Raw genomic sequence first — 57,671 nt, forward strand, 5'->3', positions numbered from 1 at the left:
GTGACACGGGCAGCGGCACGGCAAGCCTGACCGTCAGCATGACCGTGACCAATGACTGCCAGATCACCGCGCCGAATATCAGCTTTGGCAGCGCGCCGGTGGTCAGTGGGTTTACCGCAGTGACCGGCCAGACCATCAATATCGCCTGCACCAAGGGCAGTGCCTACACCGTGGGCTTGAACGACGGCCAGAACCCGATCAGTGTCGGCGGGCGCCGACGCATGGTTTCCGGCAGCAACTACCTGGCCTATGACCTCTTCAAAAGCGCCGGCACCACACGTTGGGGCAGCGTCGGCGCGGCGCGGCGGGCCAGTTCCACAGCGGAGGTCAACCCCGGCAATGGGTTGGGCACAGGCAGCCAGGTATTTAACTACAACGCTCGCATCTACACCGACCAGCCCACACCACCCGGCGGCACCTACCTGGACAACGTGGTGCTGGACGTGGGTTTCTAGAACTTCATCAGCGCCGGGGTGGGCTGGTCTGCCGGGCTGACCATTGCGTAGTTATAGCCGCCGCCCGACCAGTACTCGGCCTGCAAACCATCGGCGCTGCGGCTGCCACGAGGCAGGAAGCCGTTGTTCGGTCCCGGCGGGCGGATATAAAAGCTGATGCGTCGGCCTTGGGGGTCTTGGTACAGCACCATGGCGGCTGCACCCTGATCGGTAGTGAGCAGGCGCCCGCTGACCGGTTTGAAGCCTGCCTGGCTCAGGTCGGGCAGGCGATGGGCTTGATTGAAATAGCGGTCGAGCCAGGCTTGCATAGTGCCGCTGCCGTCGTCGTTGTAGTCGGCGGGCATGACGCCGTCCTGGGCAAACAGACGGTAAGCCTGCATGGCATCGGTCATCGGCAGCGGCTGGGGTTGGGTGGCTTCGCGGGCGTGCCAGCCGCCAAGCCCGCCAAGGCTCACGGCAATCAGCAACACCGCCGCGCTGGCGAAGTGGCGGCGGGACTGACGCTTGATACGCTGACGGATCAACGCCGGGTCCAGTGCCGGATTACTCGGCTGTTGCAGGGTGCCGCTCAAGGATGCCCGCAATAATTGCGCGTCCTGTTGCCAGGCGTGGACCTGGGCGGCCGCTTCGGGGTGGTTGGCCAGCCAGGTTTCAAGCACGCGGCGGTCACTGTCCGGCAGTTGGTGATCGACGTAGGCATGCAAATCGCGTTCGCTGGGGGGCAGGCTGATCATTTGAGTCTCCGCAGGGCAGGGCCGGTAATTTCGCCATCGCTGAGCTGACGCAACGCTTGGCGCGCACGGGACAGGCGCGACATCACGGTGCCGATGGGTACCTGAAGGATCTCGGCGACTTCCTTGTAGCTCAAACCCTCCACGGACACCCACAGCAAAAGGGCGCGTTGTTCGGTGCTGAGTTGGTCGAAGGCTTGCAGGGTGGATTGGGCCATCACTGTGCGCTCCACCGACGGTTGCGCATCATCGCGCCCGGTGAAGAATTCGAGCATACGTGCATAGCGTCGGCTGCGGCGATGGGCGTCGAGGAACTGCCGATAGAGGATCGCGAACAGCCAGGCGCGCAGGTCGCCTTCGACACGCTTATCAGCCCAGGCGATGATCGCCCGCTCCAGGGTCGCCTGCACCAGGTCATCGGCGCTGCTGCTGTTGCGCGTCAGCGACACGGCAAAACGCCGCAACCTGGGGATGAGTTCGTGTAACTGTTCGTCGAGTTCATGCATGGGGATGAGTCTACTCACGTGTGTTGAAGTAGACGTTGGTCCCTGTAGGTTATTCCACTCTTTGCGCAAAGAAACTTCCCGGCTAATACGTGGGAAGCGTCTGTATACCTTGAGAGTCTGTAATCTCGTGCGCAGCCCTCTATCCACCCTTGCATCTGTCGGCATTCAGCCGGCAGTTGAATAGTGAGAGGGTGCTTATGACGTGTTTGCCGAGTGATAAACAGTTTTTTTCCTGCATCTCGCTGGCTCATTTGCCTGCCGCGCAGCGGGTTTTATTTGAGCGATGGGGTTGTGGCCTTTCAACCCGAGCCACCTACGCCAACGTGCACCAAGCCTTCGAAGCGCAAGCGAGGCTGGCACCCCAGGCGACCGCTGCGGTATGCGCGGGCCAACGTATCAGCTATGAACAACTCAACCGACAAGCCAATCGATTGGCTGAGCATCTGCTTGGGCAGGGTGTTAAGCGTGGGGACACGGTGGGATTGTTCGTCGAGCGCTCGATTCCCATGCTGGTCGGGCTCCTGGCGGTGTTAAAGATTGGCGCCGCGTATGTCCCTCAGGACGCCAGAATCGTACCCACCCTGCAATTGGGCATGGTCCTCGAATCATTGACCAGCCCGGTGATTCTGACCTTATCGAGCCTGGTGGAGCGCATTCCGGCAGACGCGTCCCACCGCTGCCTCAATTTGGATACGTTCATTGCTCAAACGCCATGGCTGGCTGAAGACAATGATTGCGTGCGTGTCGGTGCTGGCCCGGATGATCTGTGCTTTGTACTGTTTACATCTGGAACCACAGGGCGCCCTAACGGCGTGTGTGTCAGCCACCGTAACGTATGCAATATTCTGCTCACTGAACCTGGGCGGATGGGTATGGCACCGGGTCGTACCGTAGGGCAGATTCTCAATATCGGCTTTGACATGGCGGCTTGGGAAATACTCGGTTGCCTGGCTCATGGTGCGACCTTGCTGATTCGCGGCAAAGACATCGCGCAGACGGCCGCACAGTGCAATGTGTTGATCGCAACGCCTTCGATACTGGCCACCCTTGAGCCTCGACAGTGTCCCCACCTCAACGTCGTTGCGGTGGCTGGAGAAGCCTGCTCCCAGGCTCTGGCGGATCGGTGGGCCGAGCACTGTACGTTCTACAACGGCTGCGGTCCTACCGAGACGACCATCGTCAACACGCTGCACCGGCATGTACCAGGCACGCCACTGACTATTGGCCGGCCAACACCCAATAACACTGTCTATGTGCTCGATGAGCAGGGGCGTGCCTGTGCCTTGGGTGAAACGGGAGAGATGTGGGCCGGTGGTGCGGGTGTGACAGCAGGCTACCTGAACAATACGGCATTGACCCAGCAGCGATACCGTCCGGATCCCTTTCTCGGTGGCGACGCCATGATGTTCCGCACACGAGATTTGGGGCGCTGGGTGGGAGACGGCCAGCTCGAACACTTAGGGCGCGTGGATGACCAAGTGAAAGTCCGCGGCTTTCGCGTGGAACTGGATGCGGTGTCGGCGGCTCTGGAGGCCGGCGCTGGATGCATGCGCACCGTCACTTTGAAGCTGGACAGCCGCACGTTGGTGGCCTTTGTTTCGCCTGCCAGCACTGACATCGAGGCTTGCCAAACCGCGTGCCAACAACGCCTGGCCTATTACTGCGTGCCTCAGTCGATCTACGCAGTGGAGCATTTTCCACTGACAGCGAGGGGCAAGATCGATAAGGCATTGTTACTGCAAACGGCCCGGGAGAATCAGTTGGCGGTGCTGGCGTTCGCGACCGGGGAGCCCGGCCATGATTGATACGCTGATCCGTACCGTTGTACCGCCCAAGCCGGCGCTTTGGCGTCGCTGGACGTCACTGCCGATGTTTTCCTGTTACAACCGCCTGGCAGCCGCCGCGCTGATGGGCAACCTGGCGTTTTTGCTGTTGGCTGTGGACCTGCACGCCATCACGGTTCAGACGCTGTCGGACATGGTGCTGATCAACCTGTCGGTTGCCATTCTCGTTCGCCAGCAATACGTGATCAATGGGCTGTTCTGGCTGGCAACGCGAGTACCGCCTACATGGCCCTTACAGGTGCGGCGTAGCGCGGCCAAGGTGTACCACTTCGGTGGGCTGCACAGTGGCGCAGCCTTTGCGGCCACTGGGTGGTTTGCCGCCCTGGTTGGCGTGCAGGTTACGCGTTACCTGCAACAACCTGACAGTGTTTCGGTGGCCGGGTTATGGGTCAGCGTTATGCTGCTCGGCTTATTGCTGCTCATAGTGGTCATGGCTCAACCACGTATTCGAGGCCGGTTCCACAATGGGTTCGAACGCGTTCATCGGTTTGGCGGTTGGAGTGCGTTGCTGTTGTTCTGGTGGCAAACGTTACTGACCACGTCGAGCCTGCTGCACAGCGTTACGTTTTGGATGCTGGCAGTGCTGACCCTGAGCGTCCTGCTGCCCTGGCTGCGGCTGCGCAAGGTGGCTGTTGAACACGCACGGCCTTCCGGACATGCGGTGATTACGCGTTTGAGCCACACCACACCGTTCGCCGGTTCATCCACCGCGATCAGCCGCAACCCACTGCTGGAGTGGCATTCCTTTGCCAATATTCCCACGCCACACGAGGCGGGTTTCCGCCTGATAATTTCCCGCGCAGGGGATTGGACCGGGCGATTTATCGAGGACTTGCCGCGACATGTGTGGGTTAAGGGCATCACCACAGCGGGTGTTGCCAATGTAGAAACCCTGTTCAAGTCGGTGGTGTACATCGCCACTGGCAGCGGCATCGGGCCTGTCATGCCGCATCTGCTGGCGGCTCAGGTACCGATTCAGTTGATCTGGTCTGCCCGTAGCCCGAGGACGACCTATGGCGATGAACTGGTGGAGGAAATTCTGCGCGCCCAGCCTTGCGCATTGATCTGGGACACCGATGAGCGCGGTAAGCCAGACCTGGTGAAGTTGGCTTACGGCGCAGTGCAAGCCTTTGGTGCAGAAGCCGTGATCTGTATTGCCAACCAAACGGTGACCCAGCGTCTGGTGCAAGAGTTGGAAGCTCGGGGAATACCCGCCCATGGCGCGATCTGGGATTCCTGAGACAGCCCCAAGTGTGAACAACATCAATCAGTGGAGATGCCTATGAACGTGTTTGTGGAACGTCATGATCGAGTGGTCCTGGTCAAGCTCAACCGTCCTGAAGTCAAGAATGCGCTGAGTTCGGCGCTGATGACTGAGTTGATCAGTCATCTGGAAGCAATGGATCGAGACCCTAGGATTGGGTGTTTTGTCATTACCGGCACCGCAGAGTTCTTCGCGGCAGGGGCCGATATCAAAGAGATGAGCGGTAAGTCCTATCTGGACGTGCTCAACGAAGACTACTTCGTCGGTTGGGAGGGCTTCACCCGTTTGCGCACCCCGACGATTGCCGCAGTGGCGGGCTATGCGTTTGGCGGAGGCTGTGAGCTGGCGATGATGTGCGACATGATTTTCGCTGCTGATACCGCCACCTTTGCACAGCCGGAAATTAAGCTAGGCGTCATCCCGGGCATGGGCGCGACCCAGCGGTTGACCGGGCTGATCGGCAAGGCCAAGACCATGGACCTGGTGTTGACTGGCCGGTCAATGACCGCCACGGAAGCAGAGCAGGCGGGGTTGGTGTCGCGGGTTTACCCGGCTGCGAACTTGCTGGACGAGGTGATGGCGGTGGCGGCACAAATTGCCTCCTTCTCGCGAACGGCCACCCGTGCAGCGCGGCAGGCGGTGGAGCATTCTCTGGAGGTCGGGTTGCACGAAGGTGTGCGTCAGGAGCGAAGGTTGTTTCATGGCCTGTTTGCCACGCCTGATCAGCAAGAAGGAATGCAGGCATTTCTTCACAAGCGGCAGGCCTTGTTTAATCAGCCCTAGCCGGCACTCGATCTGGCCGCGCGTTGACTACAAAGAAACTACAGTGAAGGGGGAATAAGCCTACGTGGGATTCGTCTCATAACACTTTCCCCCTGCGGCCTCGGGCCCTGGAGCTTCTATGGTTGATCACTCTTTACCGCCGCGTCCGCCTCTTGGTACTACAAGTCTGCTCGTCAGGCTGGCGTGTATAGGGGGCGTGGTGGCAGTGTTGGTGGTTGCATTTGCCTACGTCAACGGCACCCTCGACCCACAGCGTCTGCGGCCAAAGACCTTGGTCAATGCCCTGGAAACCAATAACGGCGTACACCCGGGCTTTCGCCGCAATCATGCCAAAGGTGTGTGTGTGGCGGGTTACTTCGAGGCGAGCACAGAGGCGCGTGCTTACTCCAGCGCCCAGGTGTTCAGCGAGGCCAAGACCCCGGTGATTGGCCGGTTTGCTTTGCCCAGCGGCAATCCATATGCACCGGACAGCAGTGTGCCGATTCGCAGTTTTGCCGTGCAATTCAGCCAGGCAAACGGCCAGCAGTGGCGAACGGGAATGAACAGTATGCCGGTGTTTCCGGTGGGCACGCCCGAGGCGTTCTACCAACTGCTCAAGGCGGGTGCGCCAGACCCGGCCACCGGCAAGCCGAACCCTGCGAACATGCCGGCGTTTTTTGCCGCACACCCGGAGACGGCGCCGTTCCTGGCCTGGGTCAAGACTGCCAAGCCATCGGCCAGTTATGCGACGCAAACCTACAACGGCATCAATGCGTTTTACCTGGTGGGCGAAGGTGGCAAGCGTCAGGCCGTGCGGTGGAGCGTGGTGCCGCAAAGCCAGGACGCGGCGGGTGATGCTGCGCCGTCGGGCAGTGACTTCCTGGAACAGGATTTGGTGCAGCGCCTGGCCGCCGGGCCTTTGCGTTGGCAGTTGAACATGACCCTGGCCAACCCCGGCGACCCCTTGGATGACGCGAGCAAGACCTGGACCGGCCCGCATACGCAGCTCAACGCCGGCACTCTGGTACTGCAAAGCAGCCAGCCGCAGGCAGACGGTGATTGCCGTGATATCAACTTTGACCCGCTGATTTTGCCCAGCGGTATCGAGGCCTCCAACGACCCGTTGCTGGCCGCACGCTCCGCCGCGTATGCCAGTTCGTATCTGCGCCGTGCGGGTGAAGTCAGCCCGTTGCACAGCCCCCCTCAGGAGTCGAAGCCATGAATGCTCAACCGCGTTTTTTTGCACCGCTGGCGCGTCTGTTGCACTGGCTGATGGCGCTGATGATCATTGCCATGCTGTTTATTGGTGCGGGATTGGCGGCGTCGGTGTCGGAACGCCATGAATGGCTGATCCACCTGCACAAACCGCTGGGTATTGCGATCCTGGCCCTGGTGCTCGTGCGTTTGGCCGTGCGCTTTGCCACCCGGCAACCGCCGTTGCCAGCCGATTTGCCGATGTGGCAAGTGCTGGCGGCCAAGGCTTCCCATGTGCTGCTGTATGCGTTGATGCTGGTGTTGCCGCTGCTGGGCTGGGCGATGATTTCGGCCGCCGGTGACCCGGTGATGCTCAGCAGTTCTGTGCAACTGCCAGCGCTGGTAGGGGCGAATGCGCCGTTGTTTGCGCTGTTGCGTAAGGCTCACGGCTACCTTGCCTATCTGTTGTTCCTGACAGTGCTTGTGCACTTGGCGGCGGCGCTGTTCCACGGGTTGATCCGCCGCGATGGGGTATTGCAGAGCATGACCGGCACCCGGGATTGATCGCTTCTGTGGCGAGCAAGCTCGCTCGCCACAAAAAGCTTGCCACAAGGGTTAACGCAAAAGCCCGACGATATCGGCGACGCTGCTCAATACGTCCTTGCCCAGCTGTTTCGATCGATCGCCCGACCAGCCGGTACGCGGGTTGGGCGCATCGTCGTTGTCCTTGAAGGGCATCTCCAGGGTCAGGGACAGGCAGTCGTACTTCTCACCGACTGCGTTGCAGGCCAGGGTCATGTTAGCTTCGCCCGGCAGGTCGCGGGTGTAGCAGTAGGTGGTTTGGAAGTCCCGGGTCAGATGGCTCAGGTGGTTGCGAAAGTGTTTTTCCAGGGCTTCGATGCGTGGGGTGTAGCCTGGATTGCCTTCGCAGCCGGCGGTGAAGATGTAGGGGATTTCTTCGTCGCCATGGATATCGAGGAACAGGTCCACGCCGTACTTTTCCATTTGCTGCTGCACAAACAGTACTTCCGGGCTGGTTTCCTGATTGGCGCTCTGCCAGGCGCGGTTGAGATCCTGGCCCATGGCGTTGGTACGCAGGTGACCGTGAAAAGCGCCATCGGGGTTCATGTTGGGCACCAGGTACAGGTCGGCCACTTTCAAGAGTTTTTTCAACTCCGCGTCACCGTCCTTTTGCAGGCGTTCAATCACGCCCTCCATAAACCATTCGGCCATGTGTTCGCCGGGGTGCTGTTGGGCAATGATCCACACCTTACGGCGACCTTCAGCCCCTTTGCCACGGCGCAACATTTGTATATCGCGGCCCTCGACACTCTTGCCGGTGGCCAGCAGCTTGACGCCGGCGTACTTAAGGGCTTGTTCGATCAGCCAGTCGTGACGTTCACGGCTGTAGGGTTCGAAGTAGGCGAACCATACGTGCTTTTCGCGGGTCTGGAGCGTGATATGCAGGATCTCGCCATCAAAGCGCGTTGGCACCCGGAACCAGTTGATATGGTCATAGGATGCCACGGCGTTGTAGCCGCTCCAGGCGTGTTTATAGGATGAGCCACCGGCGTTGCTCAATCGAAAAGTGTGGGTGTGCCCCACATGCATGCCTTCGGCCTTGAAGTGGAACCATTGAAAATGTTTGCTGCGGGTGTCGGGTTTGATTGCCAGTAACAACTGATAGGCATCGCTGGCATCCAGGACCTGGATATTGCCGCTGTCGAAGTCGGTGCTGATCTTGATGGAGGTCAAGGCCACGGTCATAGTCTGGTTGCCTGAATATGAGTGATGTGGCGGCTATATTACACAGAGGTCAGGTAAAACCTGGATGCAAAATTGTTGCACGGGGAGGGGGCGTCATCCCTGACGCCGCGGCAGCTTAGGGGCTATGAGATTGATTCTCAAGCGCTATTTCGCAAAGATCCGGGCTAGAGCTGTCGTGTGGCTTTCTTTCGACGATGGTCTTTTGCTACCATGCGCGCCATCGAGCAACACACAGTCTTCATTAGCCTGAAGCCATGCCAGGGAAACTGGCAAAAAAAAGACCCGGCCAAAGAGCCGGGTCAAAAACCGTGATTAGCCTGATGAGGAGATATTCCAAGAGTCCGACCTAAGGTCCCTTGGTCTATCGACTGATCTCGCGATCAGCTTGGTCCAATAATAATCATTATCATTTGCAAGTCAAATGTTTTTATCCCTTGGATAGAAATATTTTTCTTTCGTGTCTGTTACGCGTTTGCCTGGGCCCCCGGCGCTTGCAACGAGCGCTCCACCATCGCCTTCGCCATATCGATCAAATACACCACGGAAAACGCCAGGTCGCGCTGATTGCCTTGATGGCTGCACGCTGATTCGTAGGCGGTTGCCGCAGCACTGCGCAGCAGGTCAGACGCGTGAACCAGGGCTTCCTCTTGGCTGACGCCCGGCTTGATCGCGAACAGGGCACCCTCCACGGCTGGTGCCGACATATCTTCTTTCAAGTAATAGTCCAGCGCGCGCTGGGCCGCGCCGCTGTGGCACATGTTCTGTAATTCAACCTGTTCGGGTATTTCAGGCAATGAAAGCGGGCTATTCGTCATAAGCGGCAGTACTCCGGTGGGTGTCGAAATCCTTAGGCTTGATGATAGTACGTATCGTATTTATGTCGTTTTATGGATTACTACAAACTGTTTATTGCCCCGAAAAATACGCACCGTATTGTCAGGCGCCATGGATAACTGGATAGCGTTGGTCAAAGCCAACATGAAAGACCGCAAGGTCACGCAGGAGCAACTGGCAGAGCGCCTGGGTATGTCCCAAGGCGGCGTCGGCCATTGGCTCAACAAGCGCCGAGTGCCGAGCCTTGCGGACATGAACCGGGTGCTGGCCGAGCTCGGGCTGGGCTACCTGGAGGTGGCGCTGGAGATTCGCGAACGGGCCGCGCAAGAGCCTGCGTTGCAACAGCACTACAACCCGTATTTTCGCTATCCGGTCAGCGACTGGCAGCAGGCGTGCGAGCTGCGCGAAGAACGTGCACTCTATGGGCCTGGCCGCTACGAATTGAGCGATTACCACGCGCGTGGCGAGGCGTTCTGGCTGCCTGTAACGGGCGACGCCATGACCGCGCCCACGGGCATGAGCATCGGTGCCGGGACGATGATCCTGGTGGATCCGGCCATCGATCCTGTACCCGGCAAACTGGTGGTCGCCCAATGGTCTGGCAGTTCCCAGGCCACTTTTCGCCAATTGCAGGAAGAGAGCGGCCAGCGCTATCTGGTGCCGCTCAATCCGACGTACCCCAAGGCGCTGCTCACCGACGACTGCCACATCCTTGGCGTCGTGGTGCAAGCCACCGCGAAGTTCTAGGCGGTAGTTTCAAGCTCCACCAGCGCGCTGCCTTCGGCAACCATTTCACCTTCCTGGCAGAACAGCGCCTTGACCACCCCGTCATGGGGCGCACGGATGCTGTGTTCCATCTTCATGGCTTCGAGTACCACCAGCTGTGTGCCAGCCTCAACGGTTTGGCCTACCTCTACCAGCACACGAACGATGCTGCCGTTCATCGGTGCGCTGAGACCGCCCTGATGAGATTGGCCGGCCTCGACCGCCGCAATCGGGTCGAACAGCCTGACGGCATGCATCTCGCCATTCCAGCGCAGGTACAGGCTGCCTTCGTTGCGGACCGCCAGATGGGCACGGCGCACACCCTGGTGTTCGATCAGCAGCTGCTCGCCGCACAATTGTGACGTGTTGGCCAATGTCACCAGCCGATCCTGCCCGTTGCAGCTCAGATGCAGCGACACTTCGGCGGGCAGGCCCGCACGAAAGCCCTGGTTATTGGCCCAAGGCCCATCACCTACCGGCAGGCTCTGCATAAACGCCGAACCTGCTGCCTGCCAGAATGCATCGCTCAACGCACCGGGCGCCGGTAACAGTTCATCCTGATAACGCGGGATAAACCCGGTGTCCAATTCGGCCGCCGCGAACGCGGGATGGCCGATGATGCGCCGCAGAAAACCCAGGTTGGTCTTGAGCCCACCCACCGCGAACTCATCGAGCATACTTAAAAGTCGCAGGCGTGCCTGTTCGCGGTCTTCGCCCCAGGCAATCAGTTTGCCGAGCATCGGGTCGTAGAAGGGCGACACGCTGTCCCCTTGCTCGACACCGCTGTCTACCCGACGGCCCGGGCCTGGGCTGGATTCGCGGTACAGCGCCAGGTGACCGGTGGCCGGCAGGAACTCGTTGGCCGGATCTTCGGCATACAGCCGCACTTCAATCGCATGACCGATCAAGGGTACCTGCTCCTGTGTGATCGGCAGCGCCTCGCCCTGGGCGACCCGAATCTGCCACGCCACCAGGTCCAGACCGGTAATCGCTTCGGTGACCGGATGCTCCACTTGCAGTCGCGTGTTCATCTCCATAAAGAAAAACTCGCCACGGGCATCCAGCAGAAACTCTACCGTACCGGCACCGACATAGCCGATGGCCTGGGCCGCACGCACGGCCGCTTCGCCCATGGCCTTGCGTTGCTCAACGCTGAGCCCTGGCGCCGGCGCTTCTTCGACAACCTTTTGATGGCGCCGCTGGATCGAGCAGTCGCGCTCATTGAGGTACAGGCAATGGCCATGCTGGTCGGCAAACACTTGAATCTCGACATGGCGCGGCTTGAGCAGGTACTTCTCCACCAGCATCTGCCCATTGCCGAAGGACGACAGCGCCTCGCGCTGGGCGGAGGCCAGGGCATCGGCCAATTGGCTGACATCCTCGACCACCTTCATGCCCTTGCCGCCGCCACCGGCCGTAGCCTTAAGCAATACCGGGTAGCCAATACGCTCACAGGCGGCGCGGAAGGTCTCCAGGTCCTGGGCCTCGCCGTGATAGCCCGGCACCAGGGGCACACCGGCGGTTTCCATCAATGCCTTGGCCGCCGATTTGCTGCCCATGGCGTCGATGGCGGCAGCGGGCGGGCCGAGGAAGATCAAGCCTGCTGCCTCGATGGCCCGGGCAAAGCCAGCGTTTTCCGAGAGGAAGCCGTAGCCGGGGTGAATCGCCTGGGCGCCACTGGCGTGGGCGGCGGCAATCAGTTTGTCGATTTGCAGGTAACTGTCGGTGGCTTTGCTGCCTCCCAGGTCGACACGAATATCCGCCTCGCGGCTATGGCGCGCATCACGGTCGATGGCGCTGTGCACGGCCACGGTCGTCAGCCCCATGGCCTTGGCAGTGCGCATGACCCGGCAGGCAATCTCGCCACGGTTGGCTACCAGTACGGTGGTCAGTGTGCTCATGAGCGCGGCTCCTGGGCTTGCCAGCTCGGCGCACGTTTTTGCAGGAAGGCCCGCAACCCTTCCTGGCCCTCGGCGCTTACGCGAATGCGCGCAATGGCGTTTTCGCAATAACGTCGCAGCGCCGGGGTGAGGGCACCGTTGCCCACTTCACGCAGTAAATCCTTACTGGCGCGCATCGCCGCCGGACTGTTTTGCAGCAGGTTGGCCACCCACTGGTCCACTTGGTGGTCCAGGCTCTCGGCCGGATAGCTCTCTGCCAGCAAGCCGATCTCCTGCGCCCGCTGGCCGCCAAATCGCTCAGCCGTCAGAGCATAGCGGCGGGCCGCGCGTTGGCCGATGGCCTGCACCACGAATGGGCTGATCACTGCGGGCGCCAGGCCGATGCGCACTTCCGACAGGCAGAATTGCGCGTCATCGGCGCCGATGGCCATGTCGCAGCAACTGATCAACCCAAGCGCGCCACCATAGGCCGCACCTTGCACCACGGCCAGTGTGGGGATTTTCAGCTTGGACAGGTTGTACATCAGCTCCGCCAGTTCGCGAGCGTCGTCCAGGTTGGTGTGGTAGTCCAGCTCTGCCGACTGCTGCATCCAGGCCAGGTCGGCGCCGGCACTGAAATGCTTGCCGCGCCCGCGCAGTATCAGAAATCGCAGGGACGGGTCGGCTTGCACCCGGTCCAGGGCGATGATCAGTTCGCGGATCATTTCGGCATTGAACGCGTTGTTCTTGGCTTCACGACTGAGCCACAGCGTGGCAAAGCCACGGCTGTCGGTGATCAGTTCGAGGGTGTTGAAATCGTTCATGGGGTGCAGCTCCATTTACATGCGGAACACGCCGAAGCGGCTCGGCTCGATGCGGGCGTTCAGTGCGGCGGACAAGGCCAGGGCCAGCACGTCGCGGGTCTGCAACGGGTCGATGACACCGTCATCCCACAAGCGCGCGCTGGAGTAGTAGGGGTGGCCCTGGGTTTCATACTGGTCGAGGATCGGCTGCTTGATGGCGGCTTCCTCCTGCGCACTGAAACCGCTGCCTGCGCGCTCAGCCTGCTCGCGCTTGACTTGTACCAGCACCCCGGCGGCCTGTTCGGCGCCCATCACGCCAATGCGTGCGTTGGGCCACATCCACAAGAAGCGCGGGTCATAGGCGCGGCCGCACATCCCATAGTTACCGGCGCCAAAACTGCCACCGATGATCACGGTGAACTTCGGCACCCTGGCGCACGCCACCGCCGTAACCAGCTTGGCACCATGTTTGGCGATGCCGCCGGCTTCGTATTTCTGGCCGACCATAAAGCCGGTGATGTTTTGCAGGAACAGCAGGGGGATCCCACGCTGGCAAGCCAGTTCGATAAAGTGCGCGCCTTTCTGCGCGGCCTCGGCGAACAGGATGCCGTTGTTGGCCAGGATCGCAATCGGGTAGCCATGCAAGTGCGCAAAGCCGCAGACCAACGTTGTCCCGAACAACGCCTTGAACTCGTCGAACACCGAAGCGTCCACCAACCGCGCGATGACTTCGCGCACATCGAACGGCTGCTTGGCATCCGCCGGAATCACGCCGTACAGCTCTTCGCTGCTGTACAGCGGTGCCACGGGCGGGCGCTGCAGCAACTCACCTTGTTTGCGCCAATTGAGGTTGGCCACGCTGCGCCGGGCCAGCGCCAGGGCGTGTTCATCGCTGTCGGCGTAGTGGTCGGCCACGCCGGAGATCTTGCAGTGCACATCGGCGCCGCCGAGGTCTTCGGCGCTGACCACCTCACCGGTGGCCGCCTTCACCAGCGGCGGGCCCGCAAGGAAAATGGTGGCTTGCTGGCGCACCATGATTGCTTCATCGGCCATCGCCGGCACATAGGCGCCGCCGGCGGTACATGAACCCATCACCACGGCGATCTGCGGGATGCCCTGGGCGCTCATGTTGGCCTGGTTGAAGAAGATCCGCCCGAAGTGTTCGCGGTCGGGGAATACCTCGTCCTGGCGTGGCAGGTTGGCGCCGCCGGAATCCACCAGGTAGATGCACGGCAGACGATTCTGCTCGGCGATGGTTTGGGCGCGCAGGTGCTTTTTCACTGTCAGTGGGTAGTAGGAACCGCCTTTGACCGTGGCATCGTTGGCGACGATCATGCACTCGACGCCTTCCACACGGCCGATTCCGGCAATCACGCCAGCCGCCGGTACGTCTTCGCCATACACCTGATGAGCCGCCAGTTGGCTGAGTTCAAGAAACGGCGAACCCGGGTCGAGCAAGCGATTGATGCGCTCCCGGGGCAGCAGCTTGCCGCGCGAGGTGTGGCGTTCCTGGGCCTTGGCACCGCCACCCTGTTGCACGTGGGCGAGCAGGGTATGCAGGGCGTCGACCTGTGCAAGCATCGCCGCGCTATTGGCGGCAAATTCCGCCGAGCGCGGGTTGAGTTGGGTATGCAGGGTGGCCATGACGCGCTCCTTCAGCGGGTTTCGTTGAACAGTTCGCGACCGATCAACATCCGCCGAATCTCACTGGTGCCGGCGCCGATTTCATACAGCTTGGCGTCACGCAACAGGCGCCCGGCGGGGAATTCGTTGATATAGCCGTTGCCGCCCAGGATCTGGATCGCATCCAGGGCCATCTGCGTGGCGCGCTCGGCGCTGTACAGGATCACACCGGCGGCGTCCTTGCGCGTAGTCTCGCCGCGCTCGCATGCTTGGGCCACGGCGTAGAGGTAGGCGCGGCTGGCGTTGAGCTGGGTGTACATGTCGGCAACCTTGCCCTGGATCAGCTGGAATTCACCGATGCTCTGGCCGAACTGCTTGCGGTCGTGGATGTAGGGCACGATCAAATCCATGCACGCCTGCATGATCCCGGTGGGGCCGCCGGACAGCACCACGCGTTCGTAGTCCAGGCCGCTCATCAGCACTTTCACGCCGCCATTGAGCACGCCGAGGATGTTTTCTTCCGGTACTTGCACGTCATCAAAAAACAGCTCGCAGGTATTGGAGCCGCGCATGCCCAGCTTGTCGAACTTGTTGCTGCGACTGAAGCCTTTCCAGTCGCGCTCGACGATGAAGGCTGTGATGCCGTGGGGGCCTTTTTCCAGGTCGGTCTTGGCGTAGATCACATAGGTATTGGCGTCGGGGCCGTTGGTGATCCAGGTCTTGCTACCGTTGAGTACGTAGTGGTCGCCGCGTTTGTCGGCGCGCAGTTTCATCGAGACCACATCGGAGCCGGCATTCGGCTCGCTCATGGCCAGCGCGCCGATGTGCTCGCCGCTGATCAGCTTGGGCAGGTACTTGAGTTTCTGTTCGTGGTTGCCGTTGCGATTGATCTGGTTGACGCACAGGTTGGAGTGCGCACCGTACGACAGCGCCACCGAGGCCGAGCCGCGGCTGATTTCTTCCATGCTCACTACATGGGCCAGGTAACCCAGGCCGGCACCGCCGTATTCTTCCGGCACGGTGATGCCCAGCAGGCCCATGTCCCCGAACTTGCGCCACAGGTCGGCGGGGAACAGGTTATCGATGTCGATCTGCGCCGCACGCGGTGCGACTTCCTTGGCCACAAAGGACTGCACCTGGTCGCGCAGCATGTCGATGGTTTCGCCGAGGGCGAAGTTCAGGGACGGGTAACTCATGGGCAGGCACCTTAATGTCAGCTTTGTTGTTGTGTGGATTGGGCGCAGGAGGAGGGCGCTCACCTTTACGTTAACGTAAGCTTGCGTTGCGGTGCTGTCAATCGTAGTTTACGTTTACGTCAACCTACAAAAAAGACAACAAGGGGTCGTTATGGATCAACCGAATCAGAGCTACAGCCGTGGCTCTCAGGACAAGCGCTTGCTGGCGATGACCATTGGCCAGGCATTCGATCAAACCGTCGCGCAGTATCCCGATGGCGAAGCCTTGGTGGTTCGCCATCAGCAGCGGCGCTACACCTGGCGGCAACTGGCCGAGACGGTTGATCTGCATGCACGGGCGTTCCTCGCCTTGGGTATGCAGATCGGTGACCGCCTGGGTATCTGGGCGCCCAATTGCGCCGAATGGCTGATCTGCCAAGTGGCAAGCGCTAAGCTCGGTGTGATCCTCGTCAATATCAACCCGGCCTATCGCAGCAGTGAGCTGGATTACGTGCTCAAGCAATCCGGCTGCCAATGGCTGGTGTGCGCCGGTTCGTTCAAGAGCTCCGATTACCACGCCATGCTCCAGGCATTGAAGCCTGAGCTGCGCGGCCTCATCAGTCTCGATCCCAGCCCGCCGCCTGAATTCATGCCTTGGTCGCAACTGTCGGCCCTGGGCGCCGGAGTTAGCCCCGAGCAACTGCAAAGCCGGCAGACCAGCCTGCACTTCGACCAACCCGTGAATATCCAATACACCTCCGGCACCACCGGTTTCCCCAAGGGTGCCACCCTCAGTCACCACAATATCCTCAATAACGGTTACATGGTCGGCGAAAGCCTGGGCTTGACCGCGCAGGACCGCCTGGTCATCCCGGTGCCGCTGTATCACTGCTTCGGCATGGTGATGGGTAACCTCGGTTGCATCACCCACGGCACCACCATGATCTATCCCAATGACGGTTTCGACCCGCTGCTGACATTGACTGCCGTCGCCGAAGAACGAGCCACCGGCCTGTATGGCGTGCCGACCATGTTTATCGCCATGCTTGATCACCCAGGCCGGGCCGCGTTCGACTTGGCCAGCCTGCGCACCGGTATCATGGCCGGGGCGACATGCCCGATCGAAGTCATGCGCCGGGTCATCAACGAACTGCACATGCGCGAAGTGCAAATTGCCTACGGCATGACCGAAACCAGCCCCGTGTCGCTGCAAACCGGGGCGGATGACGATATAGAACGGCGCGTCACCACGGTGGGCCGCACCCAACCGCAACTGGAGACCAAGATTGTCGATGATGCCGGCAACACCGTGGTGCGCGGCGTGATCGGTGAACTATGTACGCGCGGCTACAGCGTGATGCTCGGTTACTGGAACAACCCCGACGGCACCCGCGAGGCAATCGATGAGGCCGGCTGGATGCACACCGGCGACCTGGCAACCATGGACGAGCACGGCTACGTCTGCATTGCCGGGCGTAACAAGGACATGATTATTCGCGGGGGCGAGAACGTGTACCCGCGTGAGCTGGAAGAGTTTTTCTTCACCCACCCGGCAGTGGCCGATGTGCAGATCATCGGTATTCCGGATGAGCGTTACGGTGAAGAAATCGTCGCCTGGATCAAGTTTCATCCCGGCCATGTGGCCAACGAGCTGGAACTGTCGAGCTGGTGCAAGGACCGCATCGCCCACTTCAAGACGCCCAGGTACTTCAAGTTTGTGGACGAGTTTCCGATGACGGTGACGGGCAAGATCCAGAAATTTCGCATGCGCGAGATCAGCATTGAGGAGTTGGCGTCTGCCCGAGAATGAGCCGTGGGGCGCTTTGTAGCGCGGGCTAGCTGAATACCACCGTTTGAAGCGCGAACGATCGCACATTGATCGTTTGTTCCTTCAAATGGAGTTTGGTAAATGAGTGAGCTTGATCAACCTGACAGCAGTCAATCAACGGCGGTGCAGAGCGTTCATGCACGGGTGATACAGGACCGGTTGCCGTCCTGGTACGGCGCCGCCGACCTTAAGCGCAAAAAGGAGTTTTCTGAAACGCAGTTCGCGATGCCCGAATGGTATAAAAACTTGTCGTCGGGGAAAAAGTTGAAGCTGAGTGATGCTTACATCCGCAGCTTTAATTCGCTGAATAGACTGGATCACAGTTTTAATGGGCTTAAAGGGGTTGTGGATTTTGCCGAACCACTTTTAGTGGCGGCCATGAAAGAAAAATTCGGTGGGCGTCACAATGTAAGGCAGCTATTTTTTGCCACTGAAAAGTTGATGCCGGCTGATCGCTCTAAAGTCTTTGGGCGAGAGGCATCATGTTATTGCTATTACGAAGGTGTTAGTCTGCTTGAGGCGGCATTAAAGAACTTTGCGATAGAAGATACCCTTGAGGTGGCCGATCAGAACGCCAGGCTTATCACTCAGTATGATTTTCATCGACAATCGCCCTCTTATACGTTCAATCATACACAAACGCTCGGCGGTAGAGTCTCGATACAACCTCATTTGTTTGCCAGCCTGTGCCGAGAATTGGATTTGGGTACGCAATACTTGAGGCATGTCGAGTCGTTTATCTGTCCCGAAGACACACCCAACTTTGCAGCGGGCACCGCCACCAAGACCATGCGTAATCGCATGTTGAATTCGGCCAGGTATCAGTTCCTGTTCGCCGCCGAGGTAGCGCTTGGGTGCGGGGATATTCAAGAAGACACCTATCAGGTGATGCGGAAAACAGCGGATAACCATCAGGAATTAAAGTGGCGAGAGAAAACACTCGCTTATTCGGGGCTTAAGTTGCTTGGGCAGCCGCTGGCGCAAATTGTTGTTATAGGTAATGTCAATGTGCAAGTTGCTCATCGCAGCCTGGTGTTCATGAATGAGCCTTGTGTGGTGTTCATTCCAGGAGATCCTGTTTGTATGTTGAAGGAATACTCGAGTTTGACAAGCTTCAAACTTGATTTGGTTGAGCGATTGTGCTTGGTAAGTTATCGAAGGTTTTTTAGTCAGTTCATACCCTACGAGCAACAAGGTGTATTTTTTACAAAGCTCAAGCGGCATCTTGATCCCTCCGGTAAATTTTCTGAACGTGAAGATTATGATTCTGACAAAAAGGATCTCAGGGGCGTCACCGCTTCTTATGGGGGGCGTTTTTCGGTGTTGTGGCGCGAACACGCTTGGCAAAAAGCCAATCTAATACTGAGGAATGCGCAAGCGATGGCCGTTTCCAATGATGCGGCGGATCAGCGTGCACGTAACGCCTGGTTGGTGAAAATGGGCAGCATGGCTTTGAATGTATTGAATGTTGCAGTTTTTATTTCCCCGAGCTGGCTCCCGTGATGCTCGCAATTGGGGCAGCGCAAATGTTATGGGAAGTCGCATCGGGAATAGCGGCGTGGGACGAAGGGGATACAAAAGCGGCATGGGCCCATGTTTCGGCCATTGCCTTTAATGTAACTACGGCGGCGGTGGGGGCCAAGTTGTTTCCGCTGGTCAAGACGGCATTTGTTGAAAGCCTGTCCCACGTTCGTTGCCCCGATGGAAATATCCGTCTGTATTCTCCTGACCTGAGGCCTTATCAGCGCCAGGTCACAATGCCTGATGGTCTCACGGCCAATGAAGACGGATTGTTTGAACATGAAGGGGGGTTATACCTGCGGGAAAAAAATAACACGCATTACTTGGTGGAGCGGATGGGTGCCAGCAATGACTTTAAAATCCTGCATCCGGACAACCCGGCGGCTTATACCCCAAAGGTAAGCCGTACGGGCGCCGGGGCGTGGGCACATGAGCACGAGAACCCGATGACATTGACCGGGCCGCAGTTGATGCAGCGGTTGGGCCCGATGGCAGAGCGTTTTGCCAATGAGCCTCTTAAGCTCGAACGCATAGTGCAAATGACTGCAACGGAAGTGGACACTCTACGTAAGATACATACAGACTAGGCAGCACTGCCCGCGCTACTGACCGATACCTTGAAGCGACTTGAAATGGATAATGTCGTGGCAGAGGAAGTTTCCACTGTCAGGGCCTCACAGAGAGCGGCGTATCAATCTGACCTTTTCAGCCAGCGCTACGCCGCCGCCGAGGGTGGAGAAAGCGCGACAGTAAGGTTTATCAAACGCTTATTCCCTTCTCTACCCTCGGCGGTTGTCGAGGAACTGTTGAACGGTGCCAACTCCTCCGAAATGCAAGCGCTCACCGAGCGCCAACGTATGCCGCAGAACTTGGCTGAAGAGGCCCGTCATTATCAGCAGCAGGTGCGTTTGGCGCGAACGTATGAAGGGTTATACCGAAAAACCCTGGCCAATGACGACACGCAACGCATGGTGCTGCACAGTCTGGATAAACTTCCTGGTTGGCCATCAGACCTGCGCATTGATGTTGTCGAACGGCTGCCGGGTGGAGAGCGCCTACTGGATTCGGTGGGGCCAGAGAATGCGGCGGTCAAGCGTCGTTTCATCAAGTTCGGTCCCAAGAACCTTTATGAGGTACAGGACGAAAAAATCGCGGTATTGAACCATCAGGCGGACATCTATGGGGCTGTACAGTCAGCAGTTTCTCCTGAGGATTGGAGGGCGATGAACCTGACGGCCTCTGATCGCGGCGCGAGTCTGAAACAGGCACTGGAGCAAATGCCGCTGATGCCTCGCGATGAACTGCGTGCGTTGCTGCGCATGCAGCCTGCCAAACCACGCTACAAACCGCCAATGCGCCTTGCCGATGGACGCTTTGGTTATCCATTGAGCCCGGTAGGCGGTGCGGGTCGTCGACCTTATGCATGTGAAAGGGCAGCGTTAGACCTTTATCCGTCAATGTCCATCGCGCAGGTGGATCAGATACTGGGGCTAGAGGGCGTCAACGATATTGAATTTATGGCAAAAATGGATTTGCTCAAAGACGAGTTCAAGCAACTCAATACAGAGTTGGACGCCTGGCGGGCCGACGGTGATAGCCAGCAACGCAGGACCCGTGGCCGGGTCGTCGTTGCCATCAAAGATGCATGGCAGCGTCGGTCGCCGCAACAGGCCATGGCCGCCGAGCAAGAGCACATGGCGTACATCCTGCGCTTGGCTGATGAGCAACCCGGTGAGTTACCGGCGATTACGGCGAACATGGACCATGTGGACTGTTTGGATTTATCCAGAATGTACCTTTCGGATGCGTCCTTGCCCTTCTTGCGCGCATTCGGCGGTTTGCGCTGGTTGGATATCAGCTCTAGCAACTTCACGCAGCTGCCGGAGTTTGCCAACGGTGGAGCCGGTTTGACCTGGCTCGATATGAGCAGTAACGACATTCGGTTGACGAGGCAAAGCCAGGCGCATCTCGAAGGCATGCAGCGTTTGACCGTACTTAACCTCTCCCATAACCGTCAGTTGGGATGGGCCGCCGATCTGAGCAACATGCGTGACTTGAACAGGCTGAATCTGGCGAATACCGGAACGACAACGTTCCCCAGAGGCGCCGAACGACTGCATAACCTGAACCGGATCGATCTGCACACAAACGCGATTACTCAGCTGCCCGAGTACGCCGTTGAGAATCCGGACCGAATCAACGTGCATGAAAATCCTGTGTCGCAAGTAGTCCTTACCGATGACCACGTCACCCTGGCTGAGGCGCGCAGGTTGTGGCTGCACGATTCCCCCCCAGCCATGCAGGCCGGTCGCGGCGAAATGTGGGACCAGCTCAGTTCCAGCCCTGAGGCGGCGGCATTTTTTACCGTGGTGGCGGACACAACCCGTTGTGCAGAGTACAAATCCGGGGTTACCCGGCCGCAACTGGCGGAGCGCGTTTGGGACATGATTGGGGCCGTCCATGAGAACCAACACACTCGCGATGTATTGTTTAAATCAGCTGATGATCGCGTTACCTGTGGTGACGGGAGTGTGCTGGAGTTCATGAACATGGAAACTGATCTGTTGGTGGAAAAATCGCTTGAGAGGGTCGGAGAGCATGACGTTGAGGCGACCTTGATTGGCACCGCAGAGCGACCATTTCGCCTGAAGCTGGTAGATATCATCGCTGAGCGTGACGTTGAGTCGCGCGGGCCGGCCTTCACCGAGCAGGCCGAAGTCATCTTTGCTTATCGCTCCGGCTTGGCGCAGCGACTGGATTTGCCGATCAAATCCCTTGAAATGCTCCATCGCCCTATCGCGGGTGTGGCCCCGGAGACTCTTGATGCTGCCTATGTACAAGTGCTTGAGGGCGAAAAAAACATCAGTGAAAAAAGTCATTTTTTTGTGGACATGGAATTTTGGAGAAACCAACTTCGCGCCCAATACCCACAGGACCTCAGCACCCTGACGATGGCCGATTTTGAGGTAATAACCGAGAAGCAAGAGGCGTTGGAAAAGGTGGTAGATCTGCAGAACACACAGGATGACCTTGTAGAGCAGGATGCAAAGAAGGCTTGGCAGCTAGAGTACGAGACAGCGCTTAACAGAGTTGCCAGCCTGCTGGGTAAGAGCCGGGATCAAATTCTGGCCGATGGGTCAATGACCAGTGGTTTCTATAACCAGGAAATGAAACAACTGAGGGCGCAGCGACAAGTCAAGGAAACAGCTGCGCTGCGGGCTTTGACGGTTACTGTGCTTAACCAATTTTCGACGAAGAAGGTGGCGTCCGCCTAAGTCACATAAGTGCAAGCAGCACAAAGGGGACCCGAAGGTCCCCTTTAATTTGTCGTTGCGTGCTCTTTTCTTATTATTGAGGGGCGGCCTGTTGTTGTTTTTGGTAGCCGTGGCCCGTACCGCTATTTTTGGCAACCCCCATCCGGGGTCAAGAGCAAACGTATTTTTTTGAGCGCTGACCTGCTTCTTCGTAAACGATCCAACCAGTGGTAGCTACCTGAGGTAGTTTTATTTTTCTCTATCCGGTTGCGGGTTGCGGCATGCCGTACCCTGCGAAGCACATCTTCTCCAAAAAAATCTGTTAGCTGCGTCTCTGCCGTGTTGTTTTTGTTATGTCAGAGTCGTTTCGTCTTGTTTTTATTAGGTTTGGCGCTTTTTATTCTTGTTATGCCATAGAGATAGCAGGAGCCGTGCCAACTTTTTAAATTCGTTTAAAATCATGTAGTTAGTATTTATCTGGCAAATAGTTTTGCCTAGGCATGACGAATTATGTTCCCGCGTTACCCGTTGTGCAGGTGTGCGGTAACACATTGTCACAGCTGTGCTACTCAACTGGCGTTACGCACCTTCGCAACACGGGACCCGCTAGGTCGACCAAGGACGTGGCTGATCTGCCGGCCTGCGCCAATCAAGCGTTCCAGGTCGATCCCCGTTTCGATCCCCAAACCGTTGAGCAGGTACAACACGTCTTCGGTGGCCACGTTACCGCTGGCGCCCTTGGCGTAAGGGCAGCCGCCGAGGCCCGCGATAGAGCTGTCGAATACATTTATGCCTTCCAGCAGGCTGGCATAGATATTGGCGATTGCCTGGCCGTAGGTGTCATGGAAATGCCCGGCCAGCTTGTCCCTTGGCACTTGCGCCCCGACCACCTCGAACAGGCGCCGAGTTGCGCCCGCGGTGCCCGTGCCGATGGTGTCACCCAGGGACACTTCATAGCAGCCCATGGCGTACAGCTCACGGGCGACCGCGGCCACTTGCTCCGGGGCGATATCGCCTTCGTAAGGGCAGCCCAACACGCACGACACATACCCGCGCACGCTGATGCCGTGCTGTTTGGCCGCGGCCATGATCGGCGCGAATCGCTCCAGGCTTTCGCTGATGGAGCAGTTGATATTGCGCTGGGAAAAAGCCTCGGACGCCGCGGCAAACACCGCAACTTCCTTGACCCCGGCCGCCAGCGCATCCTCAAACCCGCGCAGGTTCGGCGCCAGTGCACCGTAGGTCACGCCGGGCTTGCGCTGGATCTGCGCGAATACCTCAGCCGAACCGGCCATCTGCGGCACCCATTTTGGCGAGACAAAACTGCCGACTTCGATATAGCTCAAGCCGGCTTCGCTCAACGCGTCTACCAACTGGACTTTGTCCGCCACGCTGATGGGCTGGGCTTCGTTCTGCAAACCGTCGCGTGGGCCGACTTCCACCAGGCGCACGTAAGAGGGGAGGGACATGGCAGTTACCTTCTGGTTAATGGCCGGCTTGGCTCATGGTGTGCGCAAGGGCCTGGGTGCAACGCTCTTCGGCGGTGTCCAGTTCCAGCTTCATTTGTTCGATATCCAGCAGTTGCTGTTCCAACTGTTCGCGGCGTTCGGCGATCTTCGCCAACATGCTGTTGAGCTGGATCTGGTTGCCGCCGCTGGGGTCGTAGAGTTCGATCAGTTCGCGGCATTCGGCCAGGGAAAAGCCGATGCGCTTGCCCCGCAGGATCAGCTTGAGGCTGACTTTGTCCCGCGCCGAGTAGATACGCTCCTGGCCCCGGCGTTCCGGGGCCAGCAGGCCTTGTTCTTCATAGAAGCGAATGGCGCGGGTGGTGATGTCGAGCTCGCGGGCGAGGTCGGAGATGCTGTAGGTGGTGCTCATGGCGGTGCTCAAGAAAGGCTTGGCGCTAAGCTAATTGCAGGTTGACGTGAACGTCAAGGGGCGCTGCGCGTGCCATCGGGGGCAAGCCCCCTACCACAATGGGTATTCTTGAACCTTAGGATTGCTGTTTGTCGAGCTTCTTTTCGTGGGCGGTGACTTGCTGGCACAACTCGATCATCTGCTCGCGCATCCAGCGGTTTGCCGGGTCCTGGTCGGTGCTTTCATGCCAGTACAGGTGGGTTTCCACCGGGGGCACGTCGTTGACCGGCAGGTTGAACCAGTGCAGTTCATGGCGACGAGCGAAGCGTTCGGGCACGGTCATGACCATGTCGGTCTGCTGCAACACTTGCGAAGCCATCAGGTAGTGCTGCGAGCGCAGGGCGATCTTGCGCTGGATGCCCATTTTGCCCAGCGCCAGGTCCACATGGCCCAAGCCATTGCGACGGCTGGAGATATGGATGTGGGTTAATGACAGGTAGTCATCCAGGCTGAATTTGTCCTTGCCTGCCATGGGGTGACCCTTGCGCATGGCGCACACGTAGCGGTCTTCCATCAATTTGACATGGCGCACCTGCGGGTCGGTGTTGAGCGGCGCATCCACGGCAAAATCCAGGCGCCCGGCGGCCAGTTCCTTGGTGGTCTCACGGCGCTTGGACAGGAAACTCTCGATCACCACGGTCGGCGCCAGGCGGCGCAGGCGCTGGAACAATAACGGCAGAATCACCGCTTCAGTGAGGTCGGTCATGCTGATGCGGTAGGTCTTGGCGGCCTGCTGGGGATTGAAAATCCGGCTTTCCTGCACCGACACGCGCAGCAACGACAGCGCATTGCGCACCGGGCCGATGATGTTCTGCGCCATCGGTGTGGGCACCATGCCTTGGGCGGTGCGCACAAACAGCGGGTCGTTGAAGGTTTCGCGCAGACGTGCCAGGGCGTTGGACACTGCCGGCTGGGTGATGCCGACGATCTGCCCGGCGCGGGTCAGGTTGGCTTCGGTATAGATCGCATCAAAGACGATGAAGAGGTTGAGGTCGACCTTGCTCAAATTCATTTCGTTGCGCTCTTATTGTGAGTGTCCATGCGCCGATCATATATCGGTGATGAATGTTAATACACACCGAGAATAGGCTAGGTAAATTATCAGCGCTGTTCTAGCATCGAATACATGACCTAAACAACCTCTCAAAGAAGGGAGCTGCTCATGGATTTCGCCTATTCGCCCAAGGTTCAGGAACTGCGTGAGCGCGTCACTGCGTTCATGGACGCATACGTCTATCCGGCCGAGCCGGTGTTTGAGCGCCAAGTCAGCGAAGGTGATCGCTGGCAGCCCACGGCCATCATGGAAGAGCTCAAGGCCAAGGCTAAAGCCGAGGGCTTGTGGAACCTGTTCCTGCCGGAATCCGAGCTGGGCGCTGGCTTGACTAACCTTGAGTACGCGCCGCTCGCGGAAATCATGGGGCGCTCGTTATTGGGCCCGGAGCCGTTCAACTGCTCCGCTCCCGACACCGGCAATATGGAAGTGCTGGTGCGCTACGCCAACGAAGAGCAGAAACAACGCTGGCTTGAACCACTGTTGCGGGGAGAGATTCGCTCCGCCTTCGCCATGACCGAGCCCGATGTCGCTTCTTCGGATGCCACCAACATGGCCGCCCGCGCCGAACGCCAGGGCGATGAGTGGGTGATCAACGGCAAGAAATGGTGGACCTCCGGCGCCTGTGACCCGCGTTGCAAAATCCTGATCTTCATGGGCTTGAGCAACCCGGATGCGCCGCGCCATCAGCAGCACTCGATGATTCTGGTGCCGGTAGACACCCCCGGCGTGAAAATCGTGCGCCCGTTGCCGGTGTTCGGCTACGACGATGCCCCCCATGGCCACGCCGAGGTGCTGTTCGACAACGTGCGCGTGCCGTATGAGAACGTCTTGCTGGGGGAAGGTCGTGGCTTCGAAATCGCCCAGGGCCGCCTTGGCCCGGGCCGTATCCACCACTGCATGCGCTCCATCGGCATGGCTGAGCGTGCCCTGGAATTGATGTGCAAACGCTCGGTGAGCCGCACCGCGTTCGGCAAGCCGCTGGCCCGCCTGGGTGGCAATATCGACAAGATTGCCGACTCACGCATGGAAATCGACATGGCGCGCCTGCTGACCCTGAAAGCGGCGTACATGATGGACACCGTGGGCAATAAAGTGGCGAAAAGCGAAATCGCCCAGATCAAGGTGGTGGCGCCGAATGTGGCCTTGAAGGTGATCGACCGTGCGATCCAGATCCATGGCGGCGCCGGGGTTTCCAATGATTTCCCGCTGGCCTATATGTACGCCATGCAACGTACCCTGCGCCTGGCGGATGGCCCGGACGAAGTGCACCGCGCGGCGATCGGCAAGTTCGAGATTGGCAAGTATGTGCCGCGCGAGTTGATGCGCGGCGGGCAGTAACACCGCGTCACCTCTATCGGGAGCAAGCCCCCTCCCACATTTTGACGGTATTCACAAATCCAAGTGTGGGAGGGGGCTTGCCCCCGATGAGGCCAGTCCAAGCACCTCAAACTCCAAGGCTCAGTACACCCAAACCTCCACCCGCCGATTCTTGATCCTACCTTCGTCCGCGGTATTCGCCGCCACCGGCATTTGCGCGCCAAACCCGCGAATATCCTTGAGCACCACGCCGCTCTTTGCCAGCTCGCGGCGCACCGCCATCGCCCGTAACTTCGACAGCAACGCCGCACGTTGCGGATCGTTCTTGGTATCGCCAAAGCCCACCAGCGTGACCTGCTTGTTCAGCTTGCCGTGGCTTTTGATATAGGCCACCACCCGCTGCAAATCCTGGCGTGCCTTGTTGTCGAGGCTGGCGCTACCCTCTTCGAAGCGAAAATTTACCGTCAGGCGCTGAGCGTCGCGGGCGATGGCCTGGTAGTCGTCAGGCATTGACGGGCGAGGTGTCACGCCGATCGCCTGCACCTGCTGGGCGATAAACCCATTGGCCGCCACAATCGCCTGGCCTTTACTGGATTGGGTAAAGTCCACCAACGCCTTGGCCCACGGATTGCGGGAGGAGGGCGGCAGATAAAAGAACAGCCGTCGCGACAGCGGGTAATCTTCGGTGGCGATGAGGCTGGTCAGCGGCAACATCGGTTGCGAGTCACCATCGGCAATCGCCACTGCTTTAGCCTGACGCACATAGGGCAGGCCGATAAAGCCGATACCTTGGGGATCCTGGCTGACGGCATCGGACAGCTGTTCGCTGGATTCGAAACGCTTGGCTGACGGCGCGAGCGGCTGCTGACGTCGGCTCAACACCAGTTCCCTGAAGGTGTCGTAGGTGCCGGACTGATCATCACGGGCATATAAATGAATGGCACCGCCACTCCCGCCCAACGCCTCCCAGGTGCTGACTTCGCCGTTGAAGATCTGGGCCAACTGCTCGGTGTCAAGAGTATTGAGTGGGTTGCGTGGGTTAACAATGATCGCCAGGCCATCAATGGCGATGACCTGTTCGGCATCGGGGCTTTTCAGGTCGCCCAGAGGTTCAAGGTCCACCAGTTCGCCGTCCTTGATCGCGCGGGACGCGGCGGCGAGGTCCGCGCGGGTATTTTTCAGCGCGGCAAAGCCGGTGCTGGAACCGTGGGCCGCGACTTCGATGGTCACCGTCTTGCCTTGGTGCGTCGTGCCGACCACGCTCTGTTCATTTGCCCCGGCGCCCGGTTCGCTGCGCACATCCCGTAAGCCTTGATGCTCCATCAAACCCATGACCAACGCCGGGCCGAGTGCCGCGCCAATGGTGTTGGAGCCCTGGATGCGCAGGGCGGGACCTTGGCCGGGGACGGGAAGAGGGGCTGCCACGGCGGGGAGGGCGATCGCAATACACAGGAACAGAACGCGCAGCATCATGCCGGCACCTTCTCAAGCCAAAGGAAGTGCCGCGAGATTAAGTCAGTTGGGTTGCAGCAATGTGACTGATGCATCGCAAGGCTAAATGTGGGAGGGGGCAAGTCGAATCGTCGCACCGCCCCTCCCACATTTAGATCTTCACCAGGCTTGCTATCAGCTCAGTTCCAACCAGATCGGTGCATGGTCCGACGGCTTCTCCAAGCCACGCAAATCGTAATCCACCCCGGCATCCTTGACCCGTGGCACCAGCCCGGTGGACGCCATGATCACGTCAATGCGCAGCCCGCGCTTGGGCTCATCCTCAAACCCACGGCTGCGATAGTCGAACCAGCTGAAACGGTCGGTCACGTCCGGGTTGAGGTGGCGGAAGCTGTCCACCAGGCCCCAGTTCTTCAGGCGCTCCATCCACTCGCGCTCCTCCGGCAGGAAGCTGCACTTGCCGGTTTTCAGCCAGCGCTTGGCGTTATCGGCGCCGATACCGATGTCGCAGTCTTGCGGGGAAATGTTCACGTCGCCCATCACCACCAGCGCCTGGTCATTGCTGAACTGGCTTTCCAGCAGGTGCTGCAAGTCTTCATAGAAGCGCTGCTTGGCCGGGAACTTGGTGGGGTGGTCGCGGCTTTCGCCCTGGGGGAAGTAGCCGTTCATGATGGTCACCGGGTGGCCGTTTTCATCGGCGAAGGTGCCCCAGATAAAACGACGCTGGGCGTCTTCTTCATCGCTGGCAAAACCTTTGTGCAGGCTCAAGGCCGGCTGGCGCGAGAGCAGGGCCACGCCGTAATGGCCTTTCTGCCCGTGGTAGTACACGTGATAACCCAAAGCCTGCACTTCGGCCAGCGGGAACTGATCATCGTGAACCTTGGTTTCCTGCAGGCCGATCACGTCAGGTTGATGCTTTTCAATCAGCGCCGCCAGCTGATGAGGGCGAGCACGCAGCCCGTTGATATTGAAGGAGACGATTTTCATGGTCGGCAGTCCAGTCTGGCAAAAGGGCGATGCTAGCCGACAAGTCGGACGGGGGCCAGCGTGGCGGCAGGGTGAATGCGCTGCTAATGTCTGGGAACGACTGGAGCTGCACAGGTTCGTACCCATAAGAACGCCATGTTTGAGTGGCGCCCAGGGAGATTGACTGTTATGCCAGACACTTCGACGGCCACTGCCGAAATCCGCCTGCTCAATAGCGGTTATTCCCGTGAAGCGCGATCCCTGCTTTACCAGGCGTATCGCCATGAACCGACCTTCGCCTATATCTTCGAAGCCGAACGGCCGGGTTATGAACAACGGGTGCGCGCCACCGTGCGCGAATTGGTCAAACAGCACTTTTTTCAGAAGCTTCCCGCCATCGGCCTGTTCGTCAACGACCGGCTGATCGGTATCGCCCTGATTGCGCCGCCGCAACGACGCCTGGGCATCACCGAGAGCTGGGCCTGGCAGATCCGCATGTGGCTGAGTACCGGCGTGCGCGGTACCCGGCGTTACCTGGAATACCATCAGGCAGTCCTGGCGTGCCTGCCCAGCGAGGCCGTGCATGTGCTGCCGTTGCTGGGCATTCACCCGCAGTTCCAGGGCCAGCGTCATGGTGAGCAGCTGCTTGAAGCCGTGCACAACTGGTGCGCCGACGATCCGCACTCTTCAGGCGTGGTGCTCGACACCGGCAACTCCCGTTACCTGGATTTCTACAAGCGCCAAGGCTATGAGGAGATCGGTGAAGTCGCCGTAGGGCCGGTGCTGGAGCATGTGTTTTTCCATCCCAATCCCCAGGCGTTACATCCTGCAACGTCTTAGGACAGAATTATTCAGACAAATCCGAGTTCAAAGTCCCTCCCTAGCTCGTGTAGCATCCGCGCCTATGAAGTATCCAGGAAGATTTACCAGCGGCTTGATTCTGCTGTTCACAAGCTGCGGCGCATTGGCGCAAAGTGAACTGGACGTGCGGATCAAACCCTCAAACGACGCGCTGAAAGCCAACATCGAAGGCTATATCGGCGGGGTCGGCGATCGTGACGAAGAAGCCTTGCTGCGGTTCAGCCGTGGCGCCGAGGAGCAGGCGCGCAAAGCCGCGCAGGCACTGGGCTTCTATCAGCCACAGATCGCCAGCGAGGTGAAGGGCGGCAAGAATCCGCGCCTGACCCTCACCATCGACCCCGGCGAACCGGTGCATTTGCGCGACGTGACCATTCGGGTCGATGGCCAGGCCGCGAGCCTCAAGGCCTTTCGCGTACCCGCCAGCGACGACCTCAAGCCCGGTGCCGTGCTCAATCACGGTCATTACGAAGACGCCAAGCGCCTGATCCAGAACCAGGCGTCACGCTACGGCTTTTTCAGCGGGCGCTTCACTAGCCAGAAGCTCGCGGTTGATCCTCAAGCGGGCGTGGCCGACATCGAACTCATTTACGACAGCGGCCCGCGCTACAGCATGGGCAAGGTCAGCTTCAGCGGCGACACGCCGTTTGATGAAGAACTGTTGCAACGCATGGTGCCCTTTGACAGTGGCACGCCGTACGACTCCGAGCTGGTCGCCGAACTCAACCAGAACCTGCAAGCCAGCGGCTTCTTCGAAGGCGTGCGCGTGGACGCCAGCCCCACCGCCGCGACTGATGACGTGATCCCGGTCGCTGTACAATTGGAAACCCGCAAGCCCCGCACCATGGGCCTCGGCCTGGGTTACTCCACCGACGTCGGCCCACGGGGCAAAGCCAACTGGACGCGGCATTGGGTCAACCCCCAGGGCCACAGCTACGGTTGGGAAGCCGAATTGTCGGCACCGCGGCAGAACGTCGGCCTGTGGTATGACATCCCGCTGGACCCGCCGCTCACCGACAAATTGCGTTTTGCCGGCGGCTATCAGAATGAAGAGATCGCCAACACCGACACCTTGAGCAAGCTGCTCACCATTGGCCCCGAATGGCACAGCAAGTTGCCCAGCGGCTGGACGCGGGTGATTTCCCTCAAGTACCAGCGTGAGGAATACCGCCTGGGCAATGACTCGGGGCTGAGTAACCTGTTGATGCCGGGGGTGAGTTATTCCTACCTGCGCAGCGACAACCGTATCGACCCGCACCATGGCTATCGCCTGATGTTCGATACCAAGGTCGCCAAAGAGGGCCTGGGGTCTGACACCAACCTGCTTTACGGCACGGCCACGATCAAGGGCCTGACCACCTTGTGGGACAACCACCGTTTTCTGGGGCGCGCACAATTTGGCGGCAGTGCCACCAACGGCTACAAATCCGTGCCGCCGTCGTTGCGCTTCTTTGCCGGTGGCGACCAGAGCGTGCGCGGCTACGAGTACCAGACCCTGTCGCCGGAGAACGATCGTGGCGACCGTATCGGTGGTCGCTACATGGTGGCCTTGAGTGCCGAGTATCAATACTCCATCACCGATAAATGGCGGATCGCGACCTTCATCGACCAGGGTAACTCGTTCAACAACCTGGACCTGCCGAGCCTGAAAACCGGCGTCGGCGTCGGCGTGCGCTGGGTGTCGCCGGTGGGGCCGATCCGCCTCGACCTGGCCCATGCCCTCGAAGATCCGGGCGGCGTTCGCTTGCACTTTTCAATGGGGCCTGAGCTGTGATGCGTGGTTTGAAAATAGCGGGGCTGGTGCTGGTCGCCATCCTCGTGTTGCTGTTGTTGGCGCTGTGGTCAGTGCTTGGCACCCAGGCGGGCAGTCGCTGGGCCTTGGGCCAGGTGCCAGGTTTGAGCGTGGAGAATTTCCAGGGCCGCCTGGGCGGGCGGTGGAGTGCCGATCATCTACTGTGGCAGCAGGACGGCAGCCGCGTCGAGCTGAATGCGCCGACGTTTGACTGGTCGCCCGGCTGTCTGTTGCGCATGACCCTGTGTATCAACCGACTGGACGTGGAACAGGTCAGCCTGGAATTTGCCCCCAGTGCCGAAGAGAGCAGCAGCGGGCCGATTCAACTCCCCGACCTGAAACTGCCGGTTGCCATCCAACTGGGCGACGTTCGCATCGGTAGCCTGCTGTTCAACGGCAGCGAAGAACTCAAGGGCCTGCAACTGGCGGCGCACTGGACCACCGCGGGTATGCAGATTGACTCGGTACATTTGCAGCGCGATGACCTGGTGCTCGACCTTGCCGGCCTGCTGCAACCTACCGGCGATTGGCCGCTGAATGCCACCGGCAACCTGAGCCTGCCCTACGCCCCAGGCGGTGCACCCTGGAGCGTCGCGCTCAAGCTCGACGGCGACCTGCTCAAGACCCTCAAGCTCGACGCCGACAGCAGCGGCTACCTGCCGGCCAAGCTCAAAGGCGAGCTGCAACCCCTGGCCGAAAACCTGCCGGCGCAGTTGCACATCACCTCCGAGGCGTTCAAACCCAGCGCCGACCTGCCTGACACCTTGCAACTCAACCAGTTGGACTTGAGCGCCAAGGGCGACCTGAAAGATGGCTACCAGTTGCAGGGCAAGGCCGTGCTGCCAGCGGAACAAGGCCCGGTGGATTTACTCCTGCAAGGCAAGGTCGACGCCAAGGGCGCGCAGATCGCCGGGCTGGACCTGAATGCCGGTGACCAGCAAAGCCTCAAGCTCAGTGCCAACCTGGATTGGCAACAAGGCTTCAGTGCTGACGCCAAAATCGACTGGCTGGACTTCCCCTGGCATCGCCTCTATCCCGTCATCGACGAGCCGCAAGTGGCATTGCGTACCTTCAATGGTGAAATCTCCTATAAGGACGGCAATTACCTGGGCAACCTCAAGGCCGACCTCGACGGCCCGGCGGGTAAGTTCAATGTGGTCACCCCCTTCAGTGGCGACCTCAAGCAAGTCTTCCTGCCCGAGTTGAAACTGACGGCCGGTCAGGGTAAGGCCGAAGGCCACCTGAACCTGCAATTTGCCGACGGTATTGCCTGGGACACCGCGCTGGACCTGTCGGCGTTGAACCCGGCGTACTGGGTGGCCGAGTTACCCGGCACCCTGGCCGGACCGCTGCGCAGCAAAGGCGAGTTCAAAAATGAACAACTCAAGCTCAACGCCGACCTCGACCTCAAGGGCCGCCTGCGCGGGCAAACCGCTGTGCTGGCGGCCAAGGCCGAAGGTGCAGGCGAACAATGGACCCTCGCCAACCTGGACATCCGCCTGGGTGACAACCGCATCAACGGCAGTGGCAGCCTGCAACAACGCCTGGCCGGGCAGATCGACATCAAGCTGACGCGCCTGGCCCAGCTCTGGCCGCAACTGCGCGGGCAAATCAATGGGCGTGTCGATGTGGCCGGCACCTTGAAGGCGCCGCAAGGCAAACTCGACCTCAAGGGCCAGCAACTCGCATTTGCCGACAATCGCCTGCAAGCCCTCAACCTCGACGCCAGCCTCGATAGCGCCCAACGCGCCAAGCTCGACCTCAAGGCCAGCGGCATCTACGCCGGCGAAACCCAGGTCGGCAACCTGACCGCCAGCGCCCAGGGCGATATCAAGAACCAAAAGGTCCAACTGGACCTGGCCGGCCCCCTGGTCAAGCTGGCCCTGGCATTGGATGGCAACTTCGATAAAAACAACTGGCGCGGGCGCCTGGTCAGCGGTGACGTACAAGCCGGCGGCCAGGACTGGCGGCTGCAAGCCCCGGCGAAAATCGAGCGCCTGGCCGATGGCAAGCTGACCTTCGGTGCGCACTGCTGGGTCTCCGGGCCCGCCAGCCTGTGTGGCGAAGACCAGCGCCTGATGCCCGAACCGAAGCTGCGTTACCACCTCAAGCAATTCCCCATCGACAGCCTTGCGGCATTTTTGCCCAAAGACTTCGCCTGGCAGGGCAAGCTCAATGCTGACGTACAGCTCGATTTGCCCGAAAGCGGACCCAAGGGCGTAGTGGCGGTAGATGCCAGCGGCGGCACCTTGCGCGTGCGTGACAAGGGCCAGTGGCTGGATTTCCCCTACGACACCCTGAAGCTGGAAACCACCCTCAACCCCAAGCGTATCGACACCCAGCTGAATTTTCGTGGCGGCAAGCTTGGCGAGTTGTTGTTGCAGGCGCAGATAAATCCGCTGCCGAACAATAAGCCGATCACCGGCAATTTCAGCCTCACCGGCCTGGACCTCGCCGTGGCGCGGCCGTTTGTGCCGATGGTGGAAAAGCTCACCGGCAAGCTCAACGGCAGTGGCCGCATCTCGGGCGGTTTGCTCGCGCCGCTGGTCAACGGCAACCTGAACCTGGTGGACGGTGAAGTCTCCGGGCCCGAGTTGCCCATCAGCCTTGAGGGCTTGAACCTGCAGGCGCAGATCGCCGGCGAAAGCGTGCAGCTCAACGGTGGCTGGCGTAGCGGCAAGGCCGGGCAGGGTAACCTCACGGGCCAGATCGACTGGGGCCGCGCCCTGGTCGTCGACCTCAGCCTGAAGGGCTCGCAACTGCCGGTCACCGTAGAACCCTATGCCAAGCTGGAAGTGGCACCCGACCTGAAGATCAGCCTCAAGGACGACAAACTGGCGATTGCCGGCAAAGTGCATATCCCCCGTGGCGATATCACCGTGCGCGAGCTGCCGCCTTCGACGGTCAAGGTCTCTGACGACACGGTAATCATCGGCAGCCAGACCGAAGAGGGCAAAGCGCCAATGGCCATGGCCATGGATATCGACGTGGAGGTGGGTGAAGACCAGCTCAACTTCGCCGGTTTTGGTCTCACCGCCAAGGTCCAGGGCCATGTGCATATTGGCGACAACATGGACACCCGTGGCGAGCTGTGGCTCAACGACGGCCGTTACCGTGCCTACGGCCAGCGCCTCAACGTGCGCCGCGCGCGGCTGTTGTTTGCCGGGCCGCTGGACCAGCCGTTCCTGGATATCGAAGCGGTGCGCGTAGTGGTCGAATCGTCCCGCACCGTGACTGCCGGTATTCGCCTGAGCGGCAGCGCCGAACAGCCGGCCACGCAGATTTTCTCCGAGCCGGCCATGGCTCAAGAGGATGCGCTGTCGTACCTGGTGTTGGGCCGTTCGCGCACCAACACTGGCGAAGACAACAACATGCTCGCCGAAGCCGCCCTGGGCCTGGGCTTGATGGGCAGCGCCGGTGTGACCTCGGATATCGCCAATAAGCTGGGTATCCAGGATTTCGACCTCGACACCCAGGGCACCGGTAACAGCACCGCGGTGGTGGCCAGCGGCAAGATCAACGAGAAGCTCAGCCTGCGTTATGGGGTCGGGGTGTTTGAACCGGCTAACACCATTGCGTTGCGCTACCTGCTGAGCAAGAAGGTGTACCTGGAAGTCGCTACGGGCGTAGCCAGTTCCCTGGATATCTTTTACAAACGCGATTTCTGATCGGTACGCGGTAAAAAATGTGGGAGGGGCGGTGCGACGATTCGACTTGCTCCTCCCACATTGGTTTTCATTTCACTCCAGCCTTCGGTCAACTACCAAGCAACCTAATTATTCCATTTGACATTCGCTGCCTAAGCAGTAACATCTCGTCACACATTCACTGCCTAGGCAGTAATAAGGTGACTTTCGATGCCTCACTTCACCCCCGATAACTTCCACAACTGCCACCTCGGCCTGTTGCTGGGCCGCGCCGCGATTCTCAAGGACCGCATCATCGACACCCACATGGAACCCCACGGCATCACCGCCGCGCAGTTCAAGGTGTTGATCATCATGGCCCAGTTCGGCGTCGACACCCCGGCAGAGCTGTGCCGCAACCTGTCCCTGGACAGCGGTTCGATGACGCGGATGCTCGACCGGCTGGAGCAAAAAGACCTGCTCAGCCGCAAGCGCTCCGAGCTGGACCGACGCCAGGTGCAGTTGGTGCTGACTGCCGAGGGCCAGCGCCTGGCGGACATGCTCCCGCACATCGGCGCCCAGGCCCTCAACCAACTGGCCGGCGCGCTTGAACCGGGCGAGTTGGAGACCCTGGAGCGGATCCTGAAGAAGATACTGATCGCTGCGGGTGACCCCATCACGATCCAGCGGGTAGGTAGATCATGAACACACGCGCACTCAGCCTGGTGCTGGCGGCGATGACGTTGGCCGGTTGCGCCAATTACAGCGGCCTCGACACCCAGGGTCAGCGCCTCGACGCCAACACCCTGCAAACCGGCAAATCCCTCAGCGGCGTGACGCTGTCGAGCGCTGCCTGGCCGGCCGCCGACTGGTGGAAAAGCCTCGGCGACCCACAGCTTGACGGCCTGATCCAGGAGGCCCTGCAAAGCAGCCCCGACATGCAAGTCGCCGACGCCCGTGCCCACCAGGCCGAAGCCGCCGCCTATGCCGCCAACGCCGCCCGTATGCCGACCGTGGATGCCAGCGCCGGTGTAAGCCGCTCGCGCTTGGCCAAAGACCAGGACCCGCGTGGTCAGGGCGATGCCTATTCGACGGTGCGCAACATCGGCGCCAGCTTCAACTACAACTTCGACCTCTGGGGCGGCCAGCGCGCAGCCTGGGAAGCCGCGTTGGGCCAGGCCCGCGCCGCCGAAGTCGACCAGCAGGCCGCGCGCCTGACCCTGGCGGCCAACGTGGCCAAAGCCTACAGCGACCTGGGCCAGGCGCATATCGTGCGTGACCTGGCTGTCGATGACCTCAAGCGCACCCGCCAGATGCTCGACCTGAGCAAGCGCCGCCTGAGTTCCGGCATCGACAGTGAATACCAATACCAGCAGACCGAGAGCCTGGAAGCTAGCTCCCAGTCGCAACTGATCGACGCGGAAAAACAACTGCAAAGCGCCAAGATCGCCCTCGCCGTATTGCTCGGCAAAGGCCCGGACCGGGGTGGCGAGTTGGCCCGCCCGGCGGTGCTCAAACCCAGCGCCGTCGCGGTGCCCGCGGTGTTGCCTGCCGAGCTGCTCGGTCGTCGCCCGGACCTGGTCGCCGCACGCTGGCGAGTGGAGGCGGCGAGCAAGAACATCGACGCCAGCAAAACCCGCTTCTACCCCAACCTCAACCTGAGCGCGAGCGCAGGCGCCGAGTCGTTGCTGGGCGATGCGATGTTCGGTTCGGCCAGCCGTTTCTTCAATATTGCGCCGACGATTTCGCTGCCGATTTTTGATGGCGGCCGCCTGCGCGCCGACCTTGACGCCCGCGACGCCGACTACGACCTGGCCGTGGCCCAGTACAACAAAACCCTGGTGCAAGCCCTGGGTGATATCGGCAACAGCCTTTCGCAGCTGCGCGACACCGGCCGCCAGATCCAGGCCCAGCAACATGCCGCTGACATCGCCCAGCAGTCCTACGACACCGGGGTGCAACGCTACAGCTCAGGCATCGGTAACTACCTGGATGTGCTCAGCATCGAGCAGCAACTGCTGCAGGCCCAGCGTCAGCTGGCGACCCTGAAGGCGGCGCAGATCGATCTGTCGATTCAACTGATGCAGGCCCTGGGTGGCGGATACAACGCCAGCAACGTGGCCGCGACCACCCCCGCCACACGCACGGAATAATTTGAGGTATTTGTCATGGCCACTGCCGACAGTAACAACGCAACTGAACAACCCAAAGACAACAACCCACGCAAACGCAAAGTCATGCTCATCGGCCTGGCGCTGATCGTCATCCTCGGTGTGGTAGGCGTGTGGGCCTGGTATGAGTTCTACGGGCGCTTCAACGAGAGCACCGATGATGCCTACGTGAACGGCAACGTGGTGGAAATCACCCCACTGGTCACCGGCACCGTGGTCAGCATCGGCGCCGACGATGGCGACCTGGTGCATGAAGGCCAGGTGCTGATCAATTTCGACCCCAACGATGCTGCCGTCGGCCTGCAAAGTGCCCAGGCCAACCTGGCCCGCACTGTGCGCCAGGTGCGCGGCTTGTACAGCAATGTCGACGGCATGAAAGCCCAGGTCAATGCGCAGAAGGCCGATGTGCAAACGGCCCAGGACAACTACAACCGCCGTAAGACCCTGGCCCAGGGCGGAGCGATCTCCCAGGAAGAACTGTCCCACGCCCGCGACAGCCTGACCGCGGCCAAGAACGCCTTGACCAACCTTGAGCAACAACTCAAAACCACCAATGCCCTGGTGGATGACACGGTGATTTCGTCCCACCCCGACGTGCAAGCCGCCGCTGCACAACTGCGTCAGGCCTACCTGACCAATGCGCGCAGCACCCTGATTGCGCCGGTCACCGGCTATGTAGCCAAGCGCACCGTACAACTGGGCCAGCGTGTTCAACCGGGCACCGCGCTGATGGCCGTGATTCCGCTGGACCAGCTGTGGATTGACGCCAACTTCAAGGAAACCCAACTGCGGAATATGCGCATCGGCCAGCCGGTGGATATCGAGTCGGACATCTACGGCAGCGACGTGAAGTACAGCGGCACCGTCGACAGCCTCGGCGCCGGCACCGGCAGCGCGTTCGCCTTGCTGCCCGCACAGAACGCCACCGGCAACTGGATCAAGATCGTGCAGCGGGTACCGGTGCGCATCCATATCAACGCTGAAGAGTTGGCCAAGCACCCGCTGCGGGTGGGTTTGAGTACCGTGGTCAACGTAGACCTGCACGACCAGAGCGGCCCGGTGCTGGCGCAACAGGCGCCGCAAAAGGCCTCGTTCACCACCAGCGTGTATGACCGTCAATTGGCCGAAGCGGATGCCATGATCAATCAGTTGATTCATGACAACAGCGTCGCCGCTCCCAAGGCTGCGCAACGCTGATGAGCAATAACGCCTCGTTCACGCCACCCAGCCTGTTGATGGCCACTATTGGCCTGTCGCTGGCGACCTTTATGCAGGTGCTCGACACCACCATCGCCAACGTGGCGTTGCCGACCATTTCCGGCAACCTGGGCGTGAGTTCGGAGCAGGGCACCTGGGTGATCACCTCGTTTGCGGTGAGTAACGCCATCGCGTTGCCGCTCACCGGCTGGTTGAGCCGGCGCTTTGGCGAGGTGAAGCTGTTTCTGTGGGCGACCATCCTGTTTGTGCTGGCCTCGTTCCTGTGCGGGATTTCCACCTCGATGCCCGAGTTGATCGGCTTTCGGGTGCTGCAAGGTTTGGTCGCCGGGCCGTTGTACCCGATGACTCAGACGCTGCTGATTGCGGTTTATCCCCCGGCCAGGCGCGGCATGGCCCTGGCGTTATTGGCGATGGTCACGGTGGTGGCACCGATTGCAGGCCCTATCCTTGGCGGCTGGATCACTGACAGCTACAGCTGGCCGTGGATCTTTTTCATCAACGTGCCCATCGGTATCTTCGCGGTGATGGTGGTGCGCTCGCAGTTGAAGAAGCGTCCGGTGGTCACCAGCTACCAGCCGATGGATTACGTTGGTTTGTTGAGCCTGATCGTCGGGGTCGGCGCCTTGCAGATCATCCTCGACAAGGGCAATGACCTGGACTGGTTCGAATCCAATTTCATCATCATTGGTGCGGCCATTTCGGTGATCGCCCTGGCGGTGTTCGTCATCTGGGAAATGACCGACAAGCACCCGGTGGTCAACCTGCGGCTGTTCGCACACCGTAATTTCCGTATCGGCACCATCGTGTTGATCCTGGGGTATGCGGGCTTTTTCGGCATCAACCTGATCCTGCCGCAGTGGCTGCAAACCCAGATGGGCTACACCGCCACCTGGGCCGGGCTGGCGGTGGCGCCCATCGGCATTTTGCCGGTGCTGATGTCGCCATTCGTGGGCAAGTACGCGCACAAGTTCGACCTGCGCTTGCTGGCTGGACTGGCGTTCTTGGCGATTGGCTTGAGCTGCTTTATGCGCGCCGGTTTCACCAACGAAGTGGACTTCACCCACATCGCCATGGTGCAGTTGTTCATGGGTATCGGCGTGGCGCTGTTCTTCATGCCGACCTTGAGCATCCTGATGTCCGACCTGCCACCGCACCAGATCGCCGACGGCGCCGGGCTCGCGACCTTCCTGCGCACCTTGGGCGGCAGCTTCGCGGCCTCGCTGACCACCTGGATCTGGATTCGCCGGGCGGACCAGCACCATGCCTACATGAGCGAGAACATGACCAACTACGACTCGGCCACCCGTGATGCCTTGCAGGCGCTGGGCGGGGCAGGGCAGAAGGCGTACACGCAGCTCGACCAGATTCTCACCAGCCAGGCGTACATGATGTCCACCGTGGATTACTTCACGTTGCTGGGGTGGATGTTCATGGGGTTGATGTTGCTGGTGTGGCTGGCCAAGCCGCCATTTACCGCAAAGGCAGGGCCGGCGGCTGCGGGGCACTGATCATAAGGTCAGCGCGGTCCCTGTGGGAGCTGGCTTGCCTGCGATGCCGACACCTCGGTGTATCAGATGCACCGAGGTGATGCTATCGCAGGCAAGCCAGCTCCCACAGGTTGATCGGTGTTGTGTCAGAGGTTTAGGCGCCAGGCAGTGCCAACTGCGGGTTGACGAAATCAAACGCCGTCAGTTGAAAGCCTTGCTCATCCACCTGCAATGCCCACCCTTGCTTGTCCCAGTCCCCCAGCACAATGCGCTTGGCCGCCTGGTCGCCGATCTGCAACTTATGGATCGCAGGGCGGTGCGTATGGCCGTGGACCAGGGTGTGCACGCCGAACTGCTGCATTACTCGCGGCACTTCTTCAGGCGTGACATCGACAATGTCGTTGGCCTTCATGCGCACTTGGGCAGAGCTTTCGCTACGTAGTTTGCGTGCCAGTTTGTGGCGCGTGCCCAGGGGCAGATGGCGCAGGATAAACAACACAATCGGGTTACGCAGGATGCGCCGCAGCTTCATATAGCCAAGGTCGCGGGTGCAGAGGCTGTCGCCGTGCATCAGCAGCACAGGCTCGCCATACAATTGCACAACACTCGGGTCCTTGAGCAAGGTGGCGCCTGCCGCTTTGCAGAACGCCTTGCCGATCAGGAAATCGCGGTTGCCATGCATGATGAAAATCGGGGTGCCGCTGTCGCTCAGTTCACGCAACGCCGTACAGATGGAACGCTGGAAGGCAGTCATGCCATCGTCGCCAATCCAGGCTTCGAAGAAGTCCCCCAGAATGTACAACGCCTGGGCGCCACGGGCGCGGCCGTGGAGCAGATCCAGAAACGCCCGGGTAATGTCCGGGCGCTCCTCTTCCAGATGCAAATCTGAAATCAGTAATATCACCCAACGATCTCGGCTTTCTCGACGATCACGTCTTCGGCTGGAACGTCCTGGTGACCGGCCTTGGAGGTGGTGGACACGCCTTTGATCTTGTCGACAACGTCCTGGCCTTCGGTGACTTTACCGAACACCGCGTAGCCCCAACCCTGCACGTTCTTGCCGCTGTGGTTGAGGAAGGCGTTGTCGGCGACGTTGATGAAGAACTGCGCGGAGGCCGAATGCGGCTCCATGGTACGGGCCATGGCGACGGTGTACTTGTCGTTGGAAAGGCCGTTGTCCGCTTCGTTCTGGATGCTTGGGCGCTTGTCTTTCTTCTCTTTCATGCCAGGCTCGAAACCGCCGCCCTGGATCATGAAGTTGCCGATGACACGGTGGAAAACGGTGTTTTCGTAGTGGCCGGCTTTCACGTATTCGATGAAGTTGGCGACGGTGATCGGCGCCTTGTCGGCGTTCAGCTCGATGACGATGTCACCGTGGTTGGTGGTCAGTTTGACTTGAGTCATGTTCACTACTCTTTTCAGGGAATTCGTGGGTTTGGGCGCCTGGGCGCCACGACCGGTTTGGCGAAGCTTGGGCCAAGACGCGCAGTTTAGCGTGCCTTGCAGGAATTTCGAGGTGGTTTTTTACCGCGCCTGTCATTAAAGCAGCAATTAAAGCAGCAGTTTTCGACCGCGCTCTGTCAGGTGGTTGACAGCTTCGGCTATGATAAGCCCTTTGTTTTATCTGGCCTGACCCGGCCACGAACCTGTCTGTTCAAGGATCCTATGAGCAAGCCCACTGTCGACCCTACCTCGAATGCCAAGGCCGGACCTGCCGTCCCGGTCAATTTCCTGCGCCCGATCATCCAGGCGGACCTGGATTCGGGCAAGCATACGCAGATCGTCACCCGCTTCCCGCCAGAGCCCAACGGCTACCTGCACATCGGTCACGCCAAGTCGATCTGTGTGAACTTCGGCCTGGCCCAGGAGTTCGGTGGCGTCACGCACCTGCGTTTCGACGACACCAACCCGGCCAAGGAAGACCAGGAATACATCGACGCCATTGAAAGCGACATCAAATGGCTGGGCTTCGAATGGTCCGGTGAAGTGCGCTATGCCTCCAAGTATTTCGACCAGTTGTTCGACTGGGCTGTCGAGCTGATCAAGGCCGGCAAGGCCTATGTGGACGACCTGACCCCGGAGCAGGCCAAGGAGTACCGTGGCACGCTGACCGAGCCGGGCAAGAACAGCCCGTTCCGCGACCGTTCGGTGGAAGAGAACCTGGACTGGTTCAACCGTATGCGCGCCGGCGAGTTCCCGGACGGCGCCCGCGTGCTGCGTGCCAAGATCGACATGGCCTCGCCGAACATGAACCTGCGCGACCCGATCATGTATCGCATCCGCCATGCCCACCACCACCAGACCGGTGACAAGTGGTGCATCTACCCCAACTACGACTTCACCCACGGTCAGTCGGACGCCATCGAAGGCATCACCCACTCCATCTGCACCCTGGAGTTCGAAAGCCATCGCCCACTGTACGAGTGGTTCCTGGACAGCCTGCCGGTACCGGCGCACCCGCGTCAGTACGAATTCAGCCGCCTGAACCTGAACTACACCATCACCAGCAAGCGCAAGCTCAAGCAACTGGTGGATGAAAAGCACGTACATGGCTGGGATGACCCGCGCATGTCCACGCTGTCGGGCTTCCGTCGCCGTGGCTACACCCCGGCGTCGATCCGCAACTTCTGCGACATGGTCGGCACCAACCGTTCCGACGGTGTGGTCGACTTCGGGATGCTGGAATTCAGCATCCGCCAGGACCTCGACGCCAACGCCCCCCGCGCCATGTGCGTGCTGCGGCCGTTGAAGGTAGTGATCACCAACTACCCGGAAGGCCAGGTCGAGAACCTCGAACTGCCGCGTCATCCGCAGAAGGAAGAGCTGGGCGTGCGCAAATTGCCATTCGCCCGCGAAATCTACATCGACCGCGACGACTTCATGGAAGAGCCGCCCAAGGGCTACAAGCGCCTGGAGCCGAACGGCGAAGTGCGCCTGCGCGGCAGCTACGTGATCCGTGCGGACGAAGCGATCAAGGACGCCGATGGCAACATCGTCGAACTGCGCTGCTCGTACGATCCGGACACCCTGGGCAAGAACCCTGAAGGCCGCAAGGTCAAGGGTGTGGTCCACTGGGTGCCAGCCGCTGCCAGCATCGAATGCGAAGTGCGCCTGTACGATCGTCTGTTCCGCTCGCCGAACCCTGAGAAGGCCGAAGACAGCGCGAGTTTCCTCGACAACATCAACCCTGACTCACTGCAAGTGCTCACAGGTTGTCGTGCCGAGCCATCGCTTGGCGACGCACAGCCGGAAGACCGTTTCCAGTTCGAGCGCGAAGGTTACTTCTGCGCAGATATCAAGGACTCCAAACCTGGTGCTCCGGTATTCAACCGTACCGTGACCTTGCGAGATTCGTGGGGCCAGTGATTCTGTTTAAGGAACTGTCGTGCTAACGATCTACAACACACTCAGCAAGACCAAAGAAGTCTTCAAGCCCCTGGATGGCAACAAGGTGCGCATGTACGTGTGCGGCATGACCGTGTACGACTACTGCCACATCGGCCACGGCCGCAGCATGGTTGCCTTCGACCTGGTGACCCGCTGGTTGCGTTTCAGCGGCTATGACTTGACCTATGTGCGCAACATCACTGACATCGACGACAAGATCATCAACCGCGCCAACGAAAACGGCGAGTCGTTCGACGCGCTGACCGAGCGCATGATCGCTGCCATGCACGAGGACGAGGCGCGCCTCAACATCCTCAAGCCGGACATGGAACCGCGTGCCACGGACCACATCCCTGGCATGCACGCGATGATCCAGACCCTGATCGACAAGGGTTACGCCTACGCCCCAGGCAATGGTGACGTGTACTACCGCGTCGCCAAGTTCATGGGCTACGGCAAGCTGTCGCGCAAGAAGATCGAAGACCTGCGCATCGGCGCGCGCATCGAAGTCGACGAAGCCAAGCAGGACCCGCTCGACTTCGTGCTCTGGAAAGGTACCAAGCCCGGCGAGCCAAGCTGGGAATCGCCGTGGGGCCCTGGGCGTCCGGGCTGGCACATCGAATGCTCGGTAATGTCCACCTGCTGCCTGGGCGAGACCTTCGACATTCATGGCGGCGGCAGCGACCTGGAGTTCCCGCACCACGAAAACGAAATCGCCCAGAGCGAAGCCGCCACTGGCAAGACCTACGCCAACGCCTGGATGCACTGCGGCATGATCCGCATCAATGGCGAGAAGATGTCCAAGTCCTTGAACAACTTCTTCACCATCCGCGACGTGCTGGAAAAGTACCACCCGGAAGTGGTGCGTTACCTGCTGGTGTCCAGCCATTACCGCAGCGCCATCAACTACTCGGAAGACAACCTCAAGGACGCCAAGGGCGCCCTGGAGCGGTTCTACCACGCGTTGAAAGGCTTGCCAGCGGTGGCACCTGCTGGTGGCGAAACGTTCGTGGCACGCTTTACCGAAGTCATGAACGACGACTTCGGCACGCCGGAAGCCTGCGCGGTGCTGTTCGAGATGGTGCGTGAGATCAACCGCTTGCGTGAGACTGATCTCGACGCGGCAGCGGGCCTGGCGGCGCGCCTCAAAGAACTGGCCAGCGTACTGGGTGTGTTGCAGATGGAAGCCGATGACTTCCTGCAGGCCGGCGCTGAAGGGCGTGTGGATGCGGCGCAGGTGGATGCGTTGATTCAGGCGCGTCTGGCTGCTCGGGCTAACAAGGACTGGGCGGAATCCGACCGTATCCGTGACCAACTGACCGCGATGGGTGTGGTGTTGGAAGACGGGAAGGGTGGGACGACGTGGCGGTTAGCTGATTGACCGTTGAAAGCTGCATGCTGCATGCTGAATAAAAAACGCCCCGACTGGTTCGGGGCGTTTTTTGCATATTGCTAAGTTTTTCGAATTAAACCTCTATTCGTGTCCAAGACCTGCATAGTCAGAGCGGAGGTCTCACCGAACACGGCTCTGAAATTTTTCCTGCTTGGTATTGGCAGTCTTCTATCAACGTCCCGTCTCGGCCCCACTGCCGTGATTGTCCGTTTCTCTCGCCGTGTGCGTATTCGGTAGAATAAAGTTGAGTTCCATCCTCAGACCAACCTTGCATCTTTCCATGAAGTTTTCCATCTTTATAGATTGAGTGCTTTCTTTTTTGTCCGTTGTCATACCATTCTATGTCGTCGCCTTGGCGGTTATGATTTTCGTCTTGTTCCCATTGACTGACTTTTATGCCGTCAATGTTCCATTCGTGGCTTATTCTAATGCGCTGATTTTTATAGAGTGTTTGTGATTCGGTCTCGCCGTTTGCGAAATATTTGACGTCCCAGCCATCCAACTGCCCACGGTCATAATCTTGTATATTTTTTAGTGTGCCGTCTTCATAGTAATAATTTGATATTCCTGAGCGACTGCCGTCTAAGTATTTTTCCATGGATTCAGGATTTCCGTTAGCGTACAGTTTGACTCTTGGGCCATTTAGCACTCCATTTACATAATGCTCACGGATCTTGATTTTTCCTGTCAGGTCGTAAGTTATGTACTCGCCGTCAGTGATAATTCCGTTATTGTAATTTATGGATTTTTCAATTTTTCCGTTTTTGTGGCGAACAATGCTTTTTCCTTCACGTTGCCCCTGCGCACTCATTTCAATAGAACTCGAAACCATGCCGTTGCTATGAAACGTGCGGAATTTATGGATGAATTTGCTCGCAGCATAGTCTTCATTGTCGACGAATCCATCGGCCGCAATCTTCTTAGTTTTTTTATCGTAGATATATACTTTCCAGGCTTTTAGTTTTTGGTCATAAGTTTGGGGTTGCTCTATGAAAAAAAGACTGCGCGCAGCTGGAACGGGTCGGTAATTCTTGTCTAGGTACATTTTTCCATCAATTAGCACATCTGTGAGTGATCTGCATATTTCACCCGTGCAGGTAGCGAATTTGGTTGCCATCGGTATTTTTCGATCACAATCGTGATGTGTGATAAATAGTGCGGCTCCATCATCAGCGTATTTTTTGATTTTCTTAACTTCTGCTAGGAAATTTTCGACAGGAACGCCGATGGAGTCCGGTGTGATATGCAGTTTAGAAGTGCCACAACTGTGTTCTGTCGAAAGCGTCAGACGAACTGCCGCCATGAGCTTTACGCCGAAAGAGTCCGTGGTTTCTGTATCCATGTCGAGATAGGTTGCATTCATTTTTATATTTAGGATTGTCGATAAGTGAGTCTGTTCGGCTTGAGCGTATATTGCATTCGAGATGAGTGCTAGTGTCACTAAGAATTTCTTATATTCGAATTGCATCCCGATTGTCCATTAATTGACTTGTATAGAGAGGGTAAAGTTTTGGGTGGCGGCTGTGCGTGACTTCGATTTACGTTTGAGTGGAAGGTGTGCCCGCTAGAAACGCTCAATGGAGTATCGGGCACCAAAGAGAAGACTATGGGTCAATCGTTGACTACAAAGAAGAGAGGGTTTCTGGCGCGGACGTAGGATGTTTCTTTGGAAAATATGTCACGGTGCTTTACGTTGTTCGTGCTTGCGGGTGTTCAATAGCTGACGGTAAAAGGGGGGGCTACTTGTACCAACATAGCGGCATCCCTCATCACTTCTACCTTTGAACACCGTTCAATTTAGGGCTGCTTCTTTAGGTGGACACTGTGCGTCTAGAGTTTAACCGAGCTGCGAAACCCGGTCGCTGAATTTGCAGCGACCGCCAAAGATTAGGCGGCCATTTTCTGAGCGGCAACCCTAAAGAGCTGTAGGGCGTTTCCTTGCAATGGGCTCCGAAGTGCTACTGAGTTTATATGCACTACCAGTCGTGTAGTTATGAACAGTCGCATGGTATTCACCGTTCTTGAAATGCAGGGCAACTCCGTCATCCAGCGCGTAGGCGGGGTGTATGTTTTTAAGTCGAACCAGTTCAACAAACGAAGATTCTCTCCCCACCTCTGAGCTGAAGTGCGGGCACAGCGCGCCAGGGAGAAAACCCAGTCCGTCGACCAGCGCATATACGCCCCCTGAGTCGGAATGCCCGTGGTCGAACCAGCAGATGGCGCCGGCACTGACGCCGCAAAGCACTTTGCCGTGTTCCTGGGCTTGCTTCAAAAGGGTGGTCACGTCAAATTCACGCCAGATGGCCAGCAAGGCTCGGGTGTTGCCGCCGGCCACGTAGATGATGTCAGCCTGTTCAAACAGCGCGGCAACATGAGCTGGGGTTGGAAAAGGCGGAATGAAAAACGTCAATGGCACAACGGTGCAGCCGGCGCTTTGGTATTTGAGCGTGAAGTCGGCAATCTTCGTACGGTCATCGCCATTGGCGGTGGAGATATAGAGCACCGTGGGCTGGGTTTTGCCCGACGAAGCGACGATATATTCGTCGATGCGGGTCATGCGCGTCATGTCTTCGCTGGACTCGCCGCCGATGACAATGATGTTTTTATCCATGGTGAACTCCTGTCTCAGCACAGCGGGCATACCCAGGTCTTAGGACATTTCCCAAAATGCCCATAGGGTTTGACGCCCATACCATCCTAGCTTTAGATGATTGCCACGACCAAACCCAAGACGAAACTGGCGGTGATTCAAATGGATTGTATTTTCTGCAGCATTGTCCGCAAAACTTCCCCGGCCCATATCCTGTGGGAGGATGATCAGCATATGGCGTTCCTGTCGATCTTCCCTAACACACCGGGTTTCAGCGTGGTGATTCCAAAGCAGCATTACGGCAGCTATGCGTTTGCGCAGTCGGATGAAGTGTTGGCAGCGCTCGCGGTCGCAGCAAAGAAAACCGCACAACAGATCGACCGCGCATTTCCCGATGTGGCGCGTACGGGGATGATTCTGGAAGGGTATGGGGTGGACCACCTGCATGCGAAGTTGTTTCCCATGCATGGGACCGGGCGGGACAGCACGTTCAAGCCGTTGAGCTCGCAGGTGGATAAGTTTTTTGAGGCTTATGAGGGCTATATCTCTTCCCACGATTTTGTGCGGGCGGATGATGCCGAATTGGCGGAATTGGCGGCAAGAATCCGATCCTTCGCCTAGCACCCATCCAACTGTGGGAGCTGGCTTGCCTGCGATAGCGGTGGGCCAGCCAACCTCTTCAGTGACTGATCCGACCTCATCGCAGGCAAGCCAGCTCCCACATTTTTATGTGCCTGCCTGAGAGGTCAGCGGCGGCTGCTGACTTCAGCCGGCACATCGTCACCGGCCATGCGCTTGCGGAACAACGCCGTGCGCGCCAGCAGCAGGGTAGTCACCGGCACGGTGATGGACAGCAAAATCGGAATCAACCACCCGTGCAACACCGGCCCGGATTTGAGCACCGAAAAATAGATAATCGACGCCAACGCCACGCACCATGCGCCCAATGTCGAGGCGAGTGCCGGCGGGTGCATGCGTTGGAAAAACTCCTTCATCCGCAGCAAGCCAATCGCGCCAATCAACGCAAACACACTGCTGAGTAACAGCAACGCCGCGACTATGACTTCAATCCATAACGGCATCATTCAATCACCTCCCCACGCAGCAGGAATTTCGCCAGGGCAAACGAGCCCACGAAGCCGAACAGCGCGATCAGCAGCGCCGCTTCAAAGTAGGTATCACTGGCATAGCGAATACCCAGCACCAGCATCATCAGCATGGCCAGGATGTACAGGTAGTCCAGCGCCAGGACTCGGTCCTGGGCGGACGGGCCTTTGAACAGGCGGATCAGGGTCAGCACCATCGCCAGCGAGAACAGGAACAGGCTGGCCAGGATCGCATTGGAGAGCAGGGCGCTCATTCGAAGATCTCCATCAGGGGCCGCTCGTAGGTGGCTTTGAAGTGCTGGATAAACAGGGCTTCATCGTCAAGGTCGAATACGTGCAGCAGCAAGATGCTACGGTCCAGCGCCAGTTCCGACCAAATGGTGCCGGGGATCACCGTGGTAATCATCGACAGCGCGGCAAGGCCGTTGGGGCTGTGCAGGTCCAGGGGGATCCTGATGAAGCGCGAGCGCGGCGGGCGTGTGCCGCAGGTCAGTACACCCCACGCCACTTGCAGGTTGGAGACGATCACGTCGCGGCCCACCAACAGGAACAGGCGCAGGATCACGCCAGGGCGACGCAGGCTGATCGGCTGCGGGCGCAGCGGCGCCATCAGCAAAGGCGCGAGAAAGCCCAGCAGCGCGCCCAGCAGCAGGTTGCCGGGGCTGATCGACAGGTTCAGCAGCAGCCACAACACCCACAGGGCCAGCGACAACCAGGGTGCAGGAAACAGGCGCTTCATGGTTGCACCTCCAGCGCAGCGGCCTTGGCTTCAGGGCTCGGCACGGGCCGCGTGGCCATTACCGCCATCACATAGCTTTCCGGGTTGTTCAGGCTCTTGGCGGTGGCCAGGGTGTAGCGCATCAAGGGTTCGGCCTTGAACGTCAAGGCGATGCTCAAGCCCAGCAGCACGAAGATCGGCACGCACTCGTAGCGTCGCAGCAGCGGTGATGGGCGCTCTTCCGGGGTCCAGAAGCGCTGGATGCCAAGGCGGGCGAAGGCGATCAGCGACGCCAGGCCGGACAGAATCAGCAGCGCCACCAGGCCCCAGGCTGCAGGACGGATCGATTCGTCCACGGCGTTGCCCAGGCCCAGTGGGTTGATCAGCGCACTCAACAGGCTGAGTTTGCCGATGAACCCCGACAATGGCGGCATGCCGATAATCAGCAGCGCGCAGGCGATAAAGCTCAAGCCGAGGAAGGCCATGGTCCAGGGGATGACCTGTCCGACTACGGCTTTCTGCTCATCGTCCAGGTTCACACCCGGACGCGGATGCAGCGACTCCATGGCCTTGGGCAGCGCATCAATCTCTTCATCAAGCGGCAGGTCGTTGGCCGAGCGCGAACGCTCGATCAATTCAGCCAGCAGGAACAGCGCACTCAATGCCAGGGTGGAGCTGACCAGATAGAACAATGCCCCAGCGGTCAGGCTTGGCTGGGCAAACCCTACCGCCGACAGCAGGATCCCGGCCGAGACCAGAATGCTCAGGCTCGCCATGCGCTCCAGGCGTTGCGCCGCCACCATCGCCAGCGCCGCGCACACGATGGTCGCCATGCCGCCATACACCAGCCAGTCGCCGCCAAACAGCGCCGAAGCGCCGGCCTGGCCGGAAAACAGCAGGGTCCACAGGCGTAGCACGGTGTACACGCCAACCTTGGTCATGATCGCAAACATCGCCGCCACCGGCGCACTGGCCGAGGAGTAGGCGGGCGCCAGCCAGAAGTTCAGCGGCCACATGCCGGCCTTGGCCAGAAACGCGGTCGCCAGGATCGCTGCGCCAGCGTGCAGCAGGCCGCGATCAGCCTCCGGCACCAGCGGGATTTTCAGCGCCAGGTCAGCGAAATTCAGCGTGCCGGTGACGCCGTAGATCATCGCCGCGCCAATCAGGAACAGCGACGACGCCAGCAGGTTGATCGCAATGTAATGCAGGCCGGACGACACCCGAGCACGACCCGAACCATGCAGCATCAGGCCGTAGGACGCCGCCAGCAGCACCTCGAAGAACACGAACAGGTTGAACAAATCCGCGGTGAGGAATGCGCCGTACAGACCCATCAGTTGGATCTGGAACAGCGCATGGAAGCTAGTGCCCGCACGGTCCCAGCGGGCCATCGCGAACAGCAGCGCGCTCACGCCGATGATCCCGGTCAGCACCAGCATCATTGCCGACAGTTGGTCCACCACCAACACGATGCCGAACGGCACCTGCCAGTTGCCCGGCAGGTACACACCAATCGAGCCGGGGCCGCCTTGTTGCGTCCAGTACAGCAGCAGGATCGCGATGCCCAGGCCGATGACACTGGAGAACAGGTTGATCTGGGCCTTAAGTGGGCGGCGCTTTTCGCCGAGCATCAGCATCAACCCGGCCGTGAGCAGCGGCAGCAGGATCGGCGCGACGATCAGTTGATTCATCCACGTCATTCCTTGGGCTCCCGGCCATCTACATGGTCAGTGCCGGTCAGGCCCCGGGATGCCAGCAGCACCACCAGGAACAACGCGGTCATGGCGAAGCTGATCACGATGGCTGTAAGTACCAGGGCCTGGGGCAGGGGGTCGGTGTAGTTGAGCAGGTCTTGCGGCACGCCGTCCTTGATGATCGGTTCCTTGCCGATAAACAGGCTGCCCATGCTGAAAATGAACAGATTGACCCCGTACGACAACAGGCACAGGCCCATCACCACCTGGAATGTCCGTGGCCGCAGCACCAGCCAGACGCCGGAGGCCGCCAGGACCCCAATGGCAATTGCGATGACTTCTTCCATCAGGCGGCTCCTTCGGTTGCAGCAACGACTTTGGGCTGGTTGCTCGGTTTATGTGCTCGCACAGATTGGTGGCCGAGGGCGGTCAGCATCAGCAGCGTCGAGCCCACGACCATGGCGTACACGCCAATGTCGAAGAACAACGCACTGGCGATATGGATATCGCCGAGCAGTGGCACGTGGAAATGCCAGGTATGGGTGGTCAGGAACGGGTATCCGGCGAACAGCGCGCCAAGGCCGGTCAAGGTCGCCGACAGCAGGCCGAAGCCCATCCAGCGCATGGGCCGCAGGCTCATCTGCGCTTCGACCCATTGGGTGCCCGCCACCATGTATTGCAGGATAAACGCTACCGACATCACCAGCCCGGCGACAAACCCGCCGCCTGGTTGGTTGTGACCGCGCAGGAACAGGTAGAACGACACCACCAGCGCAATCGGCAACAGCAGGCGCACCAGCACCGCCGGCACCATCATAAAGCCCAGCGCGGTGTCACTGGCCTGGCGCGGGTTGACCAGGTCGGTGGCCACGTCCGGTGCCAATTGGCGCTGTTGCGCCGGCAACTGCATGCTTTCCTTGGACGGGCGGAAGCGTCGCAGCAAGGCATATACGGTCAAGGCCACGGCACCCAGCACGGTGATTTCGCCCAGCGTATCGAAGCCCCGGAAGTCCACGAGCATCACGTTCACCACATTGCTGCCGCCGCCTTCGGGCAGGGCGCGGCTCAAGTAGAACGAGGAGATATCGTTGGGTGTCTGGCGGGTCAGCATCGCGTAGGACAACAGCGCCATGCCGCCGCCCACTACAGTGGACAGCAACAAGTCGCGCACCCGGCGAATGCGCGCCTTGCGCAAGGTGTTGGGCAATGGCCAAACCTCCTCGATACGCCGTGGCAACCAGCGCAGGCCGAGCAGTATCAGCACGGTGGTCACCACTTCCACCACCAATTGGGTCAGGGCCAGGTCCGGCGCCGAGAACCACACGAAGGTCACGCACGTCATCAGGCCGCACACGCTGACCATGGTCAGGGCCGCCAGCCGGTGATACTTGGCTTGCCAGGCGGCGCCCAGCGCGCAGGCAATCGCCAGCAACCACAGGGTGACGAACACGATGGAGCCCGCAATCTTCGGCCGGTCGCCCCAGGTGAGGCCACTGTTGATCATGGGGATCATGGCCCCGATCACCGCGACGATCACCAGCAGGAACAATTGGGTTTGCAGGCGCTTGGTGCTGATGCGTTTTTCGATCCTGCGCACACCGCGCATCATCACCACCAGGCAGCGCTCGAAGCCACGCTTGCCGTTGAAATAGCCGATCAGCGGCGGGTATTCGAAGCGGCCACGCTTGAGTTGCTTGCGCAGCATCAGGTACAGCACCACGCCGCCGGTCATTGCCACCAGGCTCATGATCATTGGCGCGTTCCAGCCGTGCCAGATCGCCAGGCTGTACTCGGGCAGCACACCACCGACCACGGGCAACGCCGCAGCGGCAAGGATCGAGCCGACCACCTGGGCCGGGAAAATCCCCACCAGCAGGCAGGTGAACACCAGCAATTCCACCGGCGCACGCATCCAGCGCGGTGGCTCGTGAGGCGTGTGCGGCAAGTCGGTAGCCGGTGGGCCGAAGAACACATCCACGGTAAAGCGCAGGGCGTAGGCCACGCTGAACGTACCGGCGATGGTCGCAATCACCGGCAGGGCGATTTCCACCCATTGCGTCGACGAGATGAATACGGTTTCGGCAAAGAACATCTCTTTGGACAGGAAGCCATTGAGCAACGGCACACCGGCCATGGAGGCACTGGCTACCATGGCCAGGGTCGCGGTAAACGGGATCAGACGCACCAGGCCACTGAGCTTGCGGATGTCCCGCGTGCCGCTTTCGTGGTCGATGATGCCCGCCGCCATGAACAGCGACGCCTTGAAAGTCGCGTGGTTGAGGATATGGAACACTGCGGCGACGGCGGCCAGCGGGCTGTTAAGGCCCAGCAGCAGGGTAATCAGCCCGAGGTGGCTGATGGTGGAGTAGGCCAGCAGGCCCTTGAGATCGTTTTGGAACATGGCGCAGTAAGCGCCGAGGAGGAGGGTGAGGGCGCCGGCACCGCCGACGATCCAGAACCATTCTTCGCTGCCGGACAGCGACGGCCACAGGCGGGCCAGCAGGAACACGCCGGCCTTCACCATCGTCGCCGAATGCAGATACGCCGAAACCGGCGTCGGTGCCGCCATGGCATGGGGCAGCCAGAAGTGGAACGGGAACTGCGCGCTTTTGCTCAAGGCGCCGATCAGCACCAGGGCCAGCATGACCGGGTACAGCGAGTGCGCGCGAATCTGGTCGCCCGCCGCCAGCACCTGGTCCAGGTCATAGCTGCCGACGATATGCCCCAGCAACATCACCCCGGCCAGCAGGCACAACCCGCCTGCGCCGGTGACCATCAGGGCCATATAGGCACCACGCCGCGCATCGGCGCGGTGGTGCCAATAGCCGATCAGCAGGAACGAGAACAGGCTGGTCAGTTCCCAGAAGAACACGATCTGAATCAGGTTGCCGGAAATCACCAGGCCAAGCATGGCGCCCATGAACGCGAGGAAGAACGCAAAGAAGCGCGGCACCGGATCGTCCGGCGACATGTAATAACGTGCATACAACGACACCAGCGTGCCGATGCCGAGCACCAGCATCGAGAACAGCCAGGCAAAGCCGTCCATGCGCAACACGAAGTTCAGCCCAAGACTGGGCAACCACAGGAATTCTTCGCGTATTACGCCACCATGGGCGATCTGGGGGTAGAGCAGTGCGACTTGAATAGTGCCGACCAATGCCACCAGGCCGGCCAGCAGGGATTCGGTATTACGTGCGTTGTGCGGCAGCAAGGCCGCCAGACAGCTGCCAATGAATGGCAGAAGCAGTAGAACTATCAGGGACATAGGCTTCTAATCTGCGGGAGTTTGGGATGCATCATACGTGCCGCTTTCACGATCACCAAACGGCAAGATGTGGCAGGATCCTACAAGGTAGGCCGAAACCTCTCATTTAGCACTGGTTCAAAACCCTTGAATTGAAACGCTAACCCCTGTGGGAGCCGGGCTTGCCCGCGATGACGATAGAGCGGGCACCACAGGGTTTGCAGGTTATCCCTGACGCTCCTGTTCCAAGGCATCTGCGAGTTCAACTGCCTTCTGCCCCTTCGTTTTCATCTCACTCACAATCACCGCCACCACAATCAACACGGCCCCAACCATTGCAATCGGCGGGAAGCGCTCCCCGGCAATTCGTCCGACCACGCCTGCCCACACCGGCTCGCCGGCATAGATCAAGGTCGCCCGGGTTGGCGACACACTCTGCTGCGCCCAATTCATCGCGACCTGGATCACCGCACTGGTCAAGCCCAGGCCCACGGCGCTGAACAGCAACAGCCAAGAAAAGCCCGGCAACGCCTCGCCCATGGGCACCACCATCATGAACGACAGCACCGAAGCGGTGGCCAGTTGCACCACGGTCACCCGGCGAATATCTACCTGGCCGGCAAATGCACTGATCAAGATGATCTCGGCCGCTATTGCCACGGCACCGATCAGCGTAGCGATTTCACCTGGGCTGAAGTTCAGTGAAGCCCCCGCCGGGCCAGTCAACAGCATCAACCCGGCAAACGCCAGCATGATGCCGATGCTGGGCATCAACCCGGGGCGACGGCCCAGCACCAGCCACTGCAACAGCGGTACGAACGGTACATACAACGCGGTGATAAACGCCGACTGGCTGCTCAGGATGGTCTGCAAGCCAATCGTCTGCAAACCGTAGCCAAACATGATCGCCACCCCGATAAACACCCCGGCCTTCAATTCGAACAGGGTCAGGTCGCGCAGGGTGCGCAAGGAAAAGAACCCCACCACAATTGTCGCCGCCGCGAAGCGCAGCCCCACAAAAAACATCGGCCCGCTGACGGTCATGGCATGTTGCACCAGCAAGAAGGTGCCGCCCCAGATCATGGTGATCACCACCAGGATGCATTCGGCTTTGCTGAAGCGGTTGAATCGCGAAGGGGAGGTCGGGGCAGTCATGGCGGCTCGGTCTTGCAAGGGAAAGGCACGGACCGCACAATGCGCCGCACGCTGGGCAGTATACTGCGCACACCCACCTATTGAGCAATATAGTGCACAAAGAAAATCCGCAACGGGCCTCGGTCCTGCAGCACGTCAGCCAGAACGTCCGTCGCCTGCGCCATGCCGCCGACCTGAGCCAGACCGCGCTCTCGGAAAAGTCCGGGGTCAGCCGGCGCATGCTGGTGGCGATTGAAGCGGGGGAGAAGAACGTCAGTCTCTCCACCCTCGACCGTGTGGCTGAAGCGTTGGACGTGGCGTTCAGCGACTTGATTCAGGCGCCGGATGCGCCTGACCATAGTCGTATCAACGAACTGGCGTGGGCCGGTGAAACCCCAGGCAGCAAAGCAGTACTGCTCGCCAAGGCCACCGCCCGACGCGAAGTGGAATTGTGGGAGATGTGCCTGGAGCCTGGGGACCGCTACAGCCCCGAACCGGACCCGGAAGGTTGGAGTGTGCAGTTGTTCGTGTATGAAGGTGCATTGACCCTGATTCTCGACGACCAAGAAAAAACCGTCGCGGCCGGTGAGTTCTATATGTTCGCCAGCCGCCAATCCCACGGCTATCGCAATGATGGTGAAGTGGCGGTGCGATTTGTTCGTAATGTCGTGATCTAGCCGGATGGTCTACTGGTTTATACCTGTGGGTTTTCACAGTAGAGCAAACCTGAAAACACGTGTTACTCCCTTCGCCAGCCAGTAGTCTTGAGTTGCTTCGGCGATTTTGGCGACTATGATCACTTCCCGAGGGGGTAGCGTGGTGCAATCCCCTGTCGCAAAGTATGAAGTCAAACGCTGAACCGCTTTCTGAGCAGTTAAAACCGTAGGCGCTTACCAGCGCCTACGGTTTGTGCGTCACGAGTCTAACTACGTCAACTTGCGGGGCTGGAAACAACAGCAGGTCTATTTTTCGATATTGAGCTTTCCGTTGCCGACTTTTATACGCAGTTCACGGCCATCTGCAAGTCTTACTGTTCCGGCAAAGTCGAAGTCTCCCGACAGCGTTCCTGCTAATGTTTCAAAGTCAGGAATCGAGGTCAGCGTAATCGTACCGCTTTCGCTTGGCCAGGCGACGTTTTGATTGAGGTCGAATACAAAAGCACGCACCTGTTTGTTGTCCGAACTGAAGTTATAAGTGCCCGGTACAAGGCCCTCGGCGAAGTTGAAGACTACTCTGTAGTCAAACGGATGCGGATCAGGCGCTGGGACGAACTCTCGTGACCATACGCTGATATGGGCTGGAAAACTACCTGACGCAGGCTGGGTAGTGAGCGCAGTCTCCATGGACCGATAGGCCCGGTTGACGGCATCACTGATATCGCAGGTCACTGAACCTGTTGCGTTAGCCTTGCGGCGTTTCGTCGTGCCTTCAACTTCCATATCACCCTTTGTAAGGGTGACGATTCGTGTACCACTTTGCGCTTTAAAGTGGAAAGTAAGGTGTACTGTCTCCTTGGCGGGGTCCAAGGACACCTTCACACTTCCGCTAGAGGCGGTATAGGGACGGAATGTATGAGAAGTCCTTTTTATCCATGAAGCATTGGCTTTTCCTTGAGCGCCCCATTCGTTGACGATCTCATAAGTTTTATCTATGACATGGCCCTCGTTGGGTAAAATCAGCTCGATTTGTTGGTGATGCCCAAACGGCACGGGTTCAGTGAGGGCTGATATGAACCATCGGTTGAGATCTTCATCCAGGTAGAAGTGAACGGGGGGGCCTTCAAAATGTTTCAAGTCCTCATCGCCCTCCACCACGGCGGTACAGGTTCCCGAAATAAGTTTGGCTTTGGAGTGATTGGGGTTATTCATTTGATGTTTCCTTTGGAAAGGAGGGGCGCGATGAATAGGCTAATAGTTGAACCGGGCTGCGTATACTGTCAAAAGTAACAGGTATAACTCACTGGGTTCTGATAGCGGGAGTGACTAAGGACTCAGCGCAACAAAGTGTGATGCAAATCCTGGGCAAGTAGTCTGGAGCGGCAGTGCCGCGTAACTGTTGGCGCGAGGCGATTGGCATGACATTTTTATTTGGGCAGACAGTAAGGGCGAACCTGCATGAGTGAATACACCCGCAGCGCAGATGTGCTGATCATCGGCGGCGGCCTGAGCGGTACGATGCTGGCCGTGCAACTGCTGCGCCTGCCGGGCACGCGGCGCATCCTGGTGGTCGAACCGCGTGCCGAACTTGGGCGCGGCGAGGCTTATAGTGCGGTCGAACTGGGCCATACCTTGAACGGCAACGCGGCGCGCATGAGCGTCGACCCGGACAATGCCGACGA

The 57,671-nt window shown here is 59.4% G+C and carries 49 protein-coding genes (2 of these 49 only partly in view); 24 read left to right on the plus strand and 25 right to left on the minus strand.

Annotated features, from left to right (window positions below; genetic code table 11):
- Positions 1 to 455, plus strand: partial view of a spore coat U domain-containing protein gene (locus TK42_RS13850; protein WP_177464488.1) — the end only. Its footprint begins 502 nt before the window's first position; only the last 455 of its 957 coding nucleotides appear in the window; the start codon falls outside the window, past its left edge; the stop codon is at positions 453 to 455.
- On the opposite strand, the gene TK42_RS13855 is transcribed toward TK42_RS13850, so the two are convergent.
- Positions 452 to 1,189, minus strand: coding sequence for an anti-sigma factor (locus tag TK42_RS13855; RefSeq protein WP_103734465.1), 738 nt, complete (start codon positions 1,187 to 1,189; stop codon positions 452 to 454). The genes TK42_RS13850 and TK42_RS13855 overlap by 4 nt on opposite strands.
- Positions 1,186 to 1,692, minus strand: a complete 507-nt coding sequence (locus TK42_RS13860; RefSeq protein WP_032880556.1) for a sigma-70 family RNA polymerase sigma factor — start codon at positions 1,690 to 1,692, stop codon at positions 1,186 to 1,188. Before TK42_RS13860 ends, TK42_RS13855 begins: the two co-directional genes overlap by 4 nt.
- A gap of 197 nt (positions 1,693 to 1,889) precedes the next feature.
- Between TK42_RS13860 and TK42_RS13865 the strand changes: the two genes are divergently transcribed.
- From TK42_RS13865 to TK42_RS13885, 5 genes are all read left to right on the plus strand, one after another.
- Complete coding sequence (locus TK42_RS13865) at positions 1,890 to 3,497, plus strand: amino acid adenylation domain-containing protein (protein ID WP_103734466.1); 1,608 nt, start codon at positions 1,890 to 1,892, stop codon at positions 3,495 to 3,497.
- Complete coding sequence (locus TK42_RS13870; RefSeq protein WP_103734467.1) at positions 3,490 to 4,776, plus strand: hypothetical protein; 1,287 nt, start codon at positions 3,490 to 3,492, stop codon at positions 4,774 to 4,776. The genes TK42_RS13865 and TK42_RS13870 overlap by 8 nt, the downstream gene beginning before the upstream one ends.
- 42 nt (positions 4,777 to 4,818) lie before the next feature.
- Positions 4,819 to 5,583: an enoyl-CoA hydratase-related protein gene (locus TK42_RS13875; protein WP_032880559.1), complete on the plus strand. Its 765-nt coding sequence runs from the start codon at positions 4,819 to 4,821 to the stop codon at positions 5,581 to 5,583.
- Positions 5,584 to 5,701: 118 nt separating this feature from the next.
- Positions 5,702 to 6,784: a catalase family peroxidase gene (locus TK42_RS13880; protein ID WP_078821699.1), complete on the plus strand. Its 1,083-nt coding sequence runs from the start codon at positions 5,702 to 5,704 to the stop codon at positions 6,782 to 6,784.
- A complete protein-coding gene (locus TK42_RS13885) occupies positions 6,781 to 7,320 on the plus strand; it encodes a cytochrome b (RefSeq protein WP_032880561.1) in 540 nt (179 codons plus the stop codon). The genes TK42_RS13880 and TK42_RS13885 overlap by 4 nt, the downstream gene beginning before the upstream one ends.
- A 51-nt stretch (positions 7,321 to 7,371) precedes the next feature.
- On the opposite strand, the gene TK42_RS13890 is transcribed toward TK42_RS13885, so the two are convergent.
- Complete coding sequence (locus tag TK42_RS13890) at positions 7,372 to 8,523, minus strand: M14-type cytosolic carboxypeptidase (RefSeq protein ID WP_103734468.1); 1,152 nt, start codon at positions 8,521 to 8,523, stop codon at positions 7,372 to 7,374.
- A gap of 464 nt (positions 8,524 to 8,987) precedes the next feature.
- Positions 8,988 to 9,338, minus strand: a complete 351-nt coding sequence (locus TK42_RS13895) for a DUF6124 family protein (RefSeq protein ID WP_177464476.1) — start codon at positions 9,336 to 9,338, stop codon at positions 8,988 to 8,990.
- A gap of 130 nt (positions 9,339 to 9,468) precedes the next feature.
- Here TK42_RS13895 and TK42_RS13900 point away from each other — a divergent pair, with 130 nt between their 5' ends.
- Entirely contained in the window at positions 9,469 to 10,104 is a 636-nt protein-coding gene (locus TK42_RS13900) for a LexA family transcriptional regulator (RefSeq protein WP_103734469.1), read from the plus strand.
- On the opposite strand, the gene TK42_RS13905 is transcribed toward TK42_RS13900, so the two are convergent.
- The 4 genes from TK42_RS13905 to TK42_RS13920 are packed head-to-tail and all read right to left on the minus strand — an operon-like array spanning position 10,101 to position 15,624.
- Positions 10,101 to 12,023 (minus strand): acetyl/propionyl/methylcrotonyl-CoA carboxylase subunit alpha, encoded by a 1,923-nt coding sequence (locus TK42_RS13905; RefSeq protein ID WP_103734470.1) that lies wholly within the window; start codon positions 12,021 to 12,023, stop codon positions 10,101 to 10,103. The two genes, TK42_RS13900 and TK42_RS13905, sit on opposite strands and share 4 nt — an antisense overlap.
- Positions 12,020 to 12,826, minus strand: coding sequence for a gamma-carboxygeranoyl-CoA hydratase (locus TK42_RS13910; RefSeq protein WP_032880565.1), 807 nt, complete (start codon positions 12,824 to 12,826; stop codon positions 12,020 to 12,022). The genes TK42_RS13905 and TK42_RS13910 overlap by 4 nt, the downstream gene beginning before the upstream one ends.
- 15 nt (positions 12,827 to 12,841) lie before the next feature.
- On the minus strand, positions 12,842 to 14,449 hold the full coding sequence (locus TK42_RS13915; protein WP_032880566.1) for a carboxyl transferase domain-containing protein: 1,608 nt from the start codon (positions 14,447 to 14,449) through the stop codon (positions 12,842 to 12,844).
- Between the two features lie 11 nt (positions 14,450 to 14,460).
- Positions 14,461 to 15,624, minus strand: a complete 1,164-nt coding sequence (locus TK42_RS13920) for an isovaleryl-CoA dehydrogenase (protein WP_005789212.1) — start codon at positions 15,622 to 15,624, stop codon at positions 14,461 to 14,463.
- Between the two features lie 151 nt (positions 15,625 to 15,775).
- Between TK42_RS13920 and TK42_RS13925 the strand changes: the two genes are divergently transcribed.
- From TK42_RS13925 to TK42_RS13930, 4 genes are all read left to right on the plus strand, one after another.
- Positions 15,776 to 17,413: an AMP-binding protein gene (locus tag TK42_RS13925; protein ID WP_103734471.1), complete on the plus strand. Its 1,638-nt coding sequence runs from the start codon at positions 15,776 to 15,778 to the stop codon at positions 17,411 to 17,413.
- A gap of 99 nt (positions 17,414 to 17,512) precedes the next feature.
- Positions 17,513 to 18,934 carry a dermonecrotic toxin domain-containing protein gene (locus TK42_RS27115; protein WP_256584583.1) on the plus strand — a complete coding sequence of 474 codons (1,422 nt, stop codon included), beginning with the start codon at positions 17,513 to 17,515 and terminating at the stop codon, positions 18,932 to 18,934.
- A complete protein-coding gene (locus TK42_RS27120) occupies positions 18,931 to 19,539 on the plus strand; it encodes a DUF6543 domain-containing protein (protein ID WP_256584584.1) in 609 nt (202 codons plus the stop codon). The genes TK42_RS27115 and TK42_RS27120 overlap by 4 nt, the downstream gene beginning before the upstream one ends.
- A gap of 57 nt (positions 19,540 to 19,596) precedes the next feature.
- A complete protein-coding gene (locus TK42_RS13930) occupies positions 19,597 to 22,227 on the plus strand; it encodes an NEL-type E3 ubiquitin ligase domain-containing protein (protein WP_256584586.1) in 2,631 nt (876 codons plus the stop codon).
- Between the two features lie 548 nt (positions 22,228 to 22,775).
- Here the strand turns inward: TK42_RS13930 and TK42_RS13935 are convergent.
- From TK42_RS13935 to TK42_RS13945, 3 genes are all read right to left on the minus strand, one after another.
- On the minus strand, positions 22,776 to 23,675 hold the full coding sequence (locus TK42_RS13935; protein WP_005789205.1) for a hydroxymethylglutaryl-CoA lyase: 900 nt from the start codon (positions 23,673 to 23,675) through the stop codon (positions 22,776 to 22,778).
- Positions 23,676 to 23,691: 16 nt separating this feature from the next.
- Complete coding sequence (locus tag TK42_RS13940) at positions 23,692 to 24,084, minus strand: MerR family DNA-binding transcriptional regulator (protein WP_005789203.1); 393 nt, start codon at positions 24,082 to 24,084, stop codon at positions 23,692 to 23,694.
- Between the two features lie 115 nt (positions 24,085 to 24,199).
- Positions 24,200 to 25,135, minus strand: a complete 936-nt coding sequence (locus tag TK42_RS13945) for a LysR family transcriptional regulator (RefSeq protein ID WP_032880570.1) — start codon at positions 25,133 to 25,135, stop codon at positions 24,200 to 24,202.
- 150 nt (positions 25,136 to 25,285) lie between these two features.
- Here TK42_RS13945 and TK42_RS13950 point away from each other — a divergent pair, with 150 nt between their 5' ends.
- Positions 25,286 to 26,515 (plus strand): acyl-CoA dehydrogenase, encoded by a 1,230-nt coding sequence (locus tag TK42_RS13950; protein ID WP_103734472.1) that lies wholly within the window; start codon positions 25,286 to 25,288, stop codon positions 26,513 to 26,515.
- Positions 26,516 to 26,635: 120 nt separating this feature from the next.
- Here TK42_RS13950 and TK42_RS13955 read toward each other — a convergent pair whose 3' ends face one another.
- Together TK42_RS13955 and xthA are read right to left on the minus strand one after the other, a co-directional pair.
- Complete coding sequence (locus tag TK42_RS13955) at positions 26,636 to 27,967, minus strand: substrate-binding domain-containing protein (RefSeq protein ID WP_103734473.1); 1,332 nt, start codon at positions 27,965 to 27,967, stop codon at positions 26,636 to 26,638.
- A gap of 153 nt (positions 27,968 to 28,120) precedes the next feature.
- Entirely contained in the window at positions 28,121 to 28,933 is an 813-nt protein-coding gene (gene xthA, locus TK42_RS13960; protein WP_032880573.1) for an exodeoxyribonuclease III, read from the minus strand.
- A 168-nt stretch (positions 28,934 to 29,101) separates the two neighbouring features.
- On the opposite strand from xthA, the gene TK42_RS13965 reads away from it, so the two are divergent.
- From TK42_RS13965 to TK42_RS13995, 7 genes are all read left to right on the plus strand, one after another.
- On the plus strand, positions 29,102 to 29,752 hold the full coding sequence (locus TK42_RS13965) for an N-acetyltransferase (RefSeq protein ID WP_103734474.1): 651 nt from the start codon (positions 29,102 to 29,104) through the stop codon (positions 29,750 to 29,752).
- A gap of 64 nt (positions 29,753 to 29,816) precedes the next feature.
- On the plus strand, positions 29,817 to 31,544 hold the full coding sequence (locus TK42_RS13970) for an autotransporter assembly complex family protein (RefSeq protein WP_103734475.1): 1,728 nt from the start codon (positions 29,817 to 29,819) through the stop codon (positions 31,542 to 31,544).
- On the plus strand, positions 31,544 to 35,230 hold the full coding sequence (locus tag TK42_RS13975; protein WP_103734476.1) for a translocation/assembly module TamB domain-containing protein: 3,687 nt from the start codon (positions 31,544 to 31,546) through the stop codon (positions 35,228 to 35,230). The genes TK42_RS13970 and TK42_RS13975 overlap by 1 nt, the downstream gene beginning before the upstream one ends.
- A gap of 189 nt (positions 35,231 to 35,419) precedes the next feature.
- Positions 35,420 to 35,893: a MarR family winged helix-turn-helix transcriptional regulator gene (locus TK42_RS13980; protein WP_005789189.1), complete on the plus strand. Its 474-nt coding sequence runs from the start codon at positions 35,420 to 35,422 to the stop codon at positions 35,891 to 35,893.
- The gene (locus TK42_RS13985; protein WP_032880578.1) at positions 35,890 to 37,341 is read left to right on the plus strand and encodes an efflux transporter outer membrane subunit; all 1,452 of its coding nucleotides are present in this window, start codon (positions 35,890 to 35,892) and stop codon (positions 37,339 to 37,341) included. Before TK42_RS13980 ends, TK42_RS13985 begins: the two co-directional genes overlap by 4 nt.
- Positions 37,342 to 37,356: 15 nt before the next feature.
- The gene (locus TK42_RS13990) at positions 37,357 to 38,556 is read left to right on the plus strand and encodes an efflux RND transporter periplasmic adaptor subunit (protein WP_103734477.1); all 1,200 of its coding nucleotides are present in this window, start codon (positions 37,357 to 37,359) and stop codon (positions 38,554 to 38,556) included.
- Positions 38,556 to 40,085: a DHA2 family efflux MFS transporter permease subunit gene (locus TK42_RS13995; RefSeq protein ID WP_103734478.1), complete on the plus strand. Its 1,530-nt coding sequence runs from the start codon at positions 38,556 to 38,558 to the stop codon at positions 40,083 to 40,085. The genes TK42_RS13990 and TK42_RS13995 overlap by 1 nt, the downstream gene beginning before the upstream one ends.
- 133 nt (positions 40,086 to 40,218) lie before the next feature.
- On the opposite strand, the gene lpxH is transcribed toward TK42_RS13995, so the two are convergent.
- Both lpxH and TK42_RS14005 read right to left on the minus strand, forming a co-directional pair.
- Entirely contained in the window at positions 40,219 to 40,968 is a 750-nt protein-coding gene (gene lpxH, locus TK42_RS14000; RefSeq protein WP_103734479.1) for a UDP-2,3-diacylglucosamine diphosphatase, read from the minus strand.
- Positions 40,965 to 41,468, minus strand: coding sequence for a peptidylprolyl isomerase (locus TK42_RS14005; RefSeq protein ID WP_005789179.1), 504 nt, complete (start codon positions 41,466 to 41,468; stop codon positions 40,965 to 40,967). Before TK42_RS14005 ends, lpxH begins: the two co-directional genes overlap by 4 nt.
- 261 nt (positions 41,469 to 41,729) lie before the next feature.
- Between TK42_RS14005 and TK42_RS14010 the strand changes: the two genes are divergently transcribed.
- Both TK42_RS14010 and cysS read left to right on the plus strand, forming a co-directional pair.
- On the plus strand, positions 41,730 to 43,430 hold the full coding sequence (locus TK42_RS14010; protein WP_005789177.1) for a glutamine--tRNA ligase/YqeY domain fusion protein: 1,701 nt from the start codon (positions 41,730 to 41,732) through the stop codon (positions 43,428 to 43,430).
- A gap of 19 nt (positions 43,431 to 43,449) precedes the next feature.
- Complete coding sequence (gene cysS, locus TK42_RS14015) at positions 43,450 to 44,832, plus strand: cysteine--tRNA ligase (RefSeq protein ID WP_032880586.1); 1,383 nt, start codon at positions 43,450 to 43,452, stop codon at positions 44,830 to 44,832.
- A 118-nt stretch (positions 44,833 to 44,950) separates the two neighbouring features.
- On the opposite strand, the gene TK42_RS14020 is transcribed toward cysS, so the two are convergent.
- Complete coding sequence (locus TK42_RS14020) at positions 44,951 to 46,312, minus strand: toxin-antitoxin system YwqK family antitoxin (protein ID WP_057024289.1); 1,362 nt, start codon at positions 46,310 to 46,312, stop codon at positions 44,951 to 44,953.
- A gap of 447 nt (positions 46,313 to 46,759) precedes the next feature.
- Positions 46,760 to 47,455: a peptidase E gene (locus tag TK42_RS14025; RefSeq protein ID WP_103734480.1), complete on the minus strand. Its 696-nt coding sequence runs from the start codon at positions 47,453 to 47,455 to the stop codon at positions 46,760 to 46,762.
- A 141-nt stretch (positions 47,456 to 47,596) separates the two neighbouring features.
- Between TK42_RS14025 and TK42_RS14030 the strand changes: the two genes are divergently transcribed.
- Positions 47,597 to 48,055 carry an HIT family protein gene (locus TK42_RS14030; RefSeq protein WP_103734602.1) on the plus strand — a complete coding sequence of 153 codons (459 nt, stop codon included), beginning with the start codon at positions 47,597 to 47,599 and terminating at the stop codon, positions 48,053 to 48,055.
- A 125-nt stretch (positions 48,056 to 48,180) separates the two neighbouring features.
- Here TK42_RS14030 and TK42_RS14035 read toward each other — a convergent pair whose 3' ends face one another.
- From TK42_RS14035 to TK42_RS14065, 7 genes are all read right to left on the minus strand, one after another.
- On the minus strand, positions 48,181 to 48,519 hold the full coding sequence (locus TK42_RS14035; RefSeq protein WP_103734481.1) for a Na+/H+ antiporter subunit G: 339 nt from the start codon (positions 48,517 to 48,519) through the stop codon (positions 48,181 to 48,183).
- Positions 48,516 to 48,794 carry a K+/H+ antiporter subunit F gene (locus TK42_RS14040; RefSeq protein ID WP_032880591.1) on the minus strand — a complete coding sequence of 93 codons (279 nt, stop codon included), beginning with the start codon at positions 48,792 to 48,794 and terminating at the stop codon, positions 48,516 to 48,518. Before TK42_RS14040 ends, TK42_RS14035 begins: the two co-directional genes overlap by 4 nt.
- Positions 48,791 to 49,279 (minus strand): Na+/H+ antiporter subunit E, encoded by a 489-nt coding sequence (locus TK42_RS14045; RefSeq protein WP_078821678.1) that lies wholly within the window; start codon positions 49,277 to 49,279, stop codon positions 48,791 to 48,793. Before TK42_RS14045 ends, TK42_RS14040 begins: the two co-directional genes overlap by 4 nt.
- Positions 49,276 to 50,958, minus strand: coding sequence for a monovalent cation/H+ antiporter subunit D (locus TK42_RS14050; RefSeq protein WP_103734482.1), 1,683 nt, complete (start codon positions 50,956 to 50,958; stop codon positions 49,276 to 49,278). The genes TK42_RS14045 and TK42_RS14050 overlap by 4 nt, the downstream gene beginning before the upstream one ends.
- On the minus strand, positions 50,955 to 51,299 hold the full coding sequence (locus tag TK42_RS14055; RefSeq protein ID WP_005789164.1) for a Na+/H+ antiporter subunit C: 345 nt from the start codon (positions 51,297 to 51,299) through the stop codon (positions 50,955 to 50,957). Before TK42_RS14055 ends, TK42_RS14050 begins: the two co-directional genes overlap by 4 nt.
- Positions 51,299 to 54,220, minus strand: coding sequence for a monovalent cation/H+ antiporter subunit A (locus TK42_RS14060; protein WP_103734483.1), 2,922 nt, complete (start codon positions 54,218 to 54,220; stop codon positions 51,299 to 51,301). The genes TK42_RS14055 and TK42_RS14060 overlap by 1 nt, the downstream gene beginning before the upstream one ends.
- A gap of 204 nt (positions 54,221 to 54,424) precedes the next feature.
- Positions 54,425 to 55,354: a DMT family transporter gene (locus TK42_RS14065; RefSeq protein WP_103734484.1), complete on the minus strand. Its 930-nt coding sequence runs from the start codon at positions 55,352 to 55,354 to the stop codon at positions 54,425 to 54,427.
- A 92-nt stretch (positions 55,355 to 55,446) separates the two neighbouring features.
- On the opposite strand from TK42_RS14065, the gene TK42_RS14070 reads away from it, so the two are divergent.
- Positions 55,447 to 56,010, plus strand: coding sequence for a helix-turn-helix domain-containing protein (locus TK42_RS14070; protein ID WP_103734485.1), 564 nt, complete (start codon positions 55,447 to 55,449; stop codon positions 56,008 to 56,010).
- A 285-nt stretch (positions 56,011 to 56,295) separates the two neighbouring features.
- On the opposite strand, the gene TK42_RS14075 is transcribed toward TK42_RS14070, so the two are convergent.
- The gene (locus TK42_RS14075) at positions 56,296 to 57,201 is read right to left on the minus strand and encodes a hypothetical protein (protein ID WP_103734486.1); all 906 of its coding nucleotides are present in this window, start codon (positions 57,199 to 57,201) and stop codon (positions 56,296 to 56,298) included.
- Between the two features lie 246 nt (positions 57,202 to 57,447).
- Between TK42_RS14075 and TK42_RS14080 the strand changes: the two genes are divergently transcribed.
- Positions 57,448 to 57,671: the 5' end (the start) of an FAD/NAD(P)-binding protein gene (locus tag TK42_RS14080; protein ID WP_103734487.1), read on the plus strand. The gene runs 1,171 nt beyond the window's last position; only the first 224 of its 1,395 coding nucleotides appear in the window; the start codon lies at positions 57,448 to 57,450; its stop codon lies off the right edge, out of view.

Source organism: Pseudomonas sp. GZJR-8 (assembly GCF_002916705.1).
Classification (GTDB): domain Bacteria; phylum Pseudomonadota; class Gammaproteobacteria; order Pseudomonadales; family Pseudomonadaceae; genus Aquipseudomonas; species Aquipseudomonas synxantha_A.

What these genes read in the sequence shown, in the direction of transcription:
- TK42_RS13855 (WP_103734465.1), bottom strand. Translation starts at nt 1,189, where the DNA reads ATGATCAGCCTGCCCCCCAGCGAACGCGATTTGCATGCCTACGTCGAT.
- TK42_RS13860 (WP_032880556.1), bottom strand. Translation starts at nt 1,692, where the DNA reads ATGCATGAACTCGACGAACAGTTACACGAACTCATCCCCAGGTTGCGG.
- TK42_RS13865 (WP_103734466.1), top strand. Translation starts at nt 1,890, where the DNA reads ATGACGTGTTTGCCGAGTGATAAACAGTTTTTTTCCTGCATCTCGCTG.
- TK42_RS13870 (WP_103734467.1), top strand. Translation starts at nt 3,490, where the DNA reads ATGATTGATACGCTGATCCGTACCGTTGTACCGCCCAAGCCGGCGCTT.
- TK42_RS13875 (WP_032880559.1), top strand. Translation starts at nt 4,819, where the DNA reads ATGAACGTGTTTGTGGAACGTCATGATCGAGTGGTCCTGGTCAAGCTC.
- TK42_RS13880 (WP_078821699.1), top strand. Translation starts at nt 5,702, where the DNA reads ATGGTTGATCACTCTTTACCGCCGCGTCCGCCTCTTGGTACTACAAGT.
- TK42_RS13885 (WP_032880561.1), top strand. Translation starts at nt 6,781, where the DNA reads ATGAATGCTCAACCGCGTTTTTTTGCACCGCTGGCGCGTCTGTTGCAC.
- TK42_RS13890 (WP_103734468.1), bottom strand. Translation starts at nt 8,523, where the DNA reads ATGACCGTGGCCTTGACCTCCATCAAGATCAGCACCGACTTCGACAGC.
- TK42_RS13895 (WP_177464476.1), bottom strand. Translation starts at nt 9,338, where the DNA reads ATGACGAATAGCCCGCTTTCATTGCCTGAAATACCCGAACAGGTTGAA.
- TK42_RS13900 (WP_103734469.1), top strand. Translation starts at nt 9,469, where the DNA reads ATGGATAACTGGATAGCGTTGGTCAAAGCCAACATGAAAGACCGCAAG.
- TK42_RS13905 (WP_103734470.1), bottom strand. Translation starts at nt 12,023, where the DNA reads ATGAGCACACTGACCACCGTACTGGTAGCCAACCGTGGCGAGATTGCC.
- TK42_RS13910 (WP_032880565.1), bottom strand. Translation starts at nt 12,826, where the DNA reads ATGAACGATTTCAACACCCTCGAACTGATCACCGACAGCCGTGGCTTT.
- TK42_RS13915 (WP_032880566.1), bottom strand. Translation starts at nt 14,449, where the DNA reads ATGGCCACCCTGCATACCCAACTCAACCCGCGCTCGGCGGAATTTGCC.
- TK42_RS13920 (WP_005789212.1), bottom strand. Translation starts at nt 15,624, where the DNA reads ATGAGTTACCCGTCCCTGAACTTCGCCCTCGGCGAAACCATCGACATG.
- TK42_RS13925 (WP_103734471.1), top strand. Translation starts at nt 15,776, where the DNA reads ATGGATCAACCGAATCAGAGCTACAGCCGTGGCTCTCAGGACAAGCGC.
- TK42_RS27115 (WP_256584583.1), top strand. Translation starts at nt 17,513, where the DNA reads ATGAGTGAGCTTGATCAACCTGACAGCAGTCAATCAACGGCGGTGCAG.
- TK42_RS13935 (WP_005789205.1), bottom strand. Translation starts at nt 23,675, where the DNA reads ATGTCCCTCCCCTCTTACGTGCGCCTGGTGGAAGTCGGCCCACGCGAC.
- TK42_RS13940 (WP_005789203.1), bottom strand. Translation starts at nt 24,084, where the DNA reads ATGAGCACCACCTACAGCATCTCCGACCTCGCCCGCGAGCTCGACATC.
- TK42_RS13945 (WP_032880570.1), bottom strand. Translation starts at nt 25,135, where the DNA reads ATGAATTTGAGCAAGGTCGACCTCAACCTCTTCATCGTCTTTGATGCG.
- TK42_RS13950 (WP_103734472.1), top strand. Translation starts at nt 25,286, where the DNA reads ATGGATTTCGCCTATTCGCCCAAGGTTCAGGAACTGCGTGAGCGCGTC.
- TK42_RS13955 (WP_103734473.1), bottom strand. Translation starts at nt 27,967, where the DNA reads ATGATGCTGCGCGTTCTGTTCCTGTGTATTGCGATCGCCCTCCCCGCC.
- xthA (WP_032880573.1), bottom strand. Translation starts at nt 28,933, where the DNA reads ATGAAAATCGTCTCCTTCAATATCAACGGGCTGCGTGCTCGCCCTCAT.
- TK42_RS13965 (WP_103734474.1), top strand. Translation starts at nt 29,102, where the DNA reads ATGCCAGACACTTCGACGGCCACTGCCGAAATCCGCCTGCTCAATAGC.
- TK42_RS13970 (WP_103734475.1), top strand. Translation starts at nt 29,817, where the DNA reads ATGAAGTATCCAGGAAGATTTACCAGCGGCTTGATTCTGCTGTTCACA.
- TK42_RS13975 (WP_103734476.1), top strand. Translation starts at nt 31,544, where the DNA reads ATGCGTGGTTTGAAAATAGCGGGGCTGGTGCTGGTCGCCATCCTCGTG.
- TK42_RS13980 (WP_005789189.1), top strand. Translation starts at nt 35,420, where the DNA reads ATGCCTCACTTCACCCCCGATAACTTCCACAACTGCCACCTCGGCCTG.
- TK42_RS13985 (WP_032880578.1), top strand. Translation starts at nt 35,890, where the DNA reads ATGAACACACGCGCACTCAGCCTGGTGCTGGCGGCGATGACGTTGGCC.
- TK42_RS13990 (WP_103734477.1), top strand. Translation starts at nt 37,357, where the DNA reads ATGGCCACTGCCGACAGTAACAACGCAACTGAACAACCCAAAGACAAC.
- TK42_RS13995 (WP_103734478.1), top strand. Translation starts at nt 38,556, where the DNA reads ATGAGCAATAACGCCTCGTTCACGCCACCCAGCCTGTTGATGGCCACT.
- TK42_RS14005 (WP_005789179.1), bottom strand. Translation starts at nt 41,468, where the DNA reads ATGACTCAAGTCAAACTGACCACCAACCACGGTGACATCGTCATCGAG.
- TK42_RS14010 (WP_005789177.1), top strand. Translation starts at nt 41,730, where the DNA reads ATGAGCAAGCCCACTGTCGACCCTACCTCGAATGCCAAGGCCGGACCT.
- TK42_RS14020 (WP_057024289.1), bottom strand. Translation starts at nt 46,312, where the DNA reads ATGCAATTCGAATATAAGAAATTCTTAGTGACACTAGCACTCATCTCG.
- TK42_RS14025 (WP_103734480.1), bottom strand. Translation starts at nt 47,455, where the DNA reads ATGGATAAAAACATCATTGTCATCGGCGGCGAGTCCAGCGAAGACATG.
- TK42_RS14030 (WP_103734602.1), top strand. Translation starts at nt 47,597, where the DNA reads ATGGATTGTATTTTCTGCAGCATTGTCCGCAAAACTTCCCCGGCCCAT.
- TK42_RS14035 (WP_103734481.1), bottom strand. Translation starts at nt 48,519, where the DNA reads ATGATGCCGTTATGGATTGAAGTCATAGTCGCGGCGTTGCTGTTACTC.
- TK42_RS14040 (WP_032880591.1), bottom strand. Translation starts at nt 48,794, where the DNA reads ATGAGCGCCCTGCTCTCCAATGCGATCCTGGCCAGCCTGTTCCTGTTC.
- TK42_RS14045 (WP_078821678.1), bottom strand. Translation starts at nt 49,279, where the DNA reads ATGAAGCGCCTGTTTCCTGCACCCTGGTTGTCGCTGGCCCTGTGGGTG.
- TK42_RS14050 (WP_103734482.1), bottom strand. Translation starts at nt 50,958, where the DNA reads ATGACGTGGATGAATCAACTGATCGTCGCGCCGATCCTGCTGCCGCTG.
- TK42_RS14055 (WP_005789164.1), bottom strand. Translation starts at nt 51,299, where the DNA reads ATGGAAGAAGTCATCGCAATTGCCATTGGGGTCCTGGCGGCCTCCGGC.
- TK42_RS14060 (WP_103734483.1), bottom strand. Translation starts at nt 54,220, where the DNA reads ATGTCCCTGATAGTTCTACTGCTTCTGCCATTCATTGGCAGCTGTCTG.
- TK42_RS14065 (WP_103734484.1), bottom strand. Translation starts at nt 55,354, where the DNA reads ATGACTGCCCCGACCTCCCCTTCGCGATTCAACCGCTTCAGCAAAGCC.
- TK42_RS14075 (WP_103734486.1), bottom strand. Translation starts at nt 57,201, where the DNA reads ATGAATAACCCCAATCACTCCAAAGCCAAACTTATTTCGGGAACCTGT.